67 protein-coding genes, 1 tRNA gene and 1 riboswitch (2 of these 69 only partly in view) are annotated in these 55,988 nt (G+C 51.3%); of the genes, 62 read left to right on the plus strand and 6 right to left on the minus strand.

Annotation, left to right across the window (positions count from 1 at the left end):
- The 11 genes from L1N82_RS02555 to lysA all read left to right on the plus strand — a co-directional run.
- A protein-coding gene (locus L1N82_RS02555) for a pyrimidine-nucleoside phosphorylase (protein ID WP_235285762.1) crosses the window boundary here: on the plus strand, positions 1-618 show its end. 729 nt of this gene lie to the left of the window's left edge; 618 of the gene's 1,347 nt are visible here — the last part of the coding sequence; its start codon lies off the left edge, out of view; the stop codon is at positions 616-618.
- Positions 619-930: 312 nt separating this feature from the next.
- Positions 931-2,109, plus strand: coding sequence for a D-alanyl-D-alanine carboxypeptidase family protein (locus L1N82_RS02560; protein ID WP_235285763.1), 1,179 nt, complete (start codon positions 931-933; stop codon positions 2,107-2,109).
- A gap of 139 nt (positions 2,110-2,248) precedes the next feature.
- Positions 2,249-2,602, plus strand: coding sequence for an anti-sigma F factor antagonist (spoIIAA, locus tag L1N82_RS02565; protein ID WP_235285764.1), 354 nt, complete (start codon positions 2,249-2,251; stop codon positions 2,600-2,602).
- Complete coding sequence (gene spoIIAB, locus L1N82_RS02570) at positions 2,599-3,045, plus strand: anti-sigma F factor (protein WP_235285765.1); 447 nt, start codon at positions 2,599-2,601, stop codon at positions 3,043-3,045. Before spoIIAA ends, spoIIAB begins: the two co-directional genes overlap by 4 nt.
- A 20-nt stretch (positions 3,046-3,065) precedes the next feature.
- Positions 3,066-3,821 carry an RNA polymerase sporulation sigma factor SigF gene (gene sigF, locus L1N82_RS02575; protein WP_111149141.1) on the plus strand — a complete coding sequence of 252 codons (756 nt, stop codon included), beginning with the start codon at positions 3,066-3,068 and terminating at the stop codon, positions 3,819-3,821.
- A 123-nt stretch (positions 3,822-3,944) separates the two neighbouring features.
- Positions 3,945-4,127, plus strand: coding sequence for a hypothetical protein (locus tag L1N82_RS02580; RefSeq protein ID WP_235285766.1), 183 nt, complete (start codon positions 3,945-3,947; stop codon positions 4,125-4,127).
- 323 nt (positions 4,128-4,450) lie between these two features.
- Positions 4,451-4,681, plus strand: coding sequence for a hypothetical protein (locus L1N82_RS02585; protein WP_235286146.1), 231 nt, complete (start codon positions 4,451-4,453; stop codon positions 4,679-4,681).
- 142 nt (positions 4,682-4,823) lie between these two features.
- The gene (locus tag L1N82_RS02590) at positions 4,824-5,465 is read left to right on the plus strand and encodes a stage V sporulation protein AA (protein WP_235285767.1); all 642 of its coding nucleotides are present in this window, start codon (positions 4,824-4,826) and stop codon (positions 5,463-5,465) included.
- Positions 5,434-5,886 (plus strand): stage V sporulation protein AB, encoded by a 453-nt coding sequence (locus tag L1N82_RS02595; protein WP_235285768.1) that lies wholly within the window; start codon positions 5,434-5,436, stop codon positions 5,884-5,886. The genes L1N82_RS02590 and L1N82_RS02595 overlap by 32 nt, the downstream gene beginning before the upstream one ends.
- 61 nt (positions 5,887-5,947) lie before the next feature.
- Positions 5,948-7,549: a spore germination protein gene (locus tag L1N82_RS02600; protein ID WP_407946681.1), complete on the plus strand. Its 1,602-nt coding sequence runs from the start codon at positions 5,948-5,950 to the stop codon at positions 7,547-7,549.
- A 156-nt stretch (positions 7,550-7,705) separates the two neighbouring features.
- Positions 7,706-9,037 carry a diaminopimelate decarboxylase gene (lysA, locus tag L1N82_RS02605; protein ID WP_235285770.1) on the plus strand — a complete coding sequence of 444 codons (1,332 nt, stop codon included), beginning with the start codon at positions 7,706-7,708 and terminating at the stop codon, positions 9,035-9,037.
- Between the two features lie 60 nt (positions 9,038-9,097).
- On the opposite strand, the gene L1N82_RS23095 is transcribed toward lysA, so the two are convergent.
- Positions 9,098-9,226: a hypothetical protein gene (locus tag L1N82_RS23095; protein WP_268821782.1), complete on the minus strand. Its 129-nt coding sequence runs from the start codon at positions 9,224-9,226 to the stop codon at positions 9,098-9,100.
- 77 nt (positions 9,227-9,303) lie between these two features.
- Positions 9,304-10,002, minus strand: coding sequence for a hypothetical protein (locus L1N82_RS02610; protein WP_235285771.1), 699 nt, complete (start codon positions 10,000-10,002; stop codon positions 9,304-9,306).
- 161 nt (positions 10,003-10,163) lie between these two features.
- On the opposite strand from L1N82_RS02610, the gene L1N82_RS02615 reads away from it, so the two are divergent.
- The 18 genes from L1N82_RS02615 (at position 10,164) to L1N82_RS02700 (ending at position 26,645) form a co-directional block, all read left to right on the plus strand.
- On the plus strand, positions 10,164-10,595 hold the full coding sequence (locus L1N82_RS02615; RefSeq protein WP_235285772.1) for a peptidylprolyl isomerase: 432 nt from the start codon (positions 10,164-10,166) through the stop codon (positions 10,593-10,595).
- A 134-nt stretch (positions 10,596-10,729) separates the two neighbouring features.
- Positions 10,730-10,918, plus strand: a riboswitch (FMN riboswitch).
- Positions 10,919-11,062: 144 nt separating this feature from the next.
- Positions 11,063-12,181, plus strand: coding sequence for a bifunctional diaminohydroxyphosphoribosylaminopyrimidine deaminase/5-amino-6-(5-phosphoribosylamino)uracil reductase RibD (ribD, locus tag L1N82_RS02620; protein WP_235285773.1), 1,119 nt, complete (start codon positions 11,063-11,065; stop codon positions 12,179-12,181).
- A gap of 7 nt (positions 12,182-12,188) precedes the next feature.
- Entirely contained in the window at positions 12,189-12,860 is a 672-nt protein-coding gene (gene ribE / locus L1N82_RS02625) for a riboflavin synthase (protein WP_235285774.1), read from the plus strand.
- Positions 12,861-12,890: 30 nt separating this feature from the next.
- Positions 12,891-14,105 carry a bifunctional 3,4-dihydroxy-2-butanone-4-phosphate synthase/GTP cyclohydrolase II gene (locus tag L1N82_RS02630; RefSeq protein WP_235285775.1) on the plus strand — a complete coding sequence of 405 codons (1,215 nt, stop codon included), beginning with the start codon at positions 12,891-12,893 and terminating at the stop codon, positions 14,103-14,105.
- 42 nt (positions 14,106-14,147) lie between these two features.
- Positions 14,148-14,618, plus strand: coding sequence for a 6,7-dimethyl-8-ribityllumazine synthase (ribH, locus tag L1N82_RS02635; RefSeq protein WP_235285776.1), 471 nt, complete (start codon positions 14,148-14,150; stop codon positions 14,616-14,618).
- A gap of 24 nt (positions 14,619-14,642) precedes the next feature.
- Positions 14,643-15,428 (plus strand): segregation and condensation protein A, encoded by a 786-nt coding sequence (locus tag L1N82_RS02640; RefSeq protein WP_235285777.1) that lies wholly within the window; start codon positions 14,643-14,645, stop codon positions 15,426-15,428.
- Positions 15,397-16,002, plus strand: a complete 606-nt coding sequence (gene scpB / locus L1N82_RS02645) for an SMC-Scp complex subunit ScpB (RefSeq protein ID WP_328284416.1) — start codon at positions 15,397-15,399, stop codon at positions 16,000-16,002. Before L1N82_RS02640 ends, scpB begins: the two co-directional genes overlap by 32 nt.
- Positions 16,003-16,071: 69 nt before the next feature.
- Positions 16,072-16,776, plus strand: a complete 705-nt coding sequence (locus L1N82_RS23370; protein WP_235285778.1) for a DUF2953 domain-containing protein — start codon at positions 16,072-16,074, stop codon at positions 16,774-16,776.
- Between the two features lie 96 nt (positions 16,777-16,872).
- Positions 16,873-17,463, plus strand: a complete 591-nt coding sequence (ytfJ, locus tag L1N82_RS02655) for a GerW family sporulation protein (RefSeq protein ID WP_407946682.1) — start codon at positions 16,873-16,875, stop codon at positions 17,461-17,463.
- Positions 17,464-17,614: 151 nt separating this feature from the next.
- Positions 17,615-18,790 (plus strand): D-alanyl-D-alanine carboxypeptidase family protein, encoded by a 1,176-nt coding sequence (locus L1N82_RS02660; protein ID WP_235285779.1) that lies wholly within the window; start codon positions 17,615-17,617, stop codon positions 18,788-18,790.
- Position 18,791: 1 nt separating this feature from the next.
- On the plus strand, positions 18,792-19,439 hold the full coding sequence (locus L1N82_RS02665; RefSeq protein WP_235285780.1) for a nucleoside recognition domain-containing protein: 648 nt from the start codon (positions 18,792-18,794) through the stop codon (positions 19,437-19,439).
- Positions 19,440-19,443: 4 nt separating this feature from the next.
- Entirely contained in the window at positions 19,444-19,977 is a 534-nt protein-coding gene (locus L1N82_RS02670; protein WP_235285781.1) for a spore maturation protein, read from the plus strand.
- Between the two features lie 159 nt (positions 19,978-20,136).
- Entirely contained in the window at positions 20,137-20,880 is a 744-nt protein-coding gene (locus L1N82_RS02675) for a pseudouridine synthase (RefSeq protein WP_235285782.1), read from the plus strand.
- Positions 20,881-20,958: 78 nt separating this feature from the next.
- Positions 20,959-21,486, plus strand: coding sequence for a redoxin domain-containing protein (locus L1N82_RS02680; protein ID WP_235285783.1), 528 nt, complete (start codon positions 20,959-20,961; stop codon positions 21,484-21,486).
- A 33-nt stretch (positions 21,487-21,519) separates the two neighbouring features.
- Positions 21,520-23,181: a cytochrome c biogenesis protein ResB gene (resB, locus tag L1N82_RS02685; RefSeq protein WP_235285784.1), complete on the plus strand. Its 1,662-nt coding sequence runs from the start codon at positions 21,520-21,522 to the stop codon at positions 23,179-23,181.
- A complete protein-coding gene (gene ccsA, locus L1N82_RS02690; RefSeq protein ID WP_235285785.1) occupies positions 23,178-24,443 on the plus strand; it encodes a cytochrome c biogenesis protein CcsA in 1,266 nt (421 codons plus the stop codon). Before resB ends, ccsA begins: the two co-directional genes overlap by 4 nt.
- Before the next feature lie 26 nt (positions 24,444-24,469).
- Positions 24,470-25,186 carry a response regulator transcription factor gene (locus tag L1N82_RS02695; protein ID WP_235285786.1) on the plus strand — a complete coding sequence of 239 codons (717 nt, stop codon included), beginning with the start codon at positions 24,470-24,472 and terminating at the stop codon, positions 25,184-25,186.
- A 7-nt stretch (positions 25,187-25,193) separates the two neighbouring features.
- The gene (locus L1N82_RS02700; protein WP_235286148.1) at positions 25,194-26,645 is read left to right on the plus strand and encodes a HAMP domain-containing sensor histidine kinase; all 1,452 of its coding nucleotides are present in this window, start codon (positions 25,194-25,196) and stop codon (positions 26,643-26,645) included.
- Positions 26,646-26,811: 166 nt separating this feature from the next.
- Here the strand turns inward: L1N82_RS02700 and serA are convergent, their stop codons facing one another.
- Positions 26,812-28,404 carry a phosphoglycerate dehydrogenase gene (gene serA, locus L1N82_RS02705; RefSeq protein ID WP_235285787.1) on the minus strand — a complete coding sequence of 531 codons (1,593 nt, stop codon included), beginning with the start codon at positions 28,402-28,404 and terminating at the stop codon, positions 26,812-26,814.
- Positions 28,405-28,779: 375 nt separating this feature from the next.
- Between serA and L1N82_RS02710 the strand changes: the two genes are divergently transcribed.
- Positions 28,780-29,109, plus strand: a complete 330-nt coding sequence (locus L1N82_RS02710) for a rhodanese-like domain-containing protein (RefSeq protein ID WP_235285788.1) — start codon at positions 28,780-28,782, stop codon at positions 29,107-29,109.
- Here the strand turns inward: L1N82_RS02710 and L1N82_RS02715 are convergent.
- Positions 29,106-30,020: a hypothetical protein gene (locus L1N82_RS02715; protein ID WP_235285789.1), complete on the minus strand. Its 915-nt coding sequence runs from the start codon at positions 30,018-30,020 to the stop codon at positions 29,106-29,108. The two genes, L1N82_RS02710 and L1N82_RS02715, sit on opposite strands and share 4 nt — an antisense overlap.
- Before the next feature lie 128 nt (positions 30,021-30,148).
- Here L1N82_RS02715 and L1N82_RS02720 point away from each other — a divergent pair, with 128 nt between their 5' ends.
- The 3 genes from L1N82_RS02720 to L1N82_RS02730 are packed head-to-tail and all read left to right on the plus strand — an operon-like array spanning position 30,149 to position 31,865.
- Positions 30,149-30,742, plus strand: a complete 594-nt coding sequence (locus L1N82_RS02720; RefSeq protein ID WP_235285790.1) for a CPBP family intramembrane glutamic endopeptidase — start codon at positions 30,149-30,151, stop codon at positions 30,740-30,742.
- A gap of 8 nt (positions 30,743-30,750) precedes the next feature.
- The gene (locus tag L1N82_RS02725; RefSeq protein WP_235285791.1) at positions 30,751-30,951 is read left to right on the plus strand and encodes a hypothetical protein; all 201 of its coding nucleotides are present in this window, start codon (positions 30,751-30,753) and stop codon (positions 30,949-30,951) included.
- 53 nt (positions 30,952-31,004) lie between these two features.
- A complete protein-coding gene (locus tag L1N82_RS02730; RefSeq protein WP_235285792.1) occupies positions 31,005-31,865 on the plus strand; it encodes a metallophosphoesterase in 861 nt (286 codons plus the stop codon).
- Here the strand turns inward: L1N82_RS02730 and L1N82_RS02735 are convergent.
- Positions 31,834-32,775 (minus strand): polysaccharide deacetylase family protein, encoded by a 942-nt coding sequence (locus L1N82_RS02735; protein ID WP_235285793.1) that lies wholly within the window; start codon positions 32,773-32,775, stop codon positions 31,834-31,836. The genes L1N82_RS02730 and L1N82_RS02735 overlap by 32 nt on opposite strands.
- A gap of 152 nt (positions 32,776-32,927) precedes the next feature.
- Between L1N82_RS02735 and L1N82_RS02740 the strand changes: the two genes are divergently transcribed.
- The 4 genes from L1N82_RS02740 to prsW all read left to right on the plus strand — a co-directional run bounded on the left by L1N82_RS02740 (position 32,928) and on the right by prsW (position 36,225).
- Positions 32,928-33,311, plus strand: coding sequence for a hypothetical protein (locus L1N82_RS02740; RefSeq protein WP_235285794.1), 384 nt, complete (start codon positions 32,928-32,930; stop codon positions 33,309-33,311).
- 183 nt (positions 33,312-33,494) lie between these two features.
- Entirely contained in the window at positions 33,495-34,106 is a 612-nt protein-coding gene (locus L1N82_RS02745) for a genetic competence negative regulator (RefSeq protein WP_235285795.1), read from the plus strand.
- Positions 34,107-34,244: 138 nt separating this feature from the next.
- The gene (locus L1N82_RS02750; protein ID WP_235285796.1) at positions 34,245-35,495 is read left to right on the plus strand and encodes a Glu/Leu/Phe/Val family dehydrogenase; all 1,251 of its coding nucleotides are present in this window, start codon (positions 34,245-34,247) and stop codon (positions 35,493-35,495) included.
- A gap of 34 nt (positions 35,496-35,529) precedes the next feature.
- A complete protein-coding gene (gene prsW / locus L1N82_RS02755) occupies positions 35,530-36,225 on the plus strand; it encodes a glutamic-type intramembrane protease PrsW (protein WP_235285797.1) in 696 nt (231 codons plus the stop codon).
- Here the strand turns inward: prsW and L1N82_RS02760 are convergent.
- Positions 36,215-36,454, minus strand: coding sequence for a hypothetical protein (locus tag L1N82_RS02760; protein ID WP_235286162.1), 240 nt, complete (start codon positions 36,452-36,454; stop codon positions 36,215-36,217). The genes prsW and L1N82_RS02760 overlap by 11 nt on opposite strands.
- Positions 36,455-36,519: 65 nt before the next feature.
- Here L1N82_RS02760 and ypeB point away from each other — a divergent pair, with 65 nt between their 5' ends.
- The 25 genes from ypeB to mtrB all read left to right on the plus strand — a co-directional run.
- Entirely contained in the window at positions 36,520-37,860 is a 1,341-nt protein-coding gene (ypeB, locus tag L1N82_RS02765; RefSeq protein WP_235285798.1) for a germination protein YpeB, read from the plus strand.
- 75 nt (positions 37,861-37,935) lie between these two features.
- A complete protein-coding gene (locus L1N82_RS02770) occupies positions 37,936-38,589 on the plus strand; it encodes a flagellar brake protein (protein WP_235285799.1) in 654 nt (217 codons plus the stop codon).
- Between the two features lie 75 nt (positions 38,590-38,664).
- Positions 38,665-38,901 carry a hypothetical protein gene (locus tag L1N82_RS02775; protein WP_235285800.1) on the plus strand — a complete coding sequence of 79 codons (237 nt, stop codon included), beginning with the start codon at positions 38,665-38,667 and terminating at the stop codon, positions 38,899-38,901.
- An 89-nt stretch (positions 38,902-38,990) separates the two neighbouring features.
- Entirely contained in the window at positions 38,991-39,701 is a 711-nt protein-coding gene (cmk, locus tag L1N82_RS02780) for a (d)CMP kinase (RefSeq protein WP_235285801.1), read from the plus strand.
- On the plus strand, positions 39,698-40,273 hold the full coding sequence (locus L1N82_RS02785; RefSeq protein WP_235285802.1) for a lysophospholipid acyltransferase family protein: 576 nt from the start codon (positions 39,698-39,700) through the stop codon (positions 40,271-40,273). The genes cmk and L1N82_RS02785 overlap by 4 nt, the downstream gene beginning before the upstream one ends.
- A 140-nt stretch (positions 40,274-40,413) precedes the next feature.
- Positions 40,414-41,640: a 30S ribosomal protein S1 gene (rpsA, locus tag L1N82_RS02790; RefSeq protein ID WP_235285803.1), complete on the plus strand. Its 1,227-nt coding sequence runs from the start codon at positions 40,414-40,416 to the stop codon at positions 41,638-41,640.
- A 146-nt stretch (positions 41,641-41,786) separates the two neighbouring features.
- Entirely contained in the window at positions 41,787-42,446 is a 660-nt protein-coding gene (locus tag L1N82_RS02795) for a YphA family membrane protein (RefSeq protein ID WP_235285804.1), read from the plus strand.
- Positions 42,443-43,360, plus strand: a complete 918-nt coding sequence (locus tag L1N82_RS02800) for a YIEGIA family protein (RefSeq protein ID WP_235285805.1) — start codon at positions 42,443-42,445, stop codon at positions 43,358-43,360. The genes L1N82_RS02795 and L1N82_RS02800 overlap by 4 nt, the downstream gene beginning before the upstream one ends.
- The gene (locus L1N82_RS02805) at positions 43,353-43,538 is read left to right on the plus strand and encodes a capping complex subunit for YIEGIA (protein ID WP_235285806.1); all 186 of its coding nucleotides are present in this window, start codon (positions 43,353-43,355) and stop codon (positions 43,536-43,538) included. The genes L1N82_RS02800 and L1N82_RS02805 overlap by 8 nt, the downstream gene beginning before the upstream one ends.
- 68 nt (positions 43,539-43,606) lie before the next feature.
- Entirely contained in the window at positions 43,607-44,929 is a 1,323-nt protein-coding gene (der, locus tag L1N82_RS02810; protein WP_235285807.1) for a ribosome biogenesis GTPase Der, read from the plus strand.
- Positions 44,930-44,937: 8 nt separating this feature from the next.
- Positions 44,938-45,555 carry a glycerol-3-phosphate 1-O-acyltransferase PlsY gene (gene plsY, locus L1N82_RS02815; RefSeq protein WP_235285808.1) on the plus strand — a complete coding sequence of 206 codons (618 nt, stop codon included), beginning with the start codon at positions 44,938-44,940 and terminating at the stop codon, positions 45,553-45,555.
- On the plus strand, positions 45,545-46,579 hold the full coding sequence (locus L1N82_RS02820) for an NAD(P)H-dependent glycerol-3-phosphate dehydrogenase (RefSeq protein WP_235285809.1): 1,035 nt from the start codon (positions 45,545-45,547) through the stop codon (positions 46,577-46,579). Before plsY ends, L1N82_RS02820 begins: the two co-directional genes overlap by 11 nt.
- Positions 46,580-46,631: 52 nt before the next feature.
- The gene (locus L1N82_RS02825) at positions 46,632-46,904 is read left to right on the plus strand and encodes a stage VI sporulation protein F (RefSeq protein WP_235285810.1); all 273 of its coding nucleotides are present in this window, start codon (positions 46,632-46,634) and stop codon (positions 46,902-46,904) included.
- 142 nt (positions 46,905-47,046) lie between these two features.
- A complete protein-coding gene (locus L1N82_RS02830; RefSeq protein ID WP_235285811.1) occupies positions 47,047-47,226 on the plus strand; it encodes a DUF2768 family protein in 180 nt (59 codons plus the stop codon).
- Between the two features lie 29 nt (positions 47,227-47,255).
- Positions 47,256-47,552 (plus strand): 2Fe-2S iron-sulfur cluster-binding protein, encoded by a 297-nt coding sequence (locus tag L1N82_RS02835; protein ID WP_235285812.1) that lies wholly within the window; start codon positions 47,256-47,258, stop codon positions 47,550-47,552.
- Between the two features lie 13 nt (positions 47,553-47,565).
- Positions 47,566-48,183 (plus strand): nucleotidyltransferase family protein, encoded by a 618-nt coding sequence (locus tag L1N82_RS02840; protein ID WP_235285813.1) that lies wholly within the window; start codon positions 47,566-47,568, stop codon positions 48,181-48,183.
- Complete coding sequence (locus L1N82_RS02845; RefSeq protein WP_235285814.1) at positions 48,174-48,518, plus strand: 2Fe-2S iron-sulfur cluster-binding protein; 345 nt, start codon at positions 48,174-48,176, stop codon at positions 48,516-48,518. The genes L1N82_RS02840 and L1N82_RS02845 overlap by 10 nt, the downstream gene beginning before the upstream one ends.
- A gap of 16 nt (positions 48,519-48,534) precedes the next feature.
- The gene (locus L1N82_RS02850; protein ID WP_235285815.1) at positions 48,535-49,278 is read left to right on the plus strand and encodes a hypothetical protein; all 744 of its coding nucleotides are present in this window, start codon (positions 48,535-48,537) and stop codon (positions 49,276-49,278) included.
- A gap of 486 nt (positions 49,279-49,764) precedes the next feature.
- Positions 49,765-51,243 carry a stage IV sporulation protein A gene (gene spoIVA, locus L1N82_RS02855; RefSeq protein ID WP_235285816.1) on the plus strand — a complete coding sequence of 493 codons (1,479 nt, stop codon included), beginning with the start codon at positions 49,765-49,767 and terminating at the stop codon, positions 51,241-51,243.
- Between the two features lie 199 nt (positions 51,244-51,442).
- Positions 51,443-52,561: a sugar ABC transporter substrate-binding protein gene (locus L1N82_RS02860; RefSeq protein WP_235285817.1), complete on the plus strand. Its 1,119-nt coding sequence runs from the start codon at positions 51,443-51,445 to the stop codon at positions 52,559-52,561.
- Between the two features lie 27 nt (positions 52,562-52,588).
- Positions 52,589-54,097, plus strand: a complete 1,509-nt coding sequence (locus L1N82_RS02865) for a sugar ABC transporter ATP-binding protein (RefSeq protein WP_235285818.1) — start codon at positions 52,589-52,591, stop codon at positions 54,095-54,097.
- Positions 54,087-55,073: an ABC transporter permease gene (locus L1N82_RS02870; protein ID WP_235285819.1), complete on the plus strand. Its 987-nt coding sequence runs from the start codon at positions 54,087-54,089 to the stop codon at positions 55,071-55,073. The genes L1N82_RS02865 and L1N82_RS02870 overlap by 11 nt, the downstream gene beginning before the upstream one ends.
- 169 nt (positions 55,074-55,242) lie before the next feature.
- Positions 55,243-55,518 carry an HU family DNA-binding protein gene (locus L1N82_RS02875; protein WP_235285820.1) on the plus strand — a complete coding sequence of 92 codons (276 nt, stop codon included), beginning with the start codon at positions 55,243-55,245 and terminating at the stop codon, positions 55,516-55,518.
- Positions 55,519-55,638: 120 nt separating this feature from the next.
- Positions 55,639-55,715, plus strand: a tRNA-Pro gene (locus L1N82_RS02880).
- A gap of 137 nt (positions 55,716-55,852) precedes the next feature.
- Positions 55,853-55,988 carry the 5' portion of a trp RNA-binding attenuation protein MtrB gene (gene mtrB, locus L1N82_RS02885; protein WP_181438835.1) on the plus strand. 89 nt of this gene lie beyond the right edge of the window, so 136 of the gene's 225 nt are visible here — the first part of the coding sequence; it begins with the start codon at positions 55,853-55,855; its stop codon lies beyond the right edge, outside the window.

Below are 55,988 nucleotides of genomic sequence, written 5' to 3' on the forward strand. Positions count from 1 at the left end.
GGATATATGATCGGCAATGCGCTGGAAGTGGCCGAGGCAGTGGAGACTTTGCGCGGCAGCGGTCCCAAGGACTTGGAAGAGCTGTGCGTTACATTAGCTGCTCATATGGTTGTGCTTGGCGGAAAGGCGCAATCCTTTGAGGAAGCCCGGCTGCTTGTGCGTTCGAAGCTGGACAGCGGGGAAGCGCTCGCCAAGATGAGCGAGTTTGTCGCGGCGCAGGGCGGTGACCCGGGCATGGTGAACAATACGGAATTGCTTCCGCAGGCGCCATACCGGATCGAGATAAAAGCGGCGAAGTCAGGGTACATAACAGCGATTGAGGCGGAGGACCTTGGACTGGCGGCTATGCATCTCGGAGCAGGCCGGCCTACTAAGGATGCGGAAATTGACCATGCTGTCGGCATTCAGTTGACCTGCAGGCTCGGCGACCGTGTAGAACAGGGGGATATAATTGCCTTGCTGCATGCGCGCCAAGACGGGGAGGCGGAGAGCAGAGTAGCGGAAGCCGTCCGGGATGCTTTCCTGATCGCTGATGGGCCGCCCTCAGTTAGACCGCTTGTGCTGTCTGTCGTTTCTAAGGAAGGCATAGAACGGTTCGAACAAGCAAGAGAGCAATAAGCGGAAAGAGGTTGTCCCATGAAGGTTACAGCAAAGGGATAGCATAACAAACGGCCGGTGGGGAGTTATTCCTGACCGGCTGTTATTGTTTACGGATATAACAGGCGCTTAACATACGTATGCGAAATAGTATGAACAAGTGTAACGAAATTCTCAGGGGCACTCCTGGTCATTGCGATGACTTACGGGAGTGCCTCTTCTTTTTCCAAATAGGAATGGAATATTTCAAGCTAAGCTGGTCGATAATGGAAAAGGAGAACGATAGCCAAATTGCGGATGTTCCGCCGCAACTTACCAGGAGGGGACTGTACGATGAAGAGAGTGAAGTCAGCGATTGTGCTGCTGCTGGCTGCTATGGTTGCCATACCTGCTGCTGTGTCGGCAGAGGAAGCGCCAAAGCCACCAAGCGCTGGAGGAGCAGATCTTGCCCCGTCGGCTAAATCAGCCATATTGATGGACGCTGACAGCGGCACCATCATATACGAGAAGAATAGCCACGATAAGCTGCCTCCGGCCAGCATAACGAAGGTTATGACAATGATTCTTGTAATGGAAGCGCTGGATGAAGGACGAATCAAGCTGACTGACAAGGTAGCTACCAGCGAATATGCGGCTTCGATGGGCGGGTCGCAGATTTTTCTTGAGCCGGGCGAGGAAATGACGGTCAATGATATGTTGAAAGGCATTGCGCTTGCTTCTGGGAATGATGCTTCGGTAGCAATGGCAGAGAAGCTGGCCGGCACCGAGCAGGAGTTTGTACGGCTGATGAATGAGAAGGCAGCGCAGCTGGGGTTGAAGAACACACAATTCGCGAACGCGAATGGGCTGCCGGCTGAAAATCATTATTCCTCTGCTCATGATATCGCCGTCATGTCGAGGGAGCTGTTGAAGCACAGCGAGATAACGAAATATACGGGCTTATATCAGGATTACCTGCGCAAGGATTCGGAAAAGCCGTTCTGGCTCGTGAACACGAATAAGCTGGTCCGGTTCTACAGTGGTGCTGATGGTTTAAAGACCGGCTATACCAATGAAGCCAAATTCTGTCTGACCGCAACTGCCATGCGCGATCAGTTCCGCATCATTGCCGTTGTTATGGGTGAACCCAATACCAAGACCCGCAATGCAGAGGTATCGCAGATGTTTGACTATGCGTTTGCACAGTATTCGAATCTGCCGATCCTGAAGAAGGGCGATGAAATCGGCACTGTCCCTATTGCCAAAGGTTCAGTTGCTGAGCTTAAGCTGGTCGCCAAGCATCCATACAGCATCCTGATTAAGAAGGGTTCAAAAGCCGAGGACATACGGCACGAGCTGCGGCTTGACGGTAATCTTTCCGCGCCAATCAAGATTGGCCAGCCAATAGGCAAGCTTATTGTATTTCAAGGGGACAGTGTGCTGACGGAATTCGCGGTTGAAGCGCCGCAGTCTGTGGAGAAGGCCGGCTGGTGGACTCTCTTCAAGCGTACCTGTACCGAGCTGTTCACCTAATCTAAGGTTGTTAACAGAAGCGGGCATAGCGTTTCTTGTCACCTGGTAGCAACCTTCTTCTAGTTTTGTCGGGAGGCAGGAAAGGGCAGGCAAAACGTAGAAATCTCTGTTCTATCCAAGGGGAGGAGTGAACAGAATTATGCGTTTGCAGGTTGAACTGGAACACTACCGCAACGTGCTGATCGTCCGGCTGAAGGGCGAGCTCGATCATCATACGGCTGACAGTGTCAGGCAGCAGATGGAGGAAGCGATTCTCCGGGGAAGCAGCGATCATGTGATTTTAAGCTTGAAGGATCTGGTGTTTATGGACAGCTCGGGGCTTGGTGTTATACTGGGCCGCTATAAGCTGCTCAAATCCCGCGGGGGCAAGATGGTTGTGTGCGATGTTAACCCTGCTGTCCACCGCCTTTTTGAACTGTCGGGGCTGTTTAAGATTTTGACAATACACGATAACGAGCGCTCAGCGCTGACCAGTCTGGAGGTCGTATCATGAACGGATCCAATCATATGACCTTAACATTTGCCAGCCGCTCAGAGAATGAAGCATTTGCCCGGATTGCCGTTGCCGCCTTCGTATCCCAGCTTGACCCGACAATGGAGGAATTGAATGATCTGAAGACTGTGGTGTCGGAGGCTGTGACCAACGCGATAATTCACGGCTATAACAGTGATCCTGCGGGTGTCGTGACGATTGAAGCAGCGATTGAAGGCGATACGGTATCCATTGCCGTTAAGGACAGCGGCGGCGGTATTGAAGATCTCGAACTGGCCCGCCAGCCGCTGTATACGTCCAAGCCTGAGCTGGAACGCTCCGGTATGGGGTTTACGATAATGGAAAATTTCATGGATCACTTTGAAGTCGTGAGCGAGCAGGGAACCGGCACGCAGATCGTGATGACCAAGCGCATCGAATCGAAAAAGGCGCTTTTTAATTAAGCGCATAGGGGTTGGGCCTCATGGAAGTCGATTTGAAACAGAACACGCAGCCGTTTTTGGATGACGCGGAAGTTAAAAGGCTGATCGCCTTGAGCCAGACTGGGGAGACCAGTGCCAGAGATACGCTTGTAAACTGTAATATCCGTCTTGTGTGGTCGGTTGTCCAGCGCTTCATGAATCGTGGCTATGAGCCTGAGGATCTGTTCCAGATCGGTTGTATCGGGCTGTTGAAATCGGTGGATAAATTTGACCTGTCCTACGATGTGAAGTTTTCAACGTATGCTGTGCCTATGATTATCGGAGAAATCCAGCGCTTCCTGCGGGATGATGGGACGCTCAAGGTAAGCCGGTCGCTGAAGGAGCTGGCCAATAAGGTCCGCAAGACCAAGGACGAGCTGTCCAAGGTGCTGGGCCGTCAGCCGACGATCGGTGAGGTTGCAGAGCATCTTGGAATCAGTCCGGAGGACGTTGTATTCGCTCAGGAGGCTAACAAGCCGCCTGCTTCCATCCATGAGACAGTGTTTGAGAATGACGGCGACCCGATTACGCTGATGGACCAGATTGCGGATGACAGTCAGGAAAAATGGTTTGACAAGCTGACACTGAGCGAGGCCATTGAAACCTTGTCCGAGCGGGAGCGGCTGATTGTCTATCTCAGGTATTACCGTGACCAGACACAGTCAGAGGTAGCGAGCAGACTCGGAATATCCCAGGTACAAGTGTCCAGGCTGGAGAAAAAGATATTGCAGACAATTCGGGAACAGATCGCGCAGTAGCGCGGTCTTTTTTTGTGCTACGCTCGAGCTTGGATCCGGCTCTTCAAGTCTCTTACATATCTTGACAGCATCTTGACTGTTGTGTTCTTATAGTAGGGGAAGAATTAATGGGAGGTAAATAACATGAAGAGAATTTTGATTGCTTCACTTGGTTATGCCACCACGGGCTTTGGCTTATATCATGTGCTATTTGGGGATGCGAATATCTACGGATATACGATTTTGCTAGCTGGTTTGATAGGTGTCTTGATGGATATCAATTATAAAAAGCTGCACACAGAGCAGGACTCGAATGGAGTCAAATAGGATCAGTAGAGAACGGTTCGTTATCAATAACGGGCTGTTTTTTTATGTAAATTATTGTATACCCTTTCTGCCTCGGCAGCGTGTATAATTACTTTTGCGCTCCCCGTAGCAATAAGCTCTGGAGTGATGCTATATGTCTATTCCCTGGTGATACTGACATATTTAGATAACTGACACTTTCCTAACAATTAAGACGATATTTTTATAACAATAAGGCCCCATAATGAGGTTAACTCACCCGGTTGGGATTGGGAACCGAATGTTAGAACGAAATGGGTTTAAAGTTATGAAATTTGCCAATTAACAGGAGGGACCAGTTGAATATGGATATCTGCAGGGCGGAAGGATGCTGTAAGACGGTGAAGGCCAAAGGGTTGTGTGCCATGCATCATCAGCGGATGCGCAGACACGGCGACATAAATTACAGCAGGCCGCCTAAGCCGTTATGTATGCGGAGCGGCTGTGAGGAGCCGTCGGTTGCGAGGGGCTACTGCCGCAAGCATTATTACTTTCTGGTTCGTACCGGGCAGATGCAGGTTGGTGTGTTAAGCTGAATAATTATATAGAGGGCTGTCTGGTCGAAATGTAAATTTCGGTTCAGGCAGCCCTTTCCTTATATTACCTGCTGGAAAATGATTATATCTGAACTTCCCATCTCATACTAAAAGGGAAAAAGACACCAAGGAATGATGCTGTATGGCAGCTGCGCCAGACGCAACCTTATACGTAAGGCTTCGCAAGCGGATTGCAATTAGTCCCGGTGAGCAGGTAAAGCTTGGATCGGTATCCAGAATGCTGTCCGAAGCGGGAGTGGAGAAGCAGCTCGCTGGTCTCGAAATCTATCGCCATAAGCCCGAAGACGGTAATCGTGTGGTAATTGATATGCTGCACATTATCCGACTTATTCACACCGTTAAGCCAGGGCTGGCAGTTGAATACTACGGTGATCCCCAGGTTCTCGTCATGATCGATATGAAGGCCATCAAGCCGCGGATTACAGTGCTTCTGCTCGCATGGCTGCTTCTGTTCTTCGGCGCCGGTCTGGCTATCATGAATTTCCATGCGGATGTCAGCATGCGGGAGGTGCATGTGCGGATTACCGAGCTTATCACCGGTTCTGCAGACACCCATCCGCTGTGGTTTCAGATCCCCTATTCAGTTGGGATCGGTCTTGGCATGTCCCTGTTCTTCAACCATATTTTCCGCAAACGGTTTAATGAGGAGCCAAGTCCGCTTGAGGTTGAGCTTTACACCTATCAGGAGAATGTAAATGCATACGTGATCGCCGATGAGATGGGCAAGATGAATGGGGACGACCGGAGCAGAGCAGATGAATGAGCTTATTTCACGAGCCGCAGTACTTTTTATCGGTCTCTCGGGAGGGGTAGCTGTAGGCAGCGGTATGGTCGCTTTGCTCGTTATACTGGATTTGATTCCGCGGCTTGCACAGCTTGCCAGGGCATATCGGCATGCGGTCTGGTTTGAAACAGCCATCGTTCTCGGTTCTGTCTTCTGGTCCCTTGCTGATTTTTTTGACTGGAAAGCCGGACTGCCGCCAACTTACCCGTTAATGCTGGTTGGTCTGCTGGACGGCATGTTCGTCGGGATGCTGGCAGCAGCGCTGACGGAAGTGGTCAATGTGCTGCCAATCATGGCAAAACGTCTTCATTTATCCAAGTATATGCTTGGTCTGGTCATGGCAATGGTGCTTGGCAAAACAGCGGGTTCTCTGTTCGACTGGCTGATATATCAGTGGTAGCCTGCAGACTTGGTGACAGAAAGTTTAATACGGTACAGATGGAGGGGTACATATGGCAGATATGCAGGATGGACAAGGGCGTGAGCATGAGAATGACAAACCGGTGAATGGTATTCCGCCGCAGGAGCCGGACAAGCATGCATCTACAGGCACTCCAGAGACGCTGATCATCCGTCAGCATCGCGTTCGCATGCAGCCGCCGGCCAAGAAGAGCAAGCAAAAGCAGGATGACCTCAGCATACCGTCAAGTCTTGAGGATTTCCGGACACTGCTGAAGAATCAGGTCGGGCTGGGAGCGAGCTTCGACGTCGTCATCCGGGAGATGACCTTCGGTGATCGCAAGACGGCCCTGTTCTTCATGAATGGTTTTGCAAAGGATACGATTCTAACAGAGGTGCTGAAACGCCTCACCTATCTGCAGCCTGAACAAGTTTCATCCGATGCGGTCCAGTCCTTCCTAGAGATGTATATCCCCGCCATACAGGTGGTGAAGGTGACGAAGCAGGATAAAATGCTGGACTCGGTTCTCGCGGGCAGCTCGGCTTTATTCATTGAGAAGGAACAGGCCGTACTCGTCATTGACGCAAAGAGCTACCCGGGACGGACGCCGGAGGAGCCGACATTAGAGCGTGTCGTCCGGGGCAGCAGGGACGGATTCGTGGAGACGCTGATGACCAATATATCGCTCGTACGGCGCCGGCTCAGAGACAGGCACCTCCGCTACGAGATGGTCAAGGTCGGCAGACGTACCCAGACGGATGTATGTATCGCTTACCTAGACGATGTTGCGGATCTCAAGCTGGTTGATGCGGTCAGAGAAAAAATTAATGCGGTGGAGGTTGAGGGAATACCACTTGCTGACAAGCAGCTTGAGGAGGCGACTGTCAAACGCGGCTGGAACCCATATCCGCTGGTCCGGTACTCCGAGCGCCCAGATGTGGTTGCGGCGCAGCTGCTCTCAGGCAACGTCGCCGTATTTGTGGATACCAGTCCAAGCGTGATGCTGCTGCCCACGACCTTTTTCGAAATGGCCCAGCATGCGGAGGAGGACCGGCAGACGCCATTCATTGGGACCTATCTGAGATGGGTCAGATTTGCCGGCATTCTGGCTTCGATGTTCCTGCTTCCTTTGTGGTTTCTGCTTGTTGTAGAGGAGAACCTACTGCCGCCGGCCCTGGGGTTCATCGGTCCGACCGATGCGGGTAGAATCCCGCTGCTGCTTCAGTTCCTGCTTGTTGAAATAGGCGTCGACCTGCTGAGGATGGCTGCAGTCCATACGCCAACACCGCTGGCCACAGCCATGTCGCTGATCTCTGCGATCCTGATTGGTGACATCGCTGTCAAGACAGGCTTGTTCATTAATGAGGTTATCTTGTACATGGCTGTAGCGGCCATTGGTATGTTTGCAACGCCAAGCTATGAGCTGGGTCTCGCCAACCGGATTGTCAGGCTGGTCCTGCTCATACTCGTTGCGGCATTCCGGATTCCGGGATTCATGCTCGGCTGTACGCTGCTTATTGTTTTGCTGGCGGTCGAGCGCTCCTTCAATCGGCCCTATCTGTGGCCGTTTATCCCATTCAACCGCAGAGCGCTCGGCGAGTTAATCGTCAGGCGCCCGTTCCTTAAGCAGCGGAAACGAACGGTGCTGTACAGACCGAAATGATGTTGCCATGACAGCAGCAGGAGCCTTTGGCAATAGACGGAAAGTACAAATGATTTGCTGATTTATCCATTTCTCCGTCGGCGATTATGCGTTATACTTAAGTGCAAATGATGCAAATCAATTTGGGCTTTATGCAGAAAGCAGAGGGGAAAATATATGTACTTGCATGGCACCAGCAAAATTAACGCAGCCGGTCATCTTGAGATTGGCGGCTGTGATGTGAAGGATTTGGCTGCTGAGTTCGGCACGCCGCTATATATCGTTGACGAGGAGCTTGTCCGTCAGCGCGCAAGAGAGTATGTGGAGGCCTTTCGCGCCTCGGGTTTGAAGTTTCAGGTAGCTTACGCGAGCAAGGCGTTCTGCGTTAAGGCTATGTGCGCAATTGCGGAGCAGGAGGATATGTCTCTTGACGTCGTATCTGACGGCGAGCTGTATACGGCGCTGCAGGCCGGATTCCCGGCACATCGCATTCACTTCCATGGCAACAACAAGACCCCGGATGAGATCAACATGGCGCTGGATGCCGGTATCGGGTGTTTCGTTGTCGATAACTTTGTCGAGCTTCACCTGCTGAACGCGCTGGCTGCTGACAAAGGCATGAAGGTAAATGTCCTGCTTCGGATTACGCCTGGCGTAGAAGCTCATACGCATGACTATATCTCCACTGGACAGCAGGATTCGAAGTTCGGCTTTGATCTGGGCAACGGTGCTGCATATGAAGCACTGAAGCAGGCCAAAGAACTGGCTAACCTGAATGTGCTGGGTGTTCATTCACACATCGGTTCTCAGATCTTTGAAGTGGAAGGCTTCCGCATGGCAGTGGACAAGGTGTCCGCCTTTGCTGTACAAGTCCGCAACGAGCTGGACATGACTTTCCAGGTTATTAACCTGGGCGGCGGTTTCGGTATACGCTACACCTCCGAGGATTCTCCGCTTCCGGTTGCAGAATATGTGAAGGCGATCACCGATGCGATTATCAGCCACTTCACCAAGGCAGAGTATCCGCTGCCTGAGATTTGGGTAGAGCCGGGCCGCAGCATCGTAGGCGATGCGGGCACAACCCTGTACACGGTCGGTACGTCTAAAGAAATTCCAGGCGTACGCAAGTATGTTGCCGTTGACGGCGGCATGACCGACAACCCGCGTCCGGCGCTTTACCAGTCGAAATATGAGGCTGTGCTGGCCAACCGTGCCAACGAGCCTCTTGAAGAGACGGTATCGGTTGCTGGCAAATGCTGCGAGAGCGGCGATATGCTGATTTGGGATCTGGAACTGCCGAAGGTGCAAACCGGCGACCTGCTGGCTGTTTTCTGTACCGGCGCATATAACTATGCCATGGCAAGCAACTATAACCGCATTCGCAAGCCGGCTGTCGTATTTGTCAAGGACGGCGAAGCTGATCTGGCTGTTAAGCGTGAATCGCTCGACGATATTGTCGGCAATGATGTGCTGCCAGCACGTCTGCGCAAGGCTTCATCGGCGCAATAAGGCAGTAGAAGTAAGAAAGGGCTGAACCCCGCATTATAGCGGCTGGTTCAGCCCTTTCTATTAGTTCAAACGGATATAACCGGTCTGGAGAGCGGCAAGCAGCAGGACTCCGGTTATCACGAACAATGCAGCAAACGTTATAAACCCGATTCCAATCCATTTATCCGGCGAGCTGAATGATTCTCTCATATTAGGCTTCTCCTTCACCTGAATTTCGTCTTCCCGGCATCCAGAATTCTATGCTCAGTGCATGGTATAACTGCGAGTTAGCTGAATATTCGCGAGCGCTGTCCGTCATGAAGTTCAATTGCTGGGGTGCGAATATAATATCCATTTTGCCTCGTATCGTTACCGTCTGGCTCTAGCCTGATATCAAATGTGTAGGAGCGGCTGGAACGTGCCTCAATCGTAATTGTACTCTTTTTAAATGTGTACCGCTGATTACCATCTGACAATTCTTTCAAGCGAATGACCGGTGTCACCGTCACCTCCCGGCTGCTGTAATTGGTCAATACCAAGCTGCAATTTCCGCGCAGGTCTCCATCTGTCTTCTTGAGCCTGCACTCTGCAGGTGCGTTGTTCATTAAGGCGTGAACCCCGCTCGCAAGTGTGCTCTGATAGGCGGTGAAGAGCAAGCCGGGTACAGCCTGCATAATAAGGCATAGTAGAATAATAGAGATGAACCGGTGGCGGTTAAGGCTGTTGGCCAGCAGCGATATGCTGGTAAACAAAATGAGGATTAGAACAATATTCACATAATGCAGGCCTGTGTGCTGCTCCATATTGCTGTAGATCGGGAGACCGGCGCTGGTTACAAGCTGCTCGGCGACAGTTAAGCCGCTTAGCATCGGAATGCGAAGCAGAATTAGCAATCCGGCCAGCACCATAGCGAGCTTCAGATACCGGGCGCTGCATACAAGCGGCGGTTTATCATGGCACAGCAGGGATCTCCAGTTCATATTCATGAGACCTCACCTCTCTTTACCTGGTATTATATCCATTTTTTAGATGACCGTGCAAGCAACAGCCGGGCCGTATAACAGCATGGCAGATTGGGAAGGCTTTTGCAGTCTCGTCCCATTTATAGTATCATGAGAAAAAATGCCAAGGAGTTGACCATTCGTATATGGCTAAGCAAGCAAAAATCAAAATGGCAAACGGAGCAGACATCGTCATTGATCTGTTCGAACAGGATGCACCGAATACGGTAGCAAATTTCGAGAAGCTGGCGAATTCCGGCTTCTATAACGGCCTTAACTTCCATCGTGTTATTCCGGGCTTTGTGGCTCAAGGCGGCTGCCCGAACGGAACAGGAACAGGCGGTCCTGGCTACACCATCAATTGTGAAATCAACCCGAACAAGCATGAGCGCGGATCGCTTGCAATGGCGCATGCAGGCCGTAATACCGGCGGCAGCCAGTTCTATGTCTGCTACCAGCCTCAGCCTCATCTGGATGGCCAGCATACCGTGTTTGGCAAGGTAACCAAGGGAATGGAGCATATCGATGCGTTCCAAGGCGGCGACAAGATGGAGAGCGTTGAGGTAGTGGAAGTCTAATAGTTATGGACAAGGCAGCATCCGGAAGAGGATGCTGCTTTCTTTGTGCATATGGCAGCACAAGGAGGAAAATGGTTGCTTTTTTTAACACACGGTGGTACTATTTCAATCAACGTAATCCAATTGAATAGATTAGCTTTCTTCGGGGCAGGGTGAAATTCCCAACCGGCGGTGATCCTATCAGGAAGAGGACCAGTTCCTCGCCTTGATAAGTCAGTCCGTGACCCGTACCGCAGCTTGTAAGAGGCAGCTTGCCTTGGCGGTCCGGTGGACCTGGTGCAATTCCGGGACCGACAGTATAGTCTGGATGGGAGAAGAGAGTGTGATCAGCGGCTAGACACGTCTGCGTGTAAGTCCGCCCGCCTTGTTATTTTTTTCACAAGCGGTGCAGGCTTTTTTGAGGATGCCGCTGCATGCAGCTCTGTTAACGTCCAACCCCCGAAGAATAGTCTTCGGGGGTTTTTGTAATGATCGAACAGATGAATGATGAATTTTATATGCGTCTGGCGCTGGACATGGCCTTCCGCGCATCCGGCCAGACGGGAATCAATCCGGTGGTCGGCTGCGTGGTCGTGAAGGAGGGGAGAATCGTCGGCCTCGGCACGCATTTACAGAGGGGCGGCGGGCATGCCGAGGTACATGCTCTGAATATGGCTGGCGATGAAGCAGCTGGATCAACTGTTTATGTGACCTTGGAGCCTTGCAGCCATTATGGAAAAACTCCTCCGTGCGCCGACAGGGTCATAGCTTCCCAGGCATCACGGGTAGTAGTAGCGGCATTGGATCCGAACCCGGCGGTGTCTGGGCGCGGAATCGCCAAGCTGCGTGAGGCGGGTATTGAAGTGACTGCCGGTGTAATGGCGGATGAGTCGAGGAAGCTGAATGAAGCCTTTGAGAAATACATCGTCACCCGTATGCCGTTCGTTACCTTGAAAACAGCAAGCACGCTGGACGGCAAGATCGCAGCCAGAAGCGGCGACAGCAAGTGGATCACAGGTGAGCAGGCCAGAATGGCGGTACATACCCTCCGGCATCAGCACCAGGCGATTATGGTAGGGGCCGGTACAGCTGCCGCAGACAATCCGTCCTTGACCACGCGTCTGCCTGTTCCAGGCCTGAATCCCACGCGCATCCTTGTGGACGCATCGCTGAGAGTTCCCCTTGATGCCAAGCTGTATACGGATGGAGAGGCTCCTACGATTGTGCTGACAACGGCAGGCGCAGATTCTGAGCGCAAGTCGCAGCTTGCGGCGCGGGGAGTTGACGTTATCGAATGCGGTGACGGGACAGCGGTTGATCTGCACTATGCCATGCAGAGGCTTGGCAAGAAGGAGATTTCCTCCATCCTGCTGGAAGGGGGCGGGCGTCTTAACGGCTCCATGCTGCAGGCGGGACTTGTAGACAAGCTGGTACTCTTCTTCGCTCCCAAGATTATCGGCGGGGGCCAGCTGGCACCCGGAAGCTTCGATTATGAAGGAGCAGATCGGATGGCGGATGCTCTTCAGCTGCGCGGCGTGGAAGTGCAGCAGTACGGAGATGATATTGCCATAACGGGATACCCGGATTACAGCGGCAGGAAGGAGTGACAGGAACGTGTTTACTGGATTAATCGAAGAAGTCGGAAGCCTTCGCGGGGTTAACAGGCAGGGAGAGGCCATGGTGCTCGATATATCGGCTGATAAGGTATTGGAGGGCGTTGCGCTCGGCGACAGCATCGCAATTAATGGCGTGTGTCTCACAGTAACCTCCTTTACCAGCCGCAGCTTTACAATGGATGTTACACCGCAGACATACCGTCACACGAATCTGAAAGACCTAAAGCCGGGTGATCCTGTCAATCTAGAGCGGGCAATGGCAGCGAATGGAAGATTTGGCGGGCATATCGTTCAAGGCCACGCCGATGGCATAGCACTGCTGGTTAGCAGGCAGACAGAGGGAAATGCTGTGCGGTTTACCTTTCGTCTCGCGGAATCATCATTGATGCGCTATATCGTCAATCATGGCTCCATCACGGTGGACGGGATCAGCCTGACCGTAGCGGAGCTCGCAGAGGACGGGTTCACCGTCTCTATCATTCCGCACACCTTGAAGGAAACAGCGCTCTATCATAAGCAGCCAGGAGCCACCGTCAATATTGAGTGCGATATTTTAGGCAAATATGTTGAGCATCTGCTCCGCTTCGGGCCGAGAACGGAAGCAGGAGAGCAGCCAGCGGCCAAGAGCCGGCTAACCGCCTCCTTTTTAACCGAGCATGGTTTTATGTAATGTGTGCAATCAGGAATGGAGGATAAGTTGATGATTGAGGATACGCGGTTTGACAAGATAGAAGACGCCATTTATGATCTGATGCTGGGCAAAGCCGTGATCGTTGTTGATGATGAAGATCGGGAAAATGAGGGGGATCTGATCGCACTGGCCGATAAGGCTACCCCCGAAATTATTAATTTCATGATTACCGAAGCGCGCGGGCTGGTTTGTGTGCCTATCACAGCAGAACGCGCGGAGGAGCTTGACCTCCCGCCGATGGTTTCGCATAACACCGATTTTCATGGAACTGCTTTTACGGTATCGGTTGACCACATCAGCACCTCCACAGGGATTTCCGCTTATGAGCGGTCCCAGTCGGTAAAAGCGCTGATTGATCCGCAGACCCGGCCGAGCGATTTTCGCAGACCTGGCCACATTTTCCCGCTGATTGCCAAGAAGGGCGGCGTTCTGCGGCGTGCAGGCCATACTGAGGCTGCCATTGATCTTGCAAAAATGTGCGGCTCTTATCCGGCTGCGGTGATCTGCGAGATTATTAATGAAGACGGGACCATGGCGCGCCTCCCGGATCTTGAGAAGTTCCGCAGCAAGCATGATTTAAAGCTGATTTCTATCCAGGACCTGATCCGGTACCGCAATGACAAGGAAAAACTGGTTGAGCGCGTCGTAGAAGTAAAGATGCCGACCGACTACGGGGTTTTCCGCGCGGTAGCCTACACGAATGAAGTGGATGGCAAAGAACATGTCGCGCTGGTTAAAGGGCAGATCGATGAGAACATCCCTGCGCTGGTCCGGGTACATTCGGAATGCCTGACAGGGGATGTCTTCCATTCCCATCGCTGTGACTGCGGCCCGCAGCTTGAAGCGGCTTTGCGTCAGATCAGCGAATCGGGCAATGGTGTTCTGCTGTACATGCGGCAGGAAGGCCGGGGGATTGGACTGATTAACAAATTGAAGGCATATGCGCTGCAAGAGCAGGGATTCGACACGGTTGACGCGAATATTAAACTGGGATTTGCTCCTGATCTGCGCGATTATGGCATAGGCGCCCAGATACTGAAGGATCTCGGCATACGCAAAATGCGTCTGCTCACGAACAATCCGCGCAAGATCAAGGGACTTGAGGGATACGGCATCGAAGTCGTTGAACGCGTTCCGATCCAGATGCAGGAGAATGAGGATAACACCAACTACTTGCATACGAAGAAATCGAAGCTTGGACACATGCTTGAGTTCAATAGTTAAGCTTAGCTTGAATTTATATAACAGAGAAAAGGATGATCGCACATGACGAAGTATTATGAAGGACATTTAGTTTCGCAAGGGTTAAAGTATGGTATTGTAGTCGGCCGGTTCAATGAATTTATTACAGGCAAGCTGCTGAGCGGTGCGCTTGATGCCTTTAAGCGTCACGGAGCGGAAGAGAATGAAGTGGAGGTTGCCTGGGTGCCCGGAGCATTTGAAATTCCGCTGATTGCCCAGAAGATGGCCGAGAGCGGCAAGTATGATGCTGTTGTCACGCTTGGAGCGGTTATCCGCGGATCAACTCCACACTTTGACTACGTCTGCAGCGAGGTTGCTAAGGGAGTAAGTGCTATTAATCTGAAAACCGGTGTTCCAACGGTGTTCGGCGTCCTGACGACCGACTCGATCGAGCAGGCAGTTGAGCGGGCCGGCACAAAAGCGGGGAACAAGGGCTGGGAAGCGGCTGTTACAGCTATTGAGATGGCTAACTTGACCCGTTCCTTGAACAGCTAATATACATTCCGGGAGGTTACGTAAGTGACGGTCCATTACAAGCTGGAATCATTCGAAGGGCCGCTGGATCTGCTGCTCCACTTGGTTGACAAGGCCGAGATCGATATCCATGAAATATCCATCAGTGAAATCACGGACCAATATATGGAGTACCTTGGCGCCATGCAGCAGCTTGAGCTTGAGGTGACGAGTGAATTTCTTGTAATGGCCGCCACCCTGCTGGCCATGAAGAGCAAGCAGCTTCTGCCGAGGCCGCCGGTCATCGAAGAGGATGATTATATGGACGACTGGGCAGATGACGGGCTTGATCCGCGTGATGAACTGATTCAGAAGCTGGTTGAGTACCGGAAGTTCAAGCTGATTGCCGAGCAGCTCCGTGAAATGGAGGCCGAGAGCGGTCTGATTTTTATGAAGGAGCCAGAGGATCTGACGCCTTACCTGCCAACCGTACCGGAGAATCCGGTGAAAGGTTTGCATGTATCTGATTTGATACAGGCCTTTCAAAAGGCGCTGCGCAGGGCAACCCGCCGTAATTTGGTGTCCACGGTGAAACGCGATGAAATATCGGTCAAGGACCGGATACGCGATATCGTCGAGCTGCTGCGGGGGCATGAGATGGTAAGGTTCTCCAAGCTGGTCCGGCAGGAGATGGACAGGCATGAGATCGTTGTAACCTTCCTTGCTCTGCTTGAGCTTATGAAGATGAAGCAGATCCAGTGCTTTCAGAACAGACTGTTTGATGACATCGTGATTCATTGGAGAGGGGAAGCGGAAGACGGTGGACTTTCCGACCTTGAAGTCGATTATTGAAGGCCTGCTGTATATGGCAGGTGAAGAAGGGCTTAGCGCCAGACAGCTGGCAGATATTATAGATAAAGACGCGTCTGTAATTAAGGATGCCATTCAGGAAATGAAGACAGAGATGAAGCGCAGGAAGCGGGGCCTAAGAATCGCGGAGGTAGCTGGCTCCTACCGCTTCACCACACTGCCCGAGCATGCGCCTTATTTTGAGCGCATGGCCTTTACACCCGGCAGGCAGAGCTTGTCCCAGGCCGCTCTTGAGACGCTGTCCATCATTGCCTACCGGCAGCCTATTACACGTGTGGAGATTGAAGAAATCCGCGGCGTTAAGAGTGACCGGGCGTTACAGTCACTGGTTAACAAGGACCTGATTGAAGAGGTCGGGAGAGCGGATGCCATAGGGAGACCTATTCTTTATGGCACGACCAAGTCATTCTTGGATTACTTCGGCTTATCCAGCCTGGAATCGCTGCCTGAGCCTGCATCGTTCGATGAAAGTGAGCTGCTTGAGGAACAGACCCAGATGCTGTTCGAGAAGCTCGATAGTGTCCAAATTACAATTGATGAATTAAAAGAGCCTTAAAAAGGCATGAGATTTGTACGCAAGGTCATACTATATCCGACAACATTAAGGAAGCGTTGGTGATTACAGGTGCTTGGAATCCCAGTCGGATGGTGGATCGCGGCAGGTCTCTTTTTTTTCCTCGCAGTCGCGGTGTTGATGTCCAATATTGTCATTAAGAGTGTGATACGCCGGGAAAACGAGAATGATCACATTGAGATTAAGCTGCTGGCCTTGTTCGGGCTCGTACGGTACCATTTGGAAATCCCGATTGCCAAGCTGAAAGGCATGGAGCTTGTATTCAAAAGGGAACAGTCGGGAACACCAATAACACCCGGGGGAGAAGGCACCTCCGAGGAAACCATTGACCGGCATACAATTATGCGTTTGGTGGAAAAGCTGAACGATCTGCTTAAGTACACCCGTGACTTGACTGGTATCGCTAAGCAGATGCTGTGCAAAACAAGGATTACGGAGTGGATCTGGACGACAAAGCTGGGAACAGGCGATGCCGTTTGGACGGCTATGACTACGGGGATGGCTTGGTCGGCCAAATCGTCTGTAATGGGGGTATTCTCCCAAATGGTCCGGCTGCAAACCATCCCGCAAATGGATGTACAGCCGCTGTTCAACCAGACCAGCTTTACGACGGAAATTGTAAGCACAGCTAAGATCAGGGTTATCCAGCTGCTGGTGGTGGGCGTCCGGCTGCTAGGGCGCATACGCGCTGTAAAAGGCGGATTCAGGGCATGGGGCCGTGTTCTGCTGCCACGACGGTTGTCGCGGAATCTCTAAAGTTCAATAAAGGCGCATGCATAAGAATACCGGTCGCGGGAAAGCTAACAAAGCAGAACTATGCTTATTCGTAAAGGGAGGATGAAGAACATGGAGATGGAACATCCGATTCAAGGGTTAATGGAAACCGCTATGGAAAACATCAAAGCGATGGTCGACGTTAATACCATCGTCGGTGACCCGGTACAAACGCCGGACGGCAGCATCATCATGCCAATCTCTAAAGTCGGCTTCGGCTTCGTTGCCGGCGGCAGTGATTACCGTGTGGACGCCGTTACGGAAACATCGACTGCTAACACAACAATTGAACATCACAATCCGACCGTAGCTATGCCATTTGGCGGAGGCAGCGGCGGCGGTGTATCCATCACGCCAATCGCTTTCCTCGTAGTTGGCTCGCAGGGCGTAAAAATCGTTTCCCTCGATAATTCCACACATCTGTGGGAGAAGGTTATGGATTCTGCGCCAAAAGTGTTCGACAAGCTGCAGAACATGATGAAGGGCGGCGGCGGTTCAATGGGTATGGGGGCTATGGGCTCAACTGGTATGGGTTCCATGACACCCGGAATGGGTATGAGTTCTTCCATGAGCGGAACGTCGATGGGTGGATCTTCGATGGGTTCCTCGGGGAGCTCGAGCACGGATAGCACGAATCAATCGAGTGACGACGACAACAGTCTTATCTAGATCGAATATGCAACCGGCTGTCCCTCTAAACAGAGGGGCAGCTTTTTGCTGGATAGGCTGCCTTTTGGGACATAACGGCTGCGCGTAAGCATATAATGTACAAGACCCCCAGCCGGACAGGCAGGGAAGATTGTAAGGAGGTTGCTGAAGCATGAAATCCTTGGTATCTGCATTGGCAGCATTCGTGCTGCTCTTAACTTCCAGTTTGGCAGGAGGCCATGTGGCTGCTGCGCATGGGAAGCTGTACACCAACGCCAAGGGGGCCGCCTTAATTGATGTGGAGTCCGGCAGGATATTATACAGCACACGCGGTAATGAGCGAATGCGGATCGCGAGCCTGACCAAGATTATGACAGCCATTGTGGCAATCGAGCATGGCAATCTGTCGGATTCTGTGAAGACAAGCAGGCGTGCGGCGGGTAAGGAGGGCTCCTCTATTTACTTGAAGCTCGGGGAAGAGATGAGCCTGCACAACATGCTCTACGGGCTGATGCTTCGTTCCGGTAACGATGCGGCAACCGCTATTGCTGAACATGTAGGTGGGACGGAAGAAGGTTTCGTCTTCTTGATGAACCAAAAGGCAGAGGAGCTTGGACTTGACCAGACTCATTTTATGAACCCGCACGGGCTTGACCATGACAATCATTATTCCTCCCCCAACGACATGGCCCGTCTAACGGCTTATGCTTTGCGAAATCAAACTTTCAAAGAGATCGTCAAGACAAAGGTGAAGTCAGCGCCGAATCCGAATGAGCAATGGGATTATAAGTGGTATAACAAGAATAAGATGCTGTCCATGTATGAAGGCGCGGACGGAGTGAAGACCGGCTATACGAAGCTTGCCTTCCGCTGTCTGGTCAGCTCGGCTACCCGGGACGGCCAGCAGCTTGCGGCAGTCACGCTGAATGACGGTGATGACTGGAACGACCATCGTAAAATGCTGGACTGGGGCTTTGCCAACTACCCGCTGGAGACCGTTATTAAGAAAGGCCAGAAGCTGACCACCGTAGCTGCCAGAACCGCATTCCGGTACCCGCTTGCTCAGGGTGAAAAATCCCGCCTGACGGCCAAGCTGGTGCGCCGCCCTGCCCAGGACGTCCGTTACGCACTTGGGGACGCTGGCGTTATCAATATTTCGCTTGACGGCAAGCTGATCGGTTCCGTACCCGTGAGGGCTATCGCTGCGCCGTCTGACACTTCGGCAAGGACGGATCAGAGGAACGGCAGTGAATCTGAAAATATCGAAATTGGCAGTAAGAGTGACAGCTGGATAAGCGCGGTGCGTGCGGTGTTTGGTGCGCTGTTCGGGGGGAAGGAGGCGGCTTGACATGGTAAATTGGATTTGGCTGATCATGATTGTGTCAAGTGTCATCGTAGCCGCCTTTACCGGGCGCATGGATGCAATAACGGAAGCGGCGTTTGATGGAGCTACAACCGGCGTTACCGTATGCTTCGGGCTGATAAGTGTTCTGGTATTCTGGATGGGACTCATGCGGATCGGGGAGGATGCGGGCTTGCTCGGCAAGCTGGCCTCCCTGCTGGGCCCGCTCGTGCGCCTGTTGTTCCCCGATGTGCCCCGCAACCATCCCGCAATAGGCTATATCATGTCGAACATGAGCGCGAACCTTCTTGGCTTAGGCAATGCTGCCACACCCATGGGAATCAAAGCGATGCAGGAGCTGCAGAAGCTAAATCCCGACAAGGAAACAGCTACCCCGGCGATGTGTACCCTGCTGGCCATTAATACATCAAGTATTACCTTAGTGCCTACCACGCTTATCGCCATACGGATGAGCTACGAATCAGCCAATCCCGCCGAGATTGTGGGGACAACGCTGGCGGCAACTGCAGTGGCAACAGCTGCTGCCATTCTGGCGGATAGGTGGTACCGCAGACGCTCAACTAAGCCTCCCTTACATACCGGCGGTTCTCATGCTGGCGGAGCCAAGCCCACCGCCGCATTGAAGGGTGGCTGATGGCATGTATCAATGGATTACTGTAATTTCAACTTGGATGATACCTGCACTTATCGCATTTATTCCTTTATATGCTGCATTCCGCAAGGTACCGGTGTACGAATCCTTCGTAGATGGAGCTAAGGAAGGCTTCGGTACAGCCGTCTCCTTGATCCCACATCTGGTTGGTATGATGGTGGCGATCAGCATGTTCCGTGCATCCGGTGCTATGGATGCAATCGTAGCTGTGCTGGAACCGCTCTTCGCCTGGATGAGGGTACCCGGCGAGGTGCTGCCCCTTGGTCTGCTCCGGCCGATTACAGGAGCGGGCTCACTGGCATACACGACAGATTTAATCAAGGTATATGGTCCTGATTCAATGATCGGCAGGATTGCATCCACGATCCAGGGCAGTACAGATACGACGCTCTACGTGCTAACCGTCTATTTCGGAGCCGTTGGCATCAGGAAAACAAAATACGCTCTGAAGGTCGGGTTGTTCTCTGATCTTGTAGGGTTTCTGGCTGCTGTATTTATTTGTTTGCTTGTTTTCGGCTGAGAAGAAGATCAGAAGCTGACCATGAGGAGCTTAATGACCGCCTAATGTCTTGCGACATCTGGCGGTCTTCTATTTGTGTGCAACAAAAGATCTCATGCCTTGCGGTACGCTTGTGATTTTGGACTTCTATGGGTATGATGGTAGATGAGGTGAACCAACTTGGAACGTTTACAAAAAATACTGGCTCAAGCCGGTGTAGCATCCCGCAGGAAGTGTGAGGAGCTCATACTGTCCGGCAAGGTAGAGGTTAATGGTGAAATTGTTACAACACTTGGTGTGAAAGCTGACCCGGCTGCAGATGAAATTAAGGTGAACGGCCGCAAGATACGCAGTGAAACGAAGCTGTACCTGATGCTGCATAAGCCAAAGGGCGTCATCACAAGCGCCAGCGATCCGGAAGGACGCAAGGTTGTGGGAGATTTCCTGCCAGGCATTAAGGAGCGCGTGTATCCGGTAGGCAGACTGGATTATGATACGGAAGGTCTGCTGCTGCTTACCAATGACGGTGAGTTTGCCAATCTGCTGACGCATCCGAGCCACCATGTCCCTAAGACGTACCATGCGACCGTTAAGGGCGTGCCGCACGGCTCGCTTCTTGAGAAGCTGGAGAAGGGAATCGAACTGGAGGACGGCATGACTGCGCCTGCAGAAATAGAGTATCAGGATGTTGACCCGGACAGTAAGCGATCGACTATCCGCATTACCATTCATGAGGGCCGCAACCGTCAGGTTAGACGGATGTTTGAGGCCATCGGGCACCCTGTAATTCTATTGAAGCGCGTAAAGTTCGGTGACTTAACACTGCAGGGCCTTCCACGTGGCAAATACCGGCATTTGACGCCCCGCGAAGTGAAGGATTTGATGGGCTCATCCAAGAAGACACATAATGTTCATAAAAAGTGAAAATTGTCGAAATACACGGGTTTAGACATTTCGCTATAATGGAAGGTAAAGCCGTCAAACAAGGGTGGGGATGAACGAATGAAGGGTAAGATGCGTAAGCCTGTCCAAATTGTCATCCTGATCGGCGTCTTGCTGTTGGGCGGTTATGCCATCGGCAAGACGTTGTTTGCGTCCGGAGGGGCGCCGAAGATTGGGGACAAGCCGCCTGCATTCGAGCTGGCAGGACTAGATGGGGAAATTCACGAGCTTGAGGACTACAAGGGCAAGCCGCTTATCATCAATTTTTGGGGCACCTTTTGTCCGCCATGTGTTAAGGAAATGCCGGAATTTCAGAATCAGTATGACAAATGGCGCAGCGAAGGTCTGGAAATTCTGGCGATTAATCTAAGCGAGGATGATCTGACCGTTCGAAGCTTCCTGAGGGATTTTGACCTTAACTATACGATCCTCAGGGACCATGGGAAAACAGTGGAAAAAAGATACGGGTTGCGTTCTTATCCCACAACATTTTTCGTGACAGCCGAAGGAACGATTCAGGACATTTTTGTCGGAGGCATGACAGAGCAGGACATTAATGCCAGAGTTGAAAAACTGCTGCAGGGTTAACCGAGCAGGCGGCAGGGAGGGGGACCGACGCGATTGTTTCAGAACACCAAATGTGAATGCGGACATCAAAATCACGCCGGCACAGTACTTTGTGAATCATGCGGAAAGCCGCTGATTGCGGAGCTCGCGGGGGACAATGCGCCGCTGGAAATGCGGTATGACGGTGCAGCCAGACGATCCCAAAAAGCTAATCCGGGACTGATTGACCGGGTATGGAACTTTTTTTCTTCTGTAAAAATTGCGGTTATTCTGATTGTCATCACGCTGCTTGGCGCCATGCTTGGCACAATCTATCCGCAGGAAGGCACCTTTATCAATTTCAATGATCCGGACTATTATGAAGACACTTATGGGCTGCCGGGGAAAATTTATTATATGCTCGGCTTATCTCATACGTATGAATCCTGGTGGTTTATCGGACTGCTCGTCATGATTGGCACTTCGCTGGTCATCTGCAGTCTCGACCGTGTGCTTCCTCTTTATAAAGCATTGAATAAGCAGCAAATCCGTAAGCATCTGCAGTTTATTACGAGACAGAAGGTTGTGTATACAGGGCGGATTGAAGATACGGACACCGAAGGCTGGACGGCCAGACTTGGTGAGCAGCTGCGCAAGCGGCGCTATAAGGTTTACCGTGACGGGGATGCACTGCTTGCGGAAAAGAACCGTTTCAGCCGGTGGGGACCGTATATCAACCATATCGGTCTTATCCTGTTTCTTCTGGCCGTTCTAGCCCGCAGTATTCCGGGTTGGCATATGGATACGTATGCAGCTGTGCCCGAAGGGGATACCGTCAGATTGGCGGATACCAACTATTATCTTAAGAACGTGGAGTTTTCTGTGGATTATTACAGTAATGAGGAGCTGCCTGAAGAGCTGCAGGACACGGCACGGGCGAAGAAGTATGAGACCAAGGCTGAGCTATATGAATGTGTAGACAACTGCACAGACATCATGGGTGATCCGGTACTGGAGAAGGTGGCAGAACATAACATCATCGTAAACTCTCCGCTGAGCTACAAGGGCCTTAAGGCGTACCAGTTCGATTACGATCCGACTCCGAAGCTGAAAGCCGTCAATCCGATGCTGGTGGACAAGAAAACAGGCGAGGCCTACGGGCCATTTCACTTGTCTATCACGGAACCCGAGCTGTTGTATGAGCTAGGACCTTATCGTCTGGAGTTGATCACCCGCTTCATGGATTTTACCATTAACGAACAAGGGAAACCGGCTACGAAATCACGAGAGCCCAATGCACCGGCGTTTCTGTTTCTGGTGAAGGGTCCGGATTTGGACCCAGCCGGGGAGACATTTATTTATTTTCCCAAGCAGGTGGACAAGCAGCGCTTCAGTCAGGATCTGCTGAATAGGGAGCTTGCGGACCGGATTGAATTCCGGGTAGACAGCATGGAAGAGGTGGAAATATCGGGCGCTACTTCTCACCTCAATATCCGGGTCGATAAAGCGATGCCGTATATATGGGTGGGCGCTGCTATATCTATGATTGGCCTCGTAATGGGGTTTTACTGGAACCATCGAAGAATTTGGCTGCGAATCGACAACGGCATCTTGTCTCTTGGCGCGCATACGAACAAGAACTGGTACGGTATGAGAAATGACGTAGCAGCTGTTCTGCGCAAGGTGGACATTGAGGTGGATCCGAAGTCGCTTGATAACGGAGGGAACAAGACGTGAATTGGTTAGACATTAGCAGCAGCGCCTTTATTGCGGCGTTTTTCCTGTATTGCTTCGCTTTTCTCTTTTATGTGATTGCGGTGGCTGGCCGGAAGTGGAGCAACCGCAAGCCGGAGGAGCATGTACGCAAGTGGTCCAGAATCGGGTTTGTTTTCTCGACGATTGGACTAGCTGCTCATCTTGTGTTTTTCTTCACGCGCTGGGCAGGAGCCGGACATATACCGACAAGCAACATGTATGAGTTCATGACTTTCCTTGGCATGTCCATCATGATCGCCTTCACCATTATTTACTTGATATACCGGTCTCCGCTGCTTGGTATGTTCGCGCTGCCGTTGACCATCGTGATTGTGGCCTATGCTGCCGTATTTCCGCAGAAGGTCCAGCCGCTTGTCCCGGCGCTGCAGTCCAACTGGCTTAAGGTTCATGTAACGACTGCGGCACTTGGAGAAGCGTTTTTCGCGGTCGGGTTTGCGGCCGGACTAATGTACCTTCTGCGTGTAATTGACTTTAAGGGTACAGATAAGGCAGCAAAGCGCGCTCAGCGGTGGATTGAATTCACACTGTATGTGATTATCGTCATTGTTGGCTTCATCGGTGCTGTGTTCCTATTCAGAGGGATGGATTATCAGGCCAGCTTCACCCAGACAAACATCTCATATGACAAGACAGGTGCGGAGTCCATTACAGAAGATACAGTGGAATATACACTTCCGCCGATTGTAAAGCCATACAATAGCGTAACAACTGCTGTTGAGCCTTTCCTCGGCATGGAGTCGCCGCTCTTCGAAGCGCCGTCCTGGATGAATGGCGTAAATGCAGGGCGTAAGCTCAATACGGTGATCTGGTCAATTATTGCCGGTACACTGCTGTATGGAATACTGAGGCTGGTGTTCCGCAAGCCGCTCGGTGCTGTGATACATCCGACTCTGGAAGGAATCGATCCCGAGGATCTGGATGAAATCAGCTACCGTTCAATTGCAATCGGCTTCCCGGTGTTTACGCTGGGTGCTCTGATCTTTGCCATGATATGGGCGGAGCAGGCTTGGGGACGGTTCTGGGGTTGGGATCCCAAGGAAGTCTGGGCCTTGATTACGTGGCTGTACTACAGTGCTTACCTCCATCTTCGCTTGTCACGCGGCTGGCAGGGCCACCGCTCATCCTGGCTGGCTGTAATCGGATTTATCGTCGTAATGTTTACTTTAATTGGTGTCAATCTCATTATTGCCGGCCTGCATTCATACGCCGGGGTTGACGGATAACCGTTCCCAAAGGAGAGTATCAACCTATGTCCGAACAAATTCACCGCATACTAGTCGTTGACGATGAAGAGCGGATCCGCCGCTTACTGAAGATGTATCTGGAGAAGGAAGGCTTTATCATTGAGGAAGCGGAGGATGGTGAGACGGCTCTTAGAATCGCTACCACCGATGAGTTTGATCTCATTCTGCTGGATGTCATGCTGCCTGGTATGGATGGAATAGAGGTCTGCTCGAGACTTAGACAGTCTAAGGCTACCCCGGTTATTATGCTGACAGCCAAAGGCGAGGAGATGAACAGAGTCCAGGGCTTTGAAGTAGGAGCTGACGACTATGTCGTTAAGCCGTTCAGTCCGCGAGAAGTTATCTACCGTGTCAAAGCTATTCTTCGGCGTTCTTCTGCAACAGCTTTCTTGTCTAAGGAGGCGAACACCAGCAACAATATCGTGTTCCCTCATTTGGTGATCGAGCATGATGCCCACCGGGTAACGGCGGGTGGACATGAAGTGAGCCTGACACCAAAGGAGTACGAGCTTCTGCATTACTTGGCTATCTCGCCGGATAAGGTATTCTCACGTGAGGATCTGCTCAAGGATGTGTGGAATTACGAGTTTTTCGGTGACCTTCGCACGGTAGACACGCATGTCAAACGTCTGCGCGAGAAGCTGAACAAGGTCTCGCCGGATGCGGCGGCCATGATAACGACCGTTTGGGGAGTCGGCTATAAGTTAGAGGTGCCGAAGTAAGATGGTGTTGCGGTTCTTGCGCAGCGTAGTAGGCAAGCTGTGGGCTACGATCATGGCTCTGGTGGCCGTGGTGCTGATTATACTGGGTATGTTCCTGCTCCAATATATCGATATCGCCTTTACGAATGCTGATGATGTTAAGATGCTCTTCATCATCACTTGTATAATCGGTTTTACGCTTTCCACCTTCTTTGCTTTTTTCCTATCGTTCAAGATCACACAGCCGCTGCTTCAGCTGAAGAAGGCTGCTGATCTTATCGCCCAGGGCGAATACCGGACCCGAGTGCCTATCCGTTCCTCGGATGAGCTGGGTGAGCTTGCCGGGACCTTTAATCATATGGCAGCAGAAGTGGATAAGCTTATAGGAGATTTGCAGCACGAGAAGGATCATCTGTCGAGCATTCTACGCAGCATGGCGGACGCTGTTATTACCTTTGATGCTACCGGGGAGGTTATTATGACAAACCCTGAAGGGGAACAGATTATGGAGCAGTGGAGCTCGATCTCCAGGGAGCATGATCCTGGACAGCTCCAAAAGTACGGCTCCGTGCCTGCACCTCTTTACGGGCTGTTCCGGGATGTCCTGCGTCAGGGCAGGGACCAGACGGATAAGATGCATGTGCAAAATGATGTATGGTCCATTGTTATGGCTCCTCTGAAATCCAAGGAAAGTGTAAGAGGAGCGGTAGCCGTACTTCGGAATGTGACAGAAGAATACCGTCTTGAGAAGCTGCGCAAAGATTTTGTGGCAAATGTCTCCCACGAGATTCGTACACCGCTTTCCATGCTGCAGGGCTACAGTGAGGCCTTGCTTGATGATATTGCAGCTTCCCCTGAAGAACGCAATGAGCTTGTCCAGGTTATACATGACGAGTCGCTGCGGATGGGCCGGCTGGTGAAGGACTTGCTTGATTTGGCGCGAATGGAAGCCGGTCACATGGAGATGAAGCTGGAACAAGCAGATTTAAGTGAATTGATCAAGCGTGTACACCGCAAGTTCTCGGTCTATGCTAAGGACCGGGGAATTGTACTTCGTTATTATCTGCCTGGTCATCCCATCCTGCTTGCGCAAGCTGATGAGGATCGCCTGGAACAAGTGCTGACGAACCTGCTGGACAATGCTATTCGTCACACACCCGAAAGAAAAGAGATCATCATTTCCGCTGAGGAAACGGTAGTAAAGGATAAATTGTATGCCAGAGTGGCAGTTAAAGATGAAGGCCAGGGAATCCCAAAGGAGGATATTCCGTTTATCTTTGAACGCTTCTATAAGGCGGATAAAGCCCGTACGCGGGGAAATAGCGGCGGAACAGGGCTTGGCCTTGCAATCGTAAAGAATATTATCGAAGCGCACAACGGTACAATAGAGGTTGCCAGTGCGCTGGGAGAAGAAACAGTCTTCACCCTGATGCTTCCTGTCGAAGTGCCCGGTGTGCTGTCCAAGCCGCGCGAAACGTAGGGTTTAATCTTGTTGTTCGTGAAACAATGAACTGCAATAACGGTCGTTCAGGGAAGTATCCCTGCCCGGCCGTTTTTTGTATACGAACGATATGAGGCATACAAAAAGCTGTCCCTGTGTCATTCGCAATGACACAGAGACAGCCCTGAATGGTTATTTTCTACGATCAGACGAGCAGGATTTCCTTAGCTTTGTTAACATCCGGCAGGTTGACAAGCTCAGCGATAACTTCCTTGGAAGCTGCCTTATCCACTGTGAGAACCATAATAGCCGCTCCGCCTACCAGTTTCCGTCCTACCTGCATAGTCGCGATGTTGACGTCATTGTTGCCAAGAAGGGTGCCTACACGGCCAATGATGCCCGGCTTATCGTTGTGCTTGACAAGGATAAGGTTGCCCTCCGGCGAGACATCAACCGGGAACTTGTCGATCTGTACAATGCGGGTGCCATAACCGGTGAGCAGTGTACCTGCTACAAGACGCTCCTCGCTCTGTGTGCGGAGGGTAACCGTCACAAGGTTAGTAAAGCCTTTGTGGGCGGTTGACTTGTTAACCACAATGTTGAGGTCACGGGTCTTTGCCAGGTGCATCGCGTTAACCAGATTGACCTGATCTGAACCAAGATGATGGGACAGCACACCCTTTACAACATAACGGGTCAGCGGCTGTGTATCCACATCTGCGAGATCGCCTGAGTAGCTGACGGTGATTTCTTCAACTGCACCATGCGCAAGCTGAGCGGCAAAGCTGCCCAGTCTCTCGCCAAGGGAGAAGTAAGGCTGCAGCTTGTTCAGGACATCACCTGGTACAGGAGGCATATTAACGGCATTCTTGAACGCTTCGCCGCGAAGAATATGAAGGACCTGCTCGGAAACATCGATCGCAACATTTTCCTGAGCCTCGACGGTCGATGCACCAAGGTGAGGAGTTACGATAATTTTAGGGTTCGTCAGGAATGGGTGATCCTTCTCTGGCGGCTCCACTTCAAATACGTCAAAGGCAGCGCCTGCTACGATACCTTTATCAATTGCTTCCACTAGTGCCTGCTCGTCAATGATGCCGCCGCGGGCACAGTTAACGATCCGCATGCCGGGTTTCATGATTTCGAACTGCGGGCCCGCGATCATGTGGCGGGTTTCAGGGGTAAGCGGAGTATGGACAGTCATGAAGTCCGCATTACGGACGATGTCTTCTACGGAAGACAGCTTAACGCCCAGCTTATTGGCGCGGTCTTCAGTCAGGAACGGGTCATAGGCGAGGATTTCCATGCCAAACGCTTTGGCTCGTGATGCTACCTCGCTGCCGATCCGGCCCATGCCGAGTACGCCAAGCTTCTTGTTGCGAAGTTCTACGCCAAGGAAAGTCTTGCGGTCCCAGATACCATTTATGGTCTTAGCGTAAGCTTGCGGAATGTGACGGGCAAGTGCCATCATCATAGCAAATGTATGCTCACAAGTCGTGATTGTGTTGCCGTCAGGGGCATTGATAACGATTATGCCTCTCTCGGTAGCTGCCGGAAGGTCGATATTGTCAACACCAACGCCTGCGCGCCCTACAACCTTAAGCTGTTTGCCCGCATCCATGATCCGTTCGGTAACACGGGTTTGGCTGCGCACGAGCAGTGCGTCATATTCGCCGATAATAGCGACCAGCTCGTCCTCGCTAAGGCCAGGCTTCTTGTCGACTGATACATCATCAGCATCGACAAGCTGCTGAATACCAAGGTCACTGATGGGGTCCGATACGAGTACTTTAAACATAATGCAACACGCCTCCATAATCATAGTGGTGGTAAAAGGAAAAAACTCCCGTTCCCGGTACCGTTCGCTTCGGCGGGACGAGAGTTAGACCGGCATTGCTTGCTGTTTAGCTCGTTCCCGTTACTCGCATGTGAGCTTACGCTACGACGAGTAACGGCTCTTGTAAGTATAGCTTATTCCATGCTTCAGGTTAATCCTGCTACCACGGAATAATTATCTTGTCCTTTCCTATTTTAAAGCATTAGTGCGCAAGAATGCAATCGGCAAACTTGATGAAATGTGAAAATTTCGTTATCATTCAAGCGTAATTGGCGTATTGTGCCTCTTTATGTCATAATACGGCACAGTGATATTGAACGAGATGGAGGATATAAGATGGCGGATGAGTGGGAGGATATAAGCCCGGTGGAATTGTTCAAGCGGCTAGAAGAGGGCCGGGTGGACACAGCCAGTATTATAGATGTCCGCGAGCAGGAGGAATGGGACTACTATCACCTGCCGGGCACGAAGCATATTCCTATGAGTACGATTCAAGAATCGCTGCAATCTTTGCCTAAGGAGAGAGAATGGTATATTCTCTGCGCCCACGGCGTGCGCAGCATTCATGTGTGCAGCTATATGTCCAGACAAGGCTACAGCCGCCTCCGCAATATTACTGGCGGAATAGCGGCTGCAGCGTTGTTGAACGGATTCCAATACGATTAAGAGATGAAGAACGGCAGCTGCGGCAGCAGCTCCTTGCTGTAGAATCTTGCTTTATTGGACATGAAGTCTCCGCCCCGTACGGCTTCTGTTCCCAGGAGCAGGTCAATGATGGCGGAGACAGTCTTGATTTTCATTTTGGCAGCCTGGCCAGACGAAATGAAAGCATCGATGCGCGCTGTCATATCCTGAGGCTGATAGCTGGTAAGGAGCTTGCGTGCCCCCAGCTGATCAGCAATCAGCTTGTTCTTTACGAGAATAGGCTGTGCTTTCCAGGTCGCAAGATCGAGAAGGCTCGGAGCTTCATAATTGCCGGGTATCTTCTTATTGACAGCAGATCCCCATTTCAGCATGGCACTGTAATATTCCTGCTGGCTCTGCAGGGCATAATCGGCAGCCTGCTTGTAGTAGGCATCCTTGGAGAGCAGGGCGGCAGTATCTGCCGATGTTCTGCTTTGGGCAGCGGCTGCTTGCGCTTCAGCAGCCTGCTTGAACAGCTTGAGACTTTTCAATGTGCTGGTATGAGCGTCGACAAGAAGCGGCGAAGCGGCCGGAAGGGAAGCTTTAGCGGCTTCCTTGTACTGCTTGTCCGCCATCGCAGCCAATTCTTTTAATTTTCCGGCAGGCTCCTCAGTTAAGCCCATCTTCATTCGGTCCGTCTCAGCTATCCATTCATTCAAAAATTCACGATATGGTAAAAATACGGTATGATAGTAGGATACAAGGTCCTGCTGCTGGTACGCGGTGTCTTTCTCAGCAACCTCAGCATTCAACTTTTTGCTCGGGACGTATTTGGCTTCGGTTTCTTCAGCACCGACCTTCATGCCGTACAGAAATGCGGCAACCGCTACGACCAGCATAAAGATAAATCCAAGACTGAACAGCATTTCGGTACGAGTTAAACGCTTTTCCATGACAATCTCCTTCAATATATGTAGTGGGTAAAGTTGATAGATGTCGAATTATGGCGGTATGTGTCTTAAATAGTATAGGTTATAATGACAAAAAAGGGAATAACGAACCTTGTGATAGGAAGGGAATTATGAAAAAATTCGACATCAAGAACATCAAAATCCGGAAAGTTTCAGTAGATGAACTGGATGACCGGATGCTGCTGATGAATTTGTACCTCACACAACTTCTTACACTTATTATCGGTTTGGCATGGATTTTTTTTCAGGGGCGAAATCCTTTTTCGCTTTTGGTACTTCCTGCAGGACCAGCTTTTCTCTATTGGGGGTTCGGTTTGGCGGCAGCTGTTGTGGCGGTCGATCTTATTTTGTCCAGGTGGATACCGGAAGAGGCGGCGGATGACGGAGGCGTTAATGAACGCCTGTTCCGTAGGAGACCTGTCTGGCATATACTGGTGATATCATTTGTTGTAGCCGTATGTGAGGAGATGCTCTTCAGAGGAGCCCTGCAGCACGCCTTCGGCCCATACTGGACGAGTATTCTCTTTGCGGCCATTCATGTGCGGTATTTGAGACACTGGATTCCGACCGGGCTTGTTTTTTCTATCAGCTATGCGCTTGGCTGGATTTATATTCAGACGGGTACACTGTGGGCGCCGATAGCAGCACATTTTGCAATAGATATGGTTATGGGACTCATTATTCGATTCCGGAGGGAAACATGAGCAGGGGAATGAAACGCGGACAGCCGGCTGTGCCGGCCAATCAAGATATCGTGCAAAAACCCGATCAGGAGGCGCTTCCCCCGCGCCGGGTAAAGCACCCATCAAGCAAGCAGCAGGTGACCAAGTGGTTTTACAACTCCTTGATTTTTCTTTTTATGGCCCTTGCTGCCGGGCTTTTCTGGTATGGACGCCAAATGTCCGGGCAATGAATATCCGGCTCTCTTCATATCTGATTAACAAGACAGTCACGGAGGTCGATTGAATGTTCACTGCGGCTGCTTTGCTGTCTGCCGGGATCATGGCATTTGTTGTTATTTGGATGCTGAAGGAGGCATACTGTACAGCAGTCCATTCTGAAGAAGTGAGGCTTAATCATCTGCCTGCGTCCTTTGACGGGACGCGGATTTTTTTTGTCAGTGATATTCACCGGAGGAGACTGCCTCTTAAGCTTCTTGATGATCCGGTGCTATCCGAAGGTGTGGATCTGGTGCTTATTGGCGGTGATCTTCGAGAAGGCGGCGTTCCGCTGGAGCGGACCAGAGCGAATGTACAATTGCTCTCAAGCCTTGGACCGGTATATGCGGTATACGGCAATCATGATCATGATGAGCCTGTCCGGGAGCTGGAGGTTCTGCTTAATGAAGAGCGGGTGCGGGTTCTGGTGAACGAGTCCGTTATGCTTGAAAAGCAGGATGGAAGTGTGATCAGACTGGCCGGTGTCGATGATCCAAAAACCCGCAGAGATCGGCTCGGACTTGCACTGGGAAATAATGACGAAGCTACTGCGGGCAGGAAAGAGCCTTTTACACTTCTTCTCGCGCATGATCCCATTATTGCAGAAAGGCTGCCTGGCGGCGAAGGGAACAGGATAGATCTAATCTTGGCAGGTCATACACATGGCGGACAGATCGTCGTTCCCTTCGCAGGCGCTGTCATTAATTCCAGATCGCTGAAGCTGTTCCCAAGAGGATGGTTTCAGCTGCAGCAATCCGGTGCAGCAATCGGCAGGGAATGCCGGATGTTAGTCAGCCGGGGATTCGGCACTTCCAAAATCCCGCTGCGGCTGCGCGCGCCTGCCGAGGCACATTTGCTTACTCTTCGTTATTGTAATCGGCCTGAATAGTCTTTGGATCAATAAAGCCATATCCCTTGTTTTCCAGCTTAGCAAGCAGCTGCTCAAGAGCCTCCGCTGTCCACGGCAGTTCATGCATTAGTATGTTGGCTCCCGGATGCAGTTGATCCATAACATTGGTGATGACGGCGTCCGGTTTGTTTTTGTTCTTTGGGTCCCAATCGAGCGAACCGTTCGACCAGGTCATGTACAGCATCCCATGTTCCTTAGCGATTTCCTTCACTTTGTCGTCTCCAGAGCCGAACGGCGGCCTGAACAGCTTGGGCTGGCTGCCCGTTACTTCTTTAACCAGCTCCTGAACATCACTTATCTGCCTATTGACCTCATCAGCTTGTTCTTTCTTCAGGTCGATATGATCCCAGGAATGGTTCCCTATGGTGTGGCCGCTGTCAGCAATCAACTTGAGCAGCTCGGGATTTGCTTTCGCACGATAGCCGTTAACGAAGAAAACCGCCTTGGCGTTATGCTTCTCCAGCGTGCCGAGCATGCTTTCCAAAAGCTCATGCTCTTTCGGCCCGTCATCGAAGGTCAGCAGAACCACTTTTGAGGGCGTATTCTCATCAATAGGGATGAATCGGTACGCATCGTTCATACGGTAGAGTGGAGAAGCTGGCTTTTCTTCATCGGAGGAATCTGACTCCGTACTGTCCGCTGCCTCAGCTGCATTCTCTGCGTTACCCCCGGTATTTTTTGGTGCCTGGCCGGGTGCTACTTCTATTGTGTTATCATCCGGCTGGGTAACGGAGGACTCTGGTTTCTCCGGTGAAGTACCCGCCGGGCTGTTGTCAGTTTCAGCGGTTTGCTCGGGGTGAACAGCATTCATGTTTTCGTTTTGCCCGCAGGCCGCAAGCGTGAAGGCAAGGATAAGTATGGCAACGAAAGAATAGCGCTTGGTTTGCATGGTAACCTCCATATGCTAGATAATTGTAATTTATTCTAGCATTACCCCGATATCACTTCCAGAACCCTCACTTTCCTTATTTTGATCCGGATTGCTGAAGATGAACAGGACAAACTAATCCAGGAACCGAATTAATAAGGGAGGTACCCGTTATGAGAATGAGCGGTTTTTTGGTCGGTGGGATCGTAGGTGTTATGGCTGCTGCCTATCTTGCAAAAAGGCGTCCGGGGTCCTTTGCATGGGTTGGGGATGCGGCAAGCGGACTAGTAGCAGGAGCCAAGGGAAAAATGATCGAGAATGCCCTTGACCGTAAATTCGGCAAAGAGAAGCAGCCAAATCAGGCTGCGGCCCAAAATACTGCGGCTCAAAATGCTGCTTTCAACGCGACCGGCAGCAATATCCAGAGCCAGGACAGCTCCTGGAATATGATTGCGCAGCTTGTGACAAGTGACCCTGAGGTGAAGAACCAGGCGGCACAAATCATGACGGAAGCAGCCACTCCGGCTGATACGGCCGCCTCGACTGCGTCGAATTAATCAGACTGTCTAAATTGGCCCGGCCGCCTGTAAATATAGGCGGCCGGGCCAATTTCTTTTTCAGGTCCAAATAGTGCATTTCAGAAGCAGACATGATAACATAGATACATATAATTTATTATCACATATCTTAATACGGTTCATACGATGTTATAACCGATGCTGCAAAGGGGGGTTCCTTGCATGAAGATCGAACGGCTTAGTCAGGACAAGATCCGCATTTTCCTGACGTTCGACGACCTCCTTGAACGGGGGATCCAAAAAGAGGATATGTGGCGCGAAATCCCGAAAGTTCATGAGCTGTTCAGTGAGATGATGGAGCAAGCTTACAGCGAACTCGGCTTCGACGCAAGCGGGCCTCTCGCGGTTGAAGTGTTTGCACTTCCGGCCCAAGGCATGGTCGTGATCGTCACCCGCGGCAAAACGGACAGCCATCATATCGGATATCCCGAGACGGATGATGATCATGATGATGAGGTTTATGAGATGGAAGTTACGCTCGAACAGAGTGATACAGTCATGTATGCGTTCCGTGATTTTGAGGACGTCATCTCGGTTTCCAAGAAACTGCTTTCATCCGGTATCACAGAGGATGGACGGCTTTACGCCTATCAGGGCAAATACATGCTTGCATTTGATCCTGCAGGCTCCGAGCCTTCCAAATATCATGCGATTATAGCGCTGCTCGCTGAATACGGCGATGCTGCTTCCGTTACTTCTGCTGTACTCGAAGAGTACGGCAAGGTTGTGATTGCTGCAGGGGCAGTGAAGGAAATATGCAATCATTTTGAATAATCGTATAACGAAAGAGCATCTGAACCGGATCATAAATCCGGCAGGCGCTCTTTTGTCTTTCCATGGGAGGCGCCATTAACACGCATAGGCAGACGGGCAGCCGTTCATAATAGACTGGTAGAAGGTGGTGGATATCCCATGGCATCGCATAATCATCAGGAGATGCTTGCAGCAACTCAAACAATTATTGAAGAAGCGTTATTAAAGCTTGGCTATGGTACCGATATGGCCGAGCTGTTAAAGGAACCGCTGCGTATGCTGACAGTCCGGATACCAGTCCGTATGGATGATGGACGTGTAAAGGTGTTTACCGGATACCGTGCACAGCATAACGATGCTGTGGGTCCGACTAAGGGAGGCGTTCGGTTCCATCCGAGTGTGACCGAGGAAGAGGTAAAAGCGTTATCCATCTGGATGACTCTTAAATGCGGCATAGCCGATCTCCCATACGGGGGCGGGAAGGGCGGTATCATCTGCGATCCCAGAAGCATGTCGTTCCGGGAGCTTGAGAGACTGAGCCGGGGTTACGTTCGTGCCATCAGTCAAATTGTAGGACCCAACAAGGATATACCGGCTCCTGATGTTATGACCAATTCTCAGATTATGGCCTGGATGCTGGATGAGTACAGCCGGCTCCGGGAACATGACTCTCCGGGCTTTATCACCGGCAAACCGATCGTGCTGGGCGGCTCGCTTGGCAGGGAAACAGCTACTGCACGGGGCGTGGCTATAATGATCGAGGAGACGCTTGCCGTCATGGGGACACCGCTGAAGGATGCCCGGATTGTCATCCAGGGCTTCGGGAATGCAGGCAGCTATCTGGCTAAGTTTATGTTTGATGCGGGAGCGAAGGTGGTTGGAATATCTGATGTCCACGGGGCGCTTCATGATCCGGACGGGCTGGATATTGAGGATCTGATTGATAAGCGTGATTCATTCGGAGCCGTGACGAACCTGTTCCGCAAGACCATCAGCAATGACGAGCTGCTGGAGCTGGAATGTGACGTTCTCGTGCCCGCTGCCATCGAGAACCAGATTACAGCGGATAACGCTCCGCGGATTAAAGCAGGTGCCATTGTAGAAGCGGCCAATGGGCCAACCACGCTTGAGGCAACCAATATTTTGAATGATCGCGGTGTGCTTATCGTACCTGATGTTCTGGCTAGCTCGGGGGGCGTCATAGTCTCTTACTTTGAGTGGGTACAGAACAATCAGGGATATTACTGGTCCGAGCCGGAGGTGGATGCGAAGCTGAGAACGATGATGGTCCGCGGATTCCGTGAGGTCGTCGACGTTCACCGTACACGCAAGGTCAATATGCGGCTGGCCGCTTATATGGTTGGTGTGAGGAAAGCCGCAGAGGCCGCACGGTTACGCGGCTGGGTATAGCTCGCTTTACAGTAAAGGAGGTGACAGGCGTTAGATGCTGCTGCTCTCGATCTTGGCGGCAGCCATTGCTCCAGGCGTGTCTTTGCTAGTCTATATTTATTTGAAAGACCGGTATGATACAGAACCCTTCCATATGGTGGCGAGAATGTTCCTTGTCGGCGTACTGATTGTGCTGCCGATCGTCATTGTACAGCGGGGGCTTATGCTGTGGTTGGGAGAAGAGCCATTCATCTACGCTTATGTCATCTCTGCGGGCGTCGAAGAAGTCATTAAATGGTTTGTGCTCTATCACATCATCTACAATCATACGATCTTTGATGAACCATATGACGGCATTATCTATGCATCTGCTATTTCGCTTGGCTTCGCCACGCTGGAGAATGTGCTGTACGCGCTTCTGATGCCTTCCACGTTTGGTTCTCTGCTCGTCAGGGCTCTGCTGCCGGTATCGGCGCATGCGCTGTTTGGCGTCATGATGGGCTATTACGTGGGGAAAGCAAAATTTGCCGAGAAACAGCAGACTAGACGTCTGCTGGCCTTCTCGCTGGCCCTGCCGCTGTTCTGGCACGGCCTGTACGACTACATCATGCTAACTGCTGAAACGACGTGGATATACTTTATTATTCCTTTGATGATTGTGCTGTGGATTAGAGGCATGGCCAAGATCCGCAGAGCCAATGCACACTCCCCTTTCCGGATTGTAGGGCGTGAGGACGAGGTTAAAATGTGAGTCTTCCGTCCATAATGCCTAAGGACAAAGTTGCTAACTTATCCAGGAGGTTGTTATGGAGAATGTAAGGGTTAAAGTGAGAATACGCTGCAATCAATGCGGTGAGAAGTTTGTGCTGCGGGGTAAGCGTGACAAAGGCGGAATTGATACCGGTTTTAAGCAATGTCTTTGCAATAATACCGAGGATTTCGAGATCGAAGAGCAATTGGTATAACAACCAATAACTCATGCATAAAGCTCCTTTCGACAAACCACACTAATGGCAGGTTTGTTAATGAAAGGAGCTTTTGCCTTATGTACCAACGGTTAAGCGCAGTCCTGTTTCCCGTAGCAGCCCTGCTGCTGGTTGGCTCAGCCTATTGGGGGTATCAGGAGCATCAGGAAAAGAATTCGATTTTGATCAAGGCGGAAAATCAGTATCAGAGGGCTTTTCACGATCTGACCTATCATGTGGATAAGCTGCATGAGGAGCTTGGTAACACCTTGGCGGTTAACTCGACTTCACAAGCTTATCACCGCAAAGGCTTGATCAATGTTTGGCGCATTACGAACGAAGCTCAGAATGAAATCAATCAGCTGCCGCTTACACTGCTGCCGTTCACGCGTACGGAAGAATTTCTCTCGAAGATCGCGAATTTCTCATACAAGACAGCGATCCGGGATTTGACAAAAGAGCCGCTCACGCAAAAAGAATACGATATGCTGCTCACGCTTTACAAAAATTCCGAAGACATCGCGACTAACCTGCAGGGCATGCAGACTAAGGTGCTGCAGGAGAATCTAAGATGGATGGATGTTGAGCTGGCTCTTGCCTCAAGCGAGGAGCAAGAGGGGAATACCCTTGTGGACGGCTTCCGGACGGTTGACAAGAAGGTCAGCGAATACCCTGAGCTGGACTGGGGGCCTTCTGTTACCCGAATGTATGAGAAGCGTACTCTAAAGCTTCTGCAGGGTGAAACCAAGTCCGCAGAAGATATCCGGCAATCTGCCTCTCATTTTCTCGGAATTAAAGACGCGTCAGTCATACAGGTCGAGGAGAATGGACAAGGCACAGAATATCAAACCTATTCTGCGGTGGTAAGCGACCCGAACTCCGACCGGCAAATTAAGATGGATTTTACCAAAAATGGCGGACGGATGATCTGGTACCTGAACCCCCGCGATGTGGATAGTCCTGCGGTAGACGTGGGAACTGCGGAGCAGGCTGCATCCTCATTTCTTCGTACCCATGGCTATCCCAACATGCAGGCAATCAGCTTTGACCGCACAGACAATGCCATTGTGCTGACATTTGCAGCCTTGCAGGATGAGGTTCTGATCTATCCCGAGAAGCTGACGGTGAAGGTAGCACTGGACAACGGGGATATCATTGGGCTGCAGGCAGCGGATTTCGTGTATGCGCACCATGAGCGTACCATCTCAAAGCCGTCCCTGGACAGTAAAGAGGCACGTAAGGCATTAAACCCTGCCCTTCGTTTGAAAAGTGAACGGCTCGCCCTCATTGAAAACGATATGGGTGAGGAGACGCTCTGCTATGAGTTTACAGGTAATATAAACGGTGGCAGCTACAGAATATACATCAATGCCGATACGGGACAGGAAGAGAAGATTGAGCGGTTTGAATCAATGGAATAGGAGAAAAGGGCTATTTTGTGGTAGTTGAATCTCAATCCTCCATGTTATAATCAGCCTTATGGAGGAGGGAGTCCATTGCTGCCTAGAGTGAACCAAATTTTGATTCTGCAGGTTGCTTCTTCAGATGAAGAAGAAGCAAAGATTGAGTATAAGTCAAGGATTGCCGACATACAGGAAGGCCGGCTGCTGATCGAAATTCCGCTGGATGAGAAGACCGGTCGGCTTAAGAAGCTTTATCTAGGGGACGAGCTGTCCGCGTTTTTCCTCAATGAAGAGGGAGTGAAGCATTATTTCACCTCCCATGTGCTTGGCTTCAGGCAGGATGTACTGCGGTTGGTAGAGATCAGGCTGCCAGAGCTGGATTCCATTACCAAAATTCAGCGCCGCAGCTTTTTGAGGGTTTCGGCTGAGCTGGAAATGGCTGTCAGGCTCAATGGTGATAAGCGGTTTATCGTTCAGACAGATGATGTCGGCGGTGGCGGAATTTCCTTTCTAACTGAAGGCTCATTCGAGCTTAAATCGGGCGATACACTGGAATGCTGGCTGCTGCTGACTTACAAGAACGGTTCTGTCGAACATGCTAATTTCAAGGCAGAGATCGTACGCGTGAGAACGCTGGAATCCGGGCGTAAGCAGGTTATGGTGAAGTACATCAGTATTTCGGATGCCGAACGGCAAAAAATTATTCGCTTCTGCTTCGAAAGACAGCTGGAAGTCCGTAAGCAGTAGCCTGCCATATGCGCATAACCGGCAGCTTGGGCGGGCACCCTATACTCTAAACACGGAAGGATGTGCCAGGGGTTTATGGGAAAGCGCAAGCTTGCCGGCGGCTGCACCAATTGCGAAAAATGGAGCCGGATTGCTGACGAGATCAGCTTCCGGCTCTTCTTGTGTCTGATGGCCTTGTTAGCAGCCTTAATCATAGCGCAGGCTGCACTTCAGTATGAACCGGTCAGGAACTGGCTCTTGCTGACCGAAAGACTGGAAGGCATCCCTTATACTGGGGATGCCTTTTGCATCTCTGTTTTTAGTGTGGTATAATTTTCACGTTCGCAGGCCGTGCCTGCTTTTTTCTTGGGGTGCTGTGAAGCTCGGGCTTCCTGCTTACCTGATGGTGGAGGGATTATTTTTTGGCAACGATAGAGCAGCATACTAACAGAGACCGGATCAACATTGCGATTGACGGTCCCGCAGGAGCGGGCAAAAGCACTGTCGCCCGCCGTGTAGCCAGCTTGCTGGGATATGTGTATATTGATACTGGAGCTATGTACAGAGCCGTGACACTCGCCGTACAGCGGTCTGATATCGACATTAGCCGTGAAGATCTGTTAGATGATCTCGTGAGGAATCTGGATATAACATTGAAGCCGGGGGACCCTGTTCAGCGGGTGTTCCTGAATGGAGAAGATGTTACTGGATTAATCCGGTCACGGGAGATAACAGCAGGTGTATCGGCAGTGGCTGCAGTAGAGCCAGTCAGAACCAGTCTTGTTGACAAGCAGCGTAAGCTGGCGCTTACCAAAGGCGTTGTCATGGACGGGAGAGATATCGGTTCCCATGTTCTCCCGGATGCGGAGTTAAAGGTGTTCCTGACCGCATCGGTTGAAGAGCGGGCGAGACGCCGGTACAACGAATCCGGTGCTGATCAGGGATATACGCTGGTGCAACTGGAGAGGGAGATCGCCGAACGGGACCGAATGGACGAGCAAAGGCTTGTGTCTCCGCTTGTTATGGCACAGGACGCAGTTCTGCTGGACAGCACGAACTATACGATCGATGAAGTCGTGCAGCGGATTATGGAGCTGGGCCGCAGCCGGATGGCGGAGGCGAAATCACAATGATATACCGGATATGCCAGTTCTTGCTTGATGTGATATACACACTTTTATTCCGGATTAGAGCCGAAGGGCTGGAACATGTTCCGGCACAGGGTCCTGTTCTGCTCTGTTCCAATCATATCAGTAACTTTGATCCGCCAGCAGTTGGCCTTAAGGTACGCCGACGCGTTCACTTTATGGCCAAAGCTGAGCTGTTTACCTTCAAACCATTAGGCGCTCTGCTTACAGCAATCGGTGCTTTTCCGGTTAAGCGGGGCGGAGTCAGCAAGGAATCCATCAAGCTGGCGCTGCAGCTGCTGAAGGATGGTCATGTGATGGGGATATTTCCTGAAGGAACGCGAAGTGTTCCCGGTATGGAAGGGGCAGCCAAGAAGGGCGCGGCCATGATTGCACTGCGCAGCGGTGCATCCGTTATTCCGGTCGCGATTAATGGCAGCTATAAGCTGTTCGGCAAGGTTGTCGTCCGCTATGGCCCCCCTGTAGACCTGTCCATTTTTGCAGATGATAAGGAGCCCGAGCTGCTTGAGAGGGTTACTGACGTCATTATGGCTCACATTCGTGAGCTGAGCAGGTAACTATTCTTAGTTAGCTTTTCACACATGCCTTATTCTATAATAACAAGAACAATGATTTTATTTTAAATCCTGCGGAGTGTTTCAAAACACTGCGATAGGTTTAAATAAAGTTGGGGTATGAATCGAGGAGGTTATTTCACATGTCAGAAGAAACTAAGGTACAGGAATCCGCAGCAGCGGAAAGCATCACCGAAGAGACGATGGACAATTTGGTATCGATCAAGAAGGGCGATACGGTTAAAGGTACGATCGTCAAAATTGAAGACAACCAAGCCTACGTCAGCCTTGGATATAAATACGACGGCGTAATTCCGCTTCGGGAGCTTTCCGCTGTTCATCTGGATAATGCGGCAGAGGCGGTACAAGTGGGCCAAGAGGTTGAACTTAAAGTGGTCAGCATTGACGACGATAAGGAAAAGCTTGTCCTCTCCAAGCGCATTATCGACGCTGAGCGTTCCTGGAGTGAGCTTCAGGAGAAATTCGAGAAGGGCGAAATTCTGGAAGTCACGATTGCCGATGTAGTCAAAGGCGGTCTGGTTGCCGATATCGGCGTTCGCGGATTCATTCCGGCTTCGATGGTTGAGCGTCATTTTGTAGAGGATTTCAGTGACTACAAAGGTCGTACGCTGCGCGTTAAGATCAAGGAAATCGATAGCGAGAACAACAAGGTGATTCTTTCGGCCAAAGAAGTGCTTGAGGAAGAATATGAGGCGAATAAGCAGCAAATCATGTCTTCGCTTGAAATAGGCCAAGAGATTGAGGGAACAGTACAGCGCTTGACTCCTTTCGGCGCTTTCGTGGATATCGGCGGAATCGATGGTCTTGTACACGTATCCGAGCTGTCCTGGGAGCATGTTGCGCATCCGAAGGATGTTGTAACAGAAGGCCAAGCGGTTCGCGTTAAGGTACTGAAGGTTGATCCGGCAGCAGGCAAAATCAGCCTGAGCATGAAAGCTGCACAGCCTGGACCTTGGGAAACAGCTGCCGACAAGTTCAAAGTGGGTGACGTTGTAACAGGTACAGTAAAACGTCTTGTTAACTTCGGTGCATTTGTTGAAGTAGCTCCTGGCGTTGAAGGTCTGGTTCATATTTCCCAAATCGCACATCGTCATATTGCAACTCCGTTTGAGGTGCTGAAGGAAGGTCAAGAGGTGCAGGCTAAAGTTCTGGACTTCATTCCATCTGAACAGCGTATAAGCCTTTCCATTAAAGAAACGGAAGAAGCACCGGAACCTTCGGCAAGACCGGAGAGACCATCCCGTGCTCCTAAGGAAGAAATTAATAACCCGAACGTAAGCATGAACAAGGAGAGCATGAGCTTTACCCTTGGTGAGCGCTTCGGTGACAAACTCAGCAAGTTTAAGTGATCGCAACTTAATCGCTAGAACTGCCGCCTGCAGGTAATCTGCAGGCGGCAGTTCTTTTTTATATACACGGCTTCGCAGGAGTCAGTCAGCAGACCGAGTATGCCGGCATGCTTTGGCACATAATAGGATTATAAGGAGGTTGTGTCTTGATTGCCGGATATCTATCTGTATGGCTGCTGCTGTCAGGCATGATCCTGATTATGACCGGCTGGCGGCGTGAGCTCCTTGGCAGCTGCAGTGTGCCAGCGGCTGTCTTCTTCACAGTCCCGTTAATCCTGTTCGTGCTTATATCTGCTGGCAGGCCTATTTACTACGTATTGCTGCCTATAGTTTGGTTCTGGCTTTGGGCTCAGCTCTCAATAGCCAAGCATGAAGCAGGTGTCCAACAAACCTATCTTTATTTGACTGCCTTACTTACGGCAGCGGCTTGGATCTGGATCCGTAAGCTCTATTGGTTTGATCCCGTGTTCGTGATTCTTCATCCGGATGCCGATGCACCGCTTCTGGCTGCGCTGGCAGCAGTATTTATGTCTACCAGGTTCCGTGATCAGTTTGCCGTACTGGCGTTTTCTTCCACGATCGGTGAACTCGGTTCCGCTCTGTTGCCGCTGAAGCAGCTGACATGGAGTGGTACATCTCTACTCGACAGCCGTGTTCTTCTGGACAGCTTCCTGCTGTCCATTACGGCTGTACGCCTGATGACCGTCCTGTTGTCCGCCGGTTTAAGCCTCTTTACAAAATTACGCAGAGCAGGCAGGCAGATGCTTGAGAGCATTTCACAGATAAGGGGGAAGACAGGCACATGACGGAATTTCTGGCCGCGCATAAGCAGACGATCGGTATTTTACTGGGCGTCCTAGCCGGTATGGCTGCTCGCCTTTATATGCTTCACACCGACTATCGCCAGTACCCGACATACCCGCATGGTCGTATTATTCATATATCCCTTGGTGTCATAGCAGCAGCATTGGGTGCTGTGGCAGTTCCGGCCTTGCTTAATAAGGACTATACCGCCATAACTTTTCTGGCGCTGGCTGCTCAACAGTTCCGGGATGTCCGCAAGATGGAGAGGGAGACACTGACGGTCATTGACCGGCTTGAACTCGTACCTCGGGGCGCAACCTATATAGAAGGGATTGCCATGGTTTTTGAGGGAAGGAATTATCTGGTCATACTGGCGGCATTTACAACCAGTCTGGCAGCGATACTTTGGGAGTGGTATGCTGGAATTGGAGCAGCTCTTCTAATGCTGCTGGCTGTTCGTCAGCTCCGTTCGGGGAAATCTATCTCGCATATCGCTTCTGCCTCAGTTGCGAAGGTGAGGCAGGATGGGCCGGACTTGTTCGTGGATGATATCTACATGATGAATGTAGGTCTGGAGGTCAACCAAGGGATTATTAGGGAGCGCGGGATTGGCATCGTATTAACTCCGTATAATCCCAACGGAAAAGCTACGATTTCCAATCTGGGACAACGACAGGCTATTCTATATGATTTGTCTACTCTTCTTGGCGTTTACCGGGATGAAGGGGAACCGGCTTTAGTCCCGCTTGCAAAGCTGGATATGAAGGACGGCAGGCTTGCTATCTTTATGCTGCCTCAGGAGAAGAATGAAAGTAAGGCGCGTGAGATCGTCGAGCGGGTACCGATTCTGGAGTCCGCTGTCCGAATGCCGACCGAAGCCGGTGTAAACCATAAGGAGGGAAGGGCGAGTGGCTAAAATTGCAGCCATCGTGACATGTGACCGGGAAACGGTCGCCGGGGGAGCCCCCATATTTGTCGAGTCCAGCCGCGAAGAACAGGAGAAGACCGCGTTTTTACTCGAAAAAATATTGGATGCTAGTGTACACGATTTAAAGAACGGTATTCTGGTCTTGGTGAAACACGGCGACAAATGAAATGTTAGCCAAGCCCGAGGTTTTTTGCTATGATGGTTATCGTGAGAATTTTTGAAGGAGTGGAATAGATGGCAAGACCCGTAGTGGCGATTGTCGGGCGGCCAAATGTCGGTAAATCCACCATTTTCAACCGGATCATTGGTGACCGGTTGGCGATCGTGGAAGACAAGCCCGGTGTAACGAGGGACCGTCTGTACGGCTCCGGGGAATGGAACGGCAGAGCCTTCAGTATTGTGGATACCGGAGGCATTGAGATTGACGGCGAGGACGAGATTATGAAATCTGTCCGTATGCAGGCCGAGCTTGCAGTAGAAGAGGCTGACGTTATTGTCTTCATGGTAGATGCCAAGGCAGGACTTACGCATGCAGATGATGAAGTTGCGCATATGCTGTTCCGGTCACGCAAGCCGGTTGTTGTAGCCGTTAACAAGGTGGACAACCAGGGGCGTTCAGATGATATTTATGAGTTTTACAGCCTGGGCTTTGGCGATCCGATTGGAATATCGGGTGCTCATGGAACAGGGATCGGTGACCTGCTTGATGCGGTGGTAGAGAAGCTGCCGGTCATCGAGGACGATGAGTATGATGAAGACGTCATCCGGGTAGCTCTTATTGGCAGACCGAATGTAGGAAAGTCATCGCTGGTAAACGCCATTCTCGGTGAAGAGCGGGTTATTGTCAGCGATGTGGCCGGGACAACCCGCGATGCTATCGATACACCTTTTGAGCATGACGGCCAAAAGTATGTACTAATCGATACAGCCGGTATGCGCAAGCGCGGCAAGGTGTATGAAACTACCGAGAAGTACAGTGTAATGCGGTCAATGAAGGCAATTGAACGGGCTGATGTTGTTCTAATCCTCATTAACGGGGAAGAAGGAATAATCGAGCAGGATAAGCATATCGCAGGCTATGCTCACGAAGCTGGACGGGCATCTGTCTTTGTTGTGAACAAGTGGGACGTCGTGGAGAAGGACGATAAGACGATGCAGCATTTTGAGCAGAATATCCGGGACCACTTCCTGTTCATGACTTATGCCCCGATCGTATTCTTGTCCGCGAAGACGAAGCAGCGGCTTCACAAGCTGCTGCCTGTTGTTAACCGGGTATCGGAGCAGCATTCGATGCGTATTCAGACTCATTTGCTTAATGATGTGGTAGCGGACGCGATTGCTATCAATCCTCCTCCTACAGACAAAGGCAAGCGTCTGCGGATTAATTATGTAACACAGGTCGCAGTCAAACCGCCAACAATCGTTATTTTTGCGAATGATCCTGAGCTGATGCACTTCTCCTATCAGCGGTACCTGGAGAATAAAATCCGGGCAGCGTTCGAATTTGAAGGAACGCCGGTTAGGCTTGTGACCCGCCGGAAGTCCGAGGAGGATTAGAGGGGCAGATGAATCTGCAGTCTGTTTTAGCGATTGTAATCAGCTATTTACTAGGTTCCATATCGTTCAGCATACTGATTGCTAAATGGGTCAAAGGGATCGACATCCGCAACCATGGGAGCGGTAATGCAGGGGCAACCAACACCTTGCGCGTACTGGGTAAGGGGCCGGCTGCGGCCGTATTCCTCCTTGATGTTGCCAAGGGAATTGCTGCTGTGTGGCTTGGGTATTGGCTTAGTGGCGGTAATGGGTGGATTCAGGCCGCTTGCGGGCTTGCCGCTATTACCGGTCATAACTGGCCGGTCTGGTTTCGGTTCAAGGGTGGTAAGGGAATCGCCACAACAATTGGTGTGATGGCATCCCTTGCCTTTCTTCCCTCCCTAGTAGCGGGGATCGCGGCTATCGCATCCATTGCCATCACCCGTTATGTCTCTCTCGGCTCCTTAATTTTTGCCGGGCTGGCGCCAGTTATGATGCTCGTATTTAATGCCGAAGCGTCCATCTTCTGGACGAGTCTGCTGCTGGGAGTCTATGCATTTATCCGTCATCGTACGAATATTAAGAAATTAGTGCAGGGCAAGGAGAACAAGCTTGGGGCGAAGAAAGGGGTGCCTCATGACCGGTAAGAAAGCGGCGGTTCTAGTTGCTGGCAGCTGGGGAACAGCACTAGCGGTCGTATTGGCGGAGAATGGCTGCTCAGTAACCTTATGGAGCCGGAATGCCGAGCAAGTTAACGAAATCAATGATAATCGGACTAATAGCCGTTATTTGCCGGATATAATCCTTCCTGAACGGCTTGCCGCTACAACTGATATCGAAGCGGCTGTCCGGGAAGCCGATCTGATTCTGTTCGCTGCGCCTTCCTCCGCCATGCGCGAGGTAGCGGCCCAGGCAGCGCCATACATAAGGAAGAGCGCGCTTTGCGTGCATGCGGCGAAAGGGTTTGAGCAGGTAACCCTGAAGCGTATGAGCAGCGTACTGGCTGAAGAGCTTCAAAGAGCCGAGGAAGAGATTGTTGTGATATCCGGACCGAGTCATGCGGAGGAAGTTGTGCGCCAATGTCCGACGACGGTGGTTGTTGCGTCACAGTCACAGCATGCTGCCGAGAAAGCACAGGACTTTTTTATCAATTCCTATTTCCGCGTTTATACAAACCCGGATGTCATAGGCGTGGAGGTAGCAGCAGCCATTAAGAATATTATCGCGCTCGGCGCCGGACTATCGGATGGTCTTGGTTTTGGCGATAATGCGAAGGCAGCGCTCCTTACCAGAGGGCTGGCCGAGATTGGCAGACTCGGTTCCGCCATGGGGGCTAATATGCTGACTTTTGCTGGACTTGCAGGTGTAGGGGATCTGATCGTAACGTGCACGAGCAGCCACAGCCGTAACTGGCGTGCGGGCTCCATGCTCGCCAAGGGCATGGCGCTGGACGAAGTGCTCCGCCAAATGGGCATGGTAGTCGAGGGAGTACGAACGACACAGGCCGCCTATGCACTGGCCAAACATTATGATGTCCAAATGCCCATTACGGAGCAGCTCTATGCTGTTCTGTTTGAAGGAAAGCCGCCGAAGACTGCGGTGGAGGACCTGATGGGCCGGGGCAGAACGCATGAAAGCGGGGAAGTTGCCAAGGACTGGGGCCCGCACTAATCCCGTCCCTCCCACATATGATGCTTAAAGCACGTGTGAGGAGGGAAAGGACTTGAGCAAAAATATCTCGAAGGATGTTCTGAACGCTGTTAAGAAGAAAACAGGCCGGCCGATCAGTGAAAAGGCGGTCAAGAAGCTGGCAAGCGGTGTTACACCAAAGACGATGCAAAGTGAAGCCGAGCTGCGCAAGCTGATCAAGCAGGTTTCTGCCATGGCCAAGGTGCCGGTCACAGAAGATACAGTGAACGAGATCGTTTCGGCCGTCAAGAAGAGCGGTATGAACATGAACAACATGGAATCTTTGATGAAGATGATGATGAAATAAAGCTGTCTGGCATGACATAGCCGGCCCGAAGCTGTATCGAGAACCGATACAGCCGCAGGAGTCGGCTTTTGTCCTTTTTTGTCCCGGATGGTATAATGACTGTTGATTGCTGCTTTCATGATGAGATAGGGTTGGTGGATTTATGGATGCAATGACCAAGATGTGGGTTTCTTTTATTGGTATCGGATTAATGGCATTATCAGCCGTTGTGATTACACTCGCACGCAGCAGGACTAAGGGAATTGTCCGGTTTGTTTTGTCACTGGTGGCATTCGGCATGCTGATTGTCGGCTGCTTCTGCGGGTTTATCTCTATTATCTAATACATACAGCCAAGGGTGGTGCATGAGAGATGATTGAATTGAAGGGGAGAACAAAGTCAGCTGACGTGGAGGCCGAGTCAGGGCTTACAATATTGGATGTAGCTTTAAAAGCGGATATTGATTGGGGATTTTCATGTACAAGAGGGACGTGTGCCAGATGCCGCTGTCTTATTGAAGATGGCGCTGAATTCCTGGAACCGGTAACGGATGCCGAGTGGGACAGGCTGGAGCCGGAGGAGCTCGATGAAGGCTACCGTCTTGCCTGTCAAGCTATGATTAAAGACAATGCCGGAACAATCCGTGCCGTTAACAAACCTTATTTCTAAGGAAGTGTCAGCAATGAATCCGCCTGATTCCATCAGAAGCGCATTAAGGAAGATCAGCAGCTTGTCCGGCGCCGTCGAGGGTGCATGGATTGTAGGCGGCAGTGCAGGTCTTATGCTGCGGGGAATAGCCTTGGCTGAGCCGCCGCGTGATCTTGATATCTATGCGGATAGGGCTGATGCGGCTTACCTGCATGACCTGTTATCCGGCTATGCGACAGATAGTCCAGCTTACAGTGTGACACCGATCTATGAATCGGTACTCAGCCATTATGAGATCGAAGGGGTATCGGTAGAGCTGGTTGGCGGTTTTGTCGTTACAGCGGGAGATGACAGGTATACGGTAAAAGTTCGGGAAGGTTTGATGCCATACGCATCCATGGTTAATATCAGGCCCGCAGAATTGCCGGCTGCAGTCGTTCCGCTTGCGCATGAGCTGATCTTTAACCTGCTTCGGAGCCGTATGGACCGGGTTGAAGTGGTGGCGGCAGCTATGTCAGAGGCTCCTCTGCAGCATGGTCCTGCTTTAAGGGCTCTTATTGCTGCGAGCAGCTTGACTACCGGTACGGAGCAGAGGCTCCTCCGGTTGGCCGGTCTAACAGAAGCGAAGGGAGACGGGGATTTATGGCGGTAACGATTACGTTCCTGCCTGAAGGCAAATCCGCAACCGTTCATCCAGGCACATCGGTGCTTGAGGCCGCACGGAAAGCACGAGTCCTCATAAAGACACGGTGCGGCGGTAAGGCAGGATGTCTCATGTGCAAGGTGAAGGATGTTGCAGGTGAAGGCTTATCAGGTCAAGAAGACCGGGAGAGACGGAAGCTGTTCGGCACAGCCGAAGGCACGCGATTATCCTGCCAAGCTAAAGTGGTTGGTAATGCCGTCGTTGAAGTGCCGGAAGATCCCTTGAAATCGACTGTCCGCAAGCTGCTGGAAAAGCAGCGGGAAGAGGATGAAGGGCTATGGTAAGTGGAGGAGGTACGTTATGAACCGATGGGGCAGGGTGATAAGGCATAGCGGACAAACTGCGCTGGTGCTGCTGCTGCTTACAGCTCTAACCGGTTGTCTGTATCCTAAGGATCGTATGGGACAAAATGAGCGACCCTCGAAGGAGTCTGTACGGTCGATTCAAGATGCTGTTGACCAGTATTTCGAGAGTACAGGCCTTCTGCCGATAAAGAACAGCAGTGAAGACACACCGAAATACGAGAAATTTGTCATTGATATCGCGAAGCTGGAAAGAATGGGTTATATCAGCGACATCCCGGCAGCGGCTTTCGAAAACGGAGGCAGTTACTATTTTCTTCTGCAGAATGAGGAAGTAGACCCGGTAGTTAAGCTGATGAGCATTTCGGTATATCAGCAGATTAACGACCTTCAGGTCAAGGTAGACGCATATAGAGAATCGAACGGGGGACAGCTGCCTGCGGGCGGTGAAGCTTATCCTTCCTTTTACCACCTTGATCTGGGAAAGCTGACTGGCAGCAAGCCGGACATACGCTCCGTTTACAGCAATCAGACGATGAACCTCATCATCCATGAGAATGGTACGGTTTATGCTGACTATGGCGCAGATATTCGCAAGGCGGTAGAGATGAGCGGAACAGAGCCCAGCCCGGAGGAAGATCTCCGGGAACTGCTTGTCAGCCAGTCAGATTTTGTACCCGTCAAATCAGCGGCATACTACTGGGTGAATGGAGACCCGGAGGCAAGGCTGCCTGAACAATAACGGCTTAATAACAGAGTGCGCATAAATGGAACCGTCAGGGAAAGAATCCCTGGCGGTATTTGTTTTTTCGCCTGGCGGCTGTTTTGCTCCAGTAAGGCATAGACGGGGCACTACGAACATATATCAGTTCTTGGAAGGGGATTAAGCGAAATGTGATTATGAGGCTGCAAAGATTTTTGATACGGTTTGGTCATAAAACGGAAGCGGAAGCAATATGATGTTACTAGTCCAAACAGTTGTACGAGAGTTGCAAGGTACGGATACGGGTGGGCCGGATCCGGTTGGCAATGTCTGTCGCTTGCCCCGCTTCCAGCTTCCGGTGGATGGCGGTGGATGTCCTGACGGCTTTGTGAATGCACGGGCAGCTCCGCCAGGTGCGTGCAGCACGGGAGTCCTGCCCAGCGGAGAGCTTCTACATACGTGCAGCAGCACCGTTCAACGGACTGACTCCTTGAACTCGGAAATTTGATTGGGAGGGGATATTCAGTGGAAAAAGTGGATATTTTTAAGGACATCGCCGAACGAACAGGCGGGGATATTTACCTCGGCGTCGTTGGAGCGGTCCGTACGGGCAAATCGACCTTCATCAAGCGTTTTATGGAAACGGTCGTACTTCCCAACATTACAAGCGACGCCGATCGGGTCAGGGCGGTAGATGAGCTGCCGCAGAGCGCAGCCGGTAAGACCATTATGACGACAGAGCCGAAATTCGTTCCTAACCAGGCTGTCCAAATCCGGGTATCGGAAGGGCTGGATGTGAATGTTCGGCTCGTTGACTGTGTCGGTTATGCGGTTGAGGGGGCTAAAGGATACGAGGATGAGAACGGCCCGCGAATGATATCCACTCCGTGGTTTGAGGAGCCGATTCCATTCCAGGAAGCTGCAGAGATTGGTACCCGTAAAGTCATTCAAGAGCATTCTACACTTGGCGTTGTGGTTACAACAGACGGATCGATTGCCGAAATTTCCCGTAATTCCTATGTAGAATCAGAAGAAAGGGTCATCGCAGAGCTTAAGGAAGTCGGCAAACCGTTTGTGCTTATAATCAATTCCACCAATCCTAAAGGGGACGGGGCGCAGCAGCTGCGGGGAGAGCTTCAGGCAAAATATGATATACCGGTTATGACGATGAGCGTGGCCACCATGGGCGAGGATGAAGTCATGACGGTTCTCAGGGAAGTATTGTACGAATTCCCGGTACATGAAGTTAATGTCAATCTTCCAAGCTGGGTAATGGTGCTAAATGATAACCACTGGCTTAGATCCAGCTATGAAGCGTCTGTCCGGGATACTGTAAAGGATATCCGCCGCCTGCGGGATGTCGATCGTGTCGTGGATCAGTTTATGGAATATGATTTTATCAGCAGAGCTGGCTTGAGCGACATGAACATGGGGCAGGGCGTTGCCGAGATTGATCTCTACGCCCCGGATGAGCTCTATGACAAAATACTGATGGAAGTGGTCGGTGTAGAAATACGCGGCAAGGATCACCTGCTGCAGCTCATGCAGGAGTTCTCACATGCCAAGCGGGAATATGACCGCTTTGCAGAAGCGCTTGAGATGGTGAAGACAACCGGCTATGGTATTGCCGCACCGACGCTTGCCGAGATGGCACTGGATGAACCCGAGCTGATTCGCCAGGGATCAAGATTCGGTGTCAGACTGAAGGCTACCGCTCCTTCTATTCACATGATTCGGGTGGATGTGGAGTCGGAATTTGCTCCTATCATCGGAACCGAGAAGCAGAGCGAGGAGCTTGTCCGTTACCTGATGCAAGACTTCGAGAATGATCCGATCAAGATCTGGGAGTCGGATATATTCGGCCGTTCCCTGCATTCAATCGTACGTGAGGGTATTCAGGGTAAGATTGCCATGATGCCAGATAATGCCCGCTACAAGCTGCAGGAAACACTGGGGCGGATTATTAATGAAGGCTCAGGGGGCTTGATTGCCATCATTCTGTAAAACAGAACAGAAGTATAGCTGAGCAAGGGATGGATTACAGCGTTCATGTAGCGCTATATCCATCCCTTGTTTCAGTTTGGTTTCGACATAAAATGATATATCTCACAAATTCCGATTGACACACTCGGAAAAGATGGTAATATGATGAGTAAGTTTTCATATTTATCATTTTGCTGCACAGAGAGGGGAAATTTTCTTCATGAAAAAGTTAACGAAATCATCGATTCTGCTGCTTGTCGCGACCTTTATGCTTGTACTGTCCGCTTGCGGCGGAGGAAGCAAGACGACAACTGGCGGTACATCCGGCAGCACGCCTGCCGAATCGGCGAACAACAGCGGACAAGCTAATGGTACAGAGGCTTCAACGCTTGCAGGCAAGAAGATCGCGCTTGTGATGCAGTTCAATACGGGCACATTCTCCGCCCAATATATTGAAGGTGTAAAAGAGCAGGCAGAAAAGCTTGGCGGTACGGTTCAAGTGTTTGCCTCCGACAACAAGCTGGATGTCATGGCATCGAACCTGGATGCTGCTGTTAATCAGGGCTTCGACGGAATTTTGATTGACCACGGACAAGCTGGCGCTCTGGAGGCGGGCATTAACCGTGCTGTGTCGAAGGGCATACCGGTTGTTGTGTTCGATGCCGATGTTAAAATTCCGGGCGTGACGGTTCTCCAGCAGGATGATCAGGCGCTTGCCGAGATGACCCTTGAGCAGCTGGCTCAAGATGCAGGCGGCAAAGGCAACATTGTGAAGGTATGGGTGGCTGGTTTCGCACCAATGGAGCGCCGAGAAATTGCGTTCAAGGCGTTCCAGGAGAAATATCCGGATATCAAGGTTGTTTCCGCTTTTGGTAATGCGAATAATCCTGCACTCGACACGCAAGCGCAGATGGAAGCAGTCTTGAAGCAGTACAAGAAAGGCGAAATCACTGCTGTATGGGCCGCTTGGGATGAGTTCGCCAAGGGCGCGGCCAGAGCGATTCAGCAGGCAGGCCGTACGGAGATTAAAGTATATGGCATTGATATGAGTGATGAGGATCTGCAGATGATTCAGGACCCTGCAAGCCCGTGGGTAGCTTCAGCTGCTGTTGACCCGAAGGACATTGGCCGTGTTCAAGTTCGTTATCTGTATCAGAAGTTTAATGGCGACAAAACAGAAGATGTGGTCGTGCTAGAGCCTGCCTTCGTCAAGCGTGAGGACCTGCCGTCGGAGAAAATTAATACAACTCAGCTGCATGAGCACGTGGAGGGCTGGGGTACCAGTGAGCAGGGGTACACCGATTGGATGAGAGAGCTCGAAGCAGGCGGCTCGAATTAAGCACAAGAGAAGGAGAGTTCGTATATAATGGCGCTTCTTAGCATGTCGGGCATAAACAAGTCGTTCTCAGGCGTGCCGGCGCTGCGCAGTGTGGATTTTGAACTGCAAAGCGGAGAAATTCATGCACTGCTTGGAGCTAATGGGGCAGGCAAGAGCACCTTGATGAAGGTTCTCTCCGGCGCCTACTCACCGGATTCAGGAGTGATCCGGATCGATGGGCAAACGGTACAGATCCGCTCACCATACGATGCCAAGAAACATGGTATTCAGTGCATATATCAAGAAGTGGATACTGCGCTTGCTGCAGGACTGTCTGTTGCCGAGAATATAATGATGGACAAGATATCTGCAGGCGGCGCAGGCCTGCTGAATTGGAATAAGATCAGGCGCGAGGCGGAGAAGGCACTTGTCCAGGTTGGTGCCGATATACCGGTCCGCAAGCCTGTCGATGAGCTGACGCTTGCCGAGAAGCAGCTCGTTCTGCTGGCCCGGCTGCTGACTGAAGAAGCCCGTATTGTAATCTTTGACGAACCGACGGCGCCGCTCAGCCTGGAAGAAGCTGAGCGGTTATTCCGTGTTATGGAGCGCTTGAAGTCCAGCGGAATCGGTTCGATCTTTATCACTCACCGGCTGCCTGAGGTATTTCGCATGAGTGACAGGATTACGGTCATGCGGGACGGGGAGCGGGTCTTGACTGAAGCCAAAAATAATACGAACGCAGACAGCATTATTCAGGCCATGCTCGGTAAGACGTTTGCGGCTGAGTTTCCGAAGACGGAGGCTGCCATCGGCGAAATACTGCTTGAAGCGGAGGGTCTGTCTTTAGGACATAAGGTGAGGGATGTCTCTTTCACCGCAAGAAGCGGCGAGATAGTAGCTGTTGTGGGCCTTGTCGGTGCTGGCAAGACGGAGCTGTCACGGGTGCTATTCGGAGCTGACCGCCCCGAGAAGGGAACCGTTCGGGTAGGGGGGCGGGAGACTGTACTTCGCGAGCCGGTGGATGCGGTAAATAGCGGTATTGTGCTTGTCCCGGAAGAACGGCGCAAGCAGGGGATTCTCGTTCATGAGTCCGTTCAGCGGAACATCAGTCTGCCGCTGCTGGATGGTCTGTCCTCGCTTGGATTTGTATCGCTGCGCAAAGAAAAGAAGCTCGCGGAAAATATAATCCGCAGGCTGGGCATCAAGGCCTCTTCACCGGGCCTTGCGACCGCATTCTTAAGCGGCGGCAACCAGCAGAAGGTATCCATCGGCAAGTGGCTGGAGACTGGCGCCAGTGTATTTCTGTTTGATGAACCGACCAAAGGTGTCGATATTGGAGCGAAGAGCGATATCTTCCGCATCATTGGAGAACTTGCGGCTAGCGGAAAATCAATCGTTTACTTTACCTGTGAATTCGCAGAAGCAATTGGTATAGCCGACAGGCTGCTTGTGATGTGTGATGGACAAATCGTCAAGGAACTGTCCCGGGCAGAAGCCACACAGGAAAAAATTCTACTTTATGCAAGCGGAGGGGAAGACGGCAAGCATGAAATCTAACATTCTCGAGTGGGCCTATAAATACGGCGCGCTGTTCGTCATCGGTTTTGTTATCGTCTTTTTCTCCTTGTGGGACGAGCACTTTTTTACCTACGATAATCTCTCTGACATTCTGCGTTCGATCTCGATCGTTACTTTTGTGGCGATTGGCATAACGTTCTCGCTCGCTGTGGATGGCTTTGACCTGTCGGTAGGCTCGACTGTCTCGCTGACAACTGTGCTTGCCGCAACGCTGATGGTTTGGCATGAACAGCCGCTTATCGTCGTTATCGCGGTTCCGCTGCTTGCGGGCGCCCTGATCGGTATGCTGAATGCATTTCTGATAGTGAGGATCCGGATTCCCGATTTGCTTGCGACACTGGCTGTTATGTATATTATTTCCGGAATCCACCGGACATACACTAAGGGCTATTCGATTTATAACAATATGCAGATGAGCGACGGCACCAATGCGCCGGGGGTATTCCAGGATTCCTTCCTCTGGCTTGGCCAGGGACAACTGCTCGGTATCCCGGTTCCCGTTGTGCTTATGGTGCTGGCCGTTATCCTTGTCCATCTGTTCTTTACCTTCACCAAATGGGGCAGGCAGATGTATATTACAGGCGGTAATGAAGAGGCAGCGAGGCTTTCTGGAATCCGGGTACGGCGTATCCGTCTGGCTGCATATATGGCATCGGGCGTATTCGCGGCAATCGGCGGACTGCTGTTCGCAGCGCGTACGGGAACCGGCCAGATTGATGCTGGCGCTCCGCTACTGATGGAGTCAGTTGCCGCTGTTTTTGTCGGGTATTCGGTCTTCGGCGCCGGTAAGCCGAATGTCATTGGAACCTTCTTCGGGGCCGTGCTCATCGGTGTGCTCCTGAATGGCCTGACTATGATGCGGGTTCCTTATTATACAAATGATATTATCAAAGGCAGTGTTCTAGTGCTGGCACTCGCTGTAACATTCATACATCTGCACCGCAGACGCGCTTAGTCACAGTGTTTTCCTGCCGGGTCTGAAAACTGCCAAATCTACTTGAAATTCCTATACGGCTGTATTACTATAAAAATTGTTCGGTCGAAATAGGTATATATTTGCAAGTTTCGGTTAAACAGAATGATAATGAATGAGACAGTGTGCAGTCAGGGGAGGTGAAAGCAATATGAACAAAACGGAATTGATTGCAAAAGTATCAGAACTGACGGAATTGTCGAAGAAAGACGCAACCAAAGCGGTCGACGCCGTTTTTGATGCCATCTCCGATGCGCTCCAAAGTGGTGACAAAGTCCAACTCGTTGGATTCGGCAACTTCGAGGTTCGCGAGCGTTCGGCCCGTAAGGGACGCAATCCGCAAACCGGCGAGGAGATCGAGATCGCTGCAAGCAAGACGCCTGCATTCAAGCCTGGCAAATCGCTTAAGGATCTTGTTTCGGGCTAACACATACACCTATTATGTCTAACGTCCGGGCCGGAAGGTCTGGACGTTTTGTCTACCTGTGTGGTCTTTCAATATATTGACAAGTGGTAGATTTTTCAGTACAATTTGTTGTGCTGTTGTCGGGTGTTAGCTCAGCTTGGTAGAGCGCTACCTTGGGGTGGTAGAGGTCGCCAGTTCAAATCCGGTACACCCGACCATTTCGACAAATACCATCAACTGCTTTCCGTTCGTATATACGAGGAAGGCAGTTTTTTTCAGGGAAGGCCTATACAACAGTGGAGCTTAGTGCCGCAGCCTGTTAAGTGTACAAGCCGGCTTGAGAGGAGGAACGGATATGGAACAACCTACTCATGGTGATTATATTGTGGTAAAGGCGAAGGATCAGGGTGTTCAGGTCATCGGGCTGACAAGGGGTACTGATACCAAGTTTCACCACACGGAGAAGCTGGATAAAGGTGAAATCCTCATCG

Origin of the sequence: Paenibacillus tarimensis, from assembly GCF_021532315.1 — a bacterium.
GTDB lineage: Bacteria > Bacillota > Bacilli > Paenibacillales > Paenibacillaceae > Paenibacillus_I > Paenibacillus_I tarimensis.

Bases quoted from the DNA above. Each gene is read 5' to 3' on its own strand.
- spoIIAA (WP_235285764.1), top strand. From the start codon at position 2,249: ATGCGTTTGCAGGTTGAACTGGAACACTACCGCAACGTGCTGATCGTC.
- L1N82_RS02875 (WP_235285820.1), top strand. From the start codon at position 55,243: ATGAACAAAACGGAATTGATTGCAAAAGTATCAGAACTGACGGAATTG.
- L1N82_RS02660 (WP_235285779.1), top strand. From the start codon at position 17,615: ATGAAATCCTTGGTATCTGCATTGGCAGCATTCGTGCTGCTCTTAACT.
- L1N82_RS02750 (WP_235285796.1), top strand. From the start codon at position 34,245: ATGGCATCGCATAATCATCAGGAGATGCTTGCAGCAACTCAAACAATT.
- der (WP_235285807.1), top strand. From the start codon at position 43,607: ATGGCAAGACCCGTAGTGGCGATTGTCGGGCGGCCAAATGTCGGTAAA.
- L1N82_RS02865 (WP_235285818.1), top strand. From the start codon at position 52,589: ATGGCGCTTCTTAGCATGTCGGGCATAAACAAGTCGTTCTCAGGCGTG.
- L1N82_RS02830 (WP_235285811.1), top strand. From the start codon at position 47,047: ATGGATGCAATGACCAAGATGTGGGTTTCTTTTATTGGTATCGGATTA.
- ypeB (WP_235285798.1), top strand. From the start codon at position 36,520: ATGTACCAACGGTTAAGCGCAGTCCTGTTTCCCGTAGCAGCCCTGCTG.
- L1N82_RS23095 (WP_268821782.1), bottom strand. From the start codon at position 9,226: ATGAGAGAATCATTCAGCTCGCCGGATAAATGGATTGGAATCGGGTTT.
- L1N82_RS02670 (WP_235285781.1), top strand. From the start codon at position 19,444: ATGTATCAATGGATTACTGTAATTTCAACTTGGATGATACCTGCACTT.
- prsW (WP_235285797.1), top strand. From the start codon at position 35,530: ATGCTGCTGCTCTCGATCTTGGCGGCAGCCATTGCTCCAGGCGTGTCT.
- L1N82_RS02600 (WP_407946681.1), top strand. From the start codon at position 5,948: ATGCAGGATGGACAAGGGCGTGAGCATGAGAATGACAAACCGGTGAAT.
- L1N82_RS02800 (WP_235285805.1), top strand. From the start codon at position 42,443: ATGACGGAATTTCTGGCCGCGCATAAGCAGACGATCGGTATTTTACTG.
- L1N82_RS02835 (WP_235285812.1), top strand. From the start codon at position 47,256: ATGATTGAATTGAAGGGGAGAACAAAGTCAGCTGACGTGGAGGCCGAG.
- ribH (WP_235285776.1), top strand. From the start codon at position 14,148: ATGACGAAGTATTATGAAGGACATTTAGTTTCGCAAGGGTTAAAGTAT.
- L1N82_RS02580 (WP_235285766.1), top strand. From the start codon at position 3,945: ATGAAGAGAATTTTGATTGCTTCACTTGGTTATGCCACCACGGGCTTT.
- L1N82_RS02775 (WP_235285800.1), top strand. From the start codon at position 38,665: ATGGGAAAGCGCAAGCTTGCCGGCGGCTGCACCAATTGCGAAAAATGG.
- L1N82_RS02715 (WP_235285789.1), bottom strand. From the start codon at position 30,020: ATGGAAAAGCGTTTAACTCGTACCGAAATGCTGTTCAGTCTTGGATTT.
- L1N82_RS02615 (WP_235285772.1), top strand. From the start codon at position 10,164: ATGGCTAAGCAAGCAAAAATCAAAATGGCAAACGGAGCAGACATCGTC.
- L1N82_RS02820 (WP_235285809.1), top strand. From the start codon at position 45,545: ATGACCGGTAAGAAAGCGGCGGTTCTAGTTGCTGGCAGCTGGGGAACA.
- L1N82_RS02850 (WP_235285815.1), top strand. From the start codon at position 48,535: ATGAACCGATGGGGCAGGGTGATAAGGCATAGCGGACAAACTGCGCTG.
- L1N82_RS02630 (WP_235285775.1), top strand. From the start codon at position 12,891: ATGATTGAGGATACGCGGTTTGACAAGATAGAAGACGCCATTTATGAT.
- L1N82_RS02845 (WP_235285814.1), top strand. From the start codon at position 48,174: ATGGCGGTAACGATTACGTTCCTGCCTGAAGGCAAATCCGCAACCGTT.
- L1N82_RS02840 (WP_235285813.1), top strand. From the start codon at position 47,566: ATGAATCCGCCTGATTCCATCAGAAGCGCATTAAGGAAGATCAGCAGC.
- L1N82_RS02870 (WP_235285819.1), top strand. From the start codon at position 54,087: ATGAAATCTAACATTCTCGAGTGGGCCTATAAATACGGCGCGCTGTTC.
- L1N82_RS02745 (WP_235285795.1), top strand. From the start codon at position 33,495: ATGAAGATCGAACGGCTTAGTCAGGACAAGATCCGCATTTTCCTGACG.
- serA (WP_235285787.1), bottom strand. From the start codon at position 28,404: ATGTTTAAAGTACTCGTATCGGACCCCATCAGTGACCTTGGTATTCAG.
- L1N82_RS02680 (WP_235285783.1), top strand. From the start codon at position 20,959: ATGAAGGGTAAGATGCGTAAGCCTGTCCAAATTGTCATCCTGATCGGC.
- rpsA (WP_235285803.1), top strand. From the start codon at position 40,414: ATGTCAGAAGAAACTAAGGTACAGGAATCCGCAGCAGCGGAAAGCATC.
- L1N82_RS02735 (WP_235285793.1), bottom strand. From the start codon at position 32,775: ATGCAAACCAAGCGCTATTCTTTCGTTGCCATACTTATCCTTGCCTTC.
- L1N82_RS02725 (WP_235285791.1), top strand. From the start codon at position 30,751: ATGAAACGCGGACAGCCGGCTGTGCCGGCCAATCAAGATATCGTGCAA.
- L1N82_RS02720 (WP_235285790.1), top strand. From the start codon at position 30,149: ATGAAAAAATTCGACATCAAGAACATCAAAATCCGGAAAGTTTCAGTA.
- L1N82_RS02595 (WP_235285768.1), top strand. From the start codon at position 5,434: ATGGGGACGACCGGAGCAGAGCAGATGAATGAGCTTATTTCACGAGCC.
- L1N82_RS02730 (WP_235285792.1), top strand. From the start codon at position 31,005: ATGTTCACTGCGGCTGCTTTGCTGTCTGCCGGGATCATGGCATTTGTT.
- L1N82_RS02590 (WP_235285767.1), top strand. From the start codon at position 4,824: ATGGCAGCTGCGCCAGACGCAACCTTATACGTAAGGCTTCGCAAGCGG.
- spoIIAB (WP_235285765.1), top strand. From the start codon at position 2,599: ATGAACGGATCCAATCATATGACCTTAACATTTGCCAGCCGCTCAGAG.
- L1N82_RS02560 (WP_235285763.1), top strand. From the start codon at position 931: ATGAAGAGAGTGAAGTCAGCGATTGTGCTGCTGCTGGCTGCTATGGTT.
- ytfJ (WP_407946682.1), top strand. From the start codon at position 16,873: ATGGAACATCCGATTCAAGGGTTAATGGAAACCGCTATGGAAAACATC.
- lysA (WP_235285770.1), top strand. From the start codon at position 7,706: ATGTACTTGCATGGCACCAGCAAAATTAACGCAGCCGGTCATCTTGAG.
- L1N82_RS02860 (WP_235285817.1), top strand. From the start codon at position 51,443: ATGAAAAAGTTAACGAAATCATCGATTCTGCTGCTTGTCGCGACCTTT.
- L1N82_RS02710 (WP_235285788.1), top strand. From the start codon at position 28,780: ATGGCGGATGAGTGGGAGGATATAAGCCCGGTGGAATTGTTCAAGCGG.
- L1N82_RS02760 (WP_235286162.1), bottom strand. From the start codon at position 36,454: ATGAGTTATTGGTTGTTATACCAATTGCTCTTCGATCTCGAAATCCTC.
- L1N82_RS02665 (WP_235285780.1), top strand. From the start codon at position 18,792: ATGGTAAATTGGATTTGGCTGATCATGATTGTGTCAAGTGTCATCGTA.
- L1N82_RS02785 (WP_235285802.1), top strand. From the start codon at position 39,698: ATGATATACCGGATATGCCAGTTCTTGCTTGATGTGATATACACACTT.
- sigF (WP_111149141.1), top strand. From the start codon at position 3,066: ATGGAAGTCGATTTGAAACAGAACACGCAGCCGTTTTTGGATGACGCG.
- L1N82_RS02740 (WP_235285794.1), top strand. From the start codon at position 32,928: ATGAGAATGAGCGGTTTTTTGGTCGGTGGGATCGTAGGTGTTATGGCT.
- L1N82_RS02695 (WP_235285786.1), top strand. From the start codon at position 24,470: ATGTCCGAACAAATTCACCGCATACTAGTCGTTGACGATGAAGAGCGG.
- ribD (WP_235285773.1), top strand. From the start codon at position 11,063: ATGATCGAACAGATGAATGATGAATTTTATATGCGTCTGGCGCTGGAC.
- L1N82_RS02585 (WP_235286146.1), top strand. From the start codon at position 4,451: ATGGATATCTGCAGGGCGGAAGGATGCTGTAAGACGGTGAAGGCCAAA.
- L1N82_RS02610 (WP_235285771.1), bottom strand. From the start codon at position 10,002: ATGAATATGAACTGGAGATCCCTGCTGTGCCATGATAAACCGCCGCTT.
- plsY (WP_235285808.1), top strand. From the start codon at position 44,938: ATGAATCTGCAGTCTGTTTTAGCGATTGTAATCAGCTATTTACTAGGT.